The organism is Microbulbifer sp. CAU 1566, assembly GCF_023156515.1.
Classification (GTDB): Bacteria; Pseudomonadota; Gammaproteobacteria; order Pseudomonadales; family Cellvibrionaceae; genus Microbulbifer.
In genome coordinates this window covers 1,094,939-1,152,609 of sequence record NZ_JALNMG010000001.1, presented here as the reverse complement: position 1 = coordinate 1,152,609, position 57,671 = coordinate 1,094,939, and the positions used below count along the sequence as shown (strand labels likewise).

At 58.3% G+C, this 57,671-nt stretch carries 46 protein-coding genes (2 of these 46 running past the window's edge); 24 read left to right on the top strand and 22 right to left on the bottom strand.

All coding sequences use genetic code 11. The features are described from left to right. A protein-coding gene (locus M0G74_RS04815; protein ID WP_160152180.1) for a MerR family DNA-binding transcriptional regulator crosses the window boundary here: on the bottom strand, positions 1–316 show its 5' portion. The gene continues 74 nt to the left of window position 1, outside the view; the window shows 316 of its 390 coding nt (coding positions 1–316); its start codon is at positions 314–316; its stop codon lies beyond the left edge, outside the window. 326 nt (positions 317–642) lie between these two features. On the opposite strand from M0G74_RS04815, the gene M0G74_RS04810 reads away from it, so the two are divergent. After that, on the top strand, positions 643–1,422 hold the full coding sequence (locus M0G74_RS04810) for a hypothetical protein (RefSeq protein ID WP_248215155.1): 780 nt from the start codon (positions 643–645) through the stop codon (positions 1,420–1,422). A 116-nt stretch (positions 1,423–1,538) separates the two neighbouring features. Here M0G74_RS04810 and hutH read toward each other — a convergent pair whose 3' ends face one another. The 3 genes from hutH to hutC all read right to left on the bottom strand — a co-directional run bounded on the left by hutH (position 1,539) and on the right by hutC (position 5,814). Continuing rightward, a complete protein-coding gene (gene hutH / locus M0G74_RS04805; RefSeq protein ID WP_248215153.1) occupies positions 1,539–3,089 on the bottom strand; it encodes a histidine ammonia-lyase in 1,551 nt (516 codons plus the stop codon). An 81-nt stretch (positions 3,090–3,170) separates the two neighbouring features. Further along, a complete protein-coding gene (gene hutU, locus M0G74_RS04800) occupies positions 3,171–4,844 on the bottom strand; it encodes a urocanate hydratase (protein ID WP_248215152.1) in 1,674 nt (557 codons plus the stop codon). Positions 4,845–5,076: 232 nt separating this feature from the next. Beyond that, the gene (gene hutC / locus M0G74_RS04795) at positions 5,077–5,814 is read right to left on the bottom strand and encodes a histidine utilization repressor (RefSeq protein ID WP_248215150.1); all 738 of its coding nucleotides are present in this window, start codon (positions 5,812–5,814) and stop codon (positions 5,077–5,079) included. A gap of 179 nt (positions 5,815–5,993) precedes the next feature. Here hutC and hutI point away from each other — a divergent pair, with 179 nt between their 5' ends. Both hutI and hutG read left to right on the top strand, forming a co-directional pair. Next, on the top strand, positions 5,994–7,223 hold the full coding sequence (hutI, locus tag M0G74_RS04790; RefSeq protein ID WP_248215148.1) for an imidazolonepropionase: 1,230 nt from the start codon (positions 5,994–5,996) through the stop codon (positions 7,221–7,223). Further along, positions 7,207–8,160 carry a formimidoylglutamase gene (gene hutG / locus M0G74_RS04785; RefSeq protein WP_248215146.1) on the top strand — a complete coding sequence of 318 codons (954 nt, stop codon included), beginning with the start codon at positions 7,207–7,209 and terminating at the stop codon, positions 8,158–8,160. The genes hutI and hutG overlap by 17 nt, the downstream gene beginning before the upstream one ends. A 31-nt stretch (positions 8,161–8,191) precedes the next feature. On the opposite strand, the gene M0G74_RS04780 is transcribed toward hutG, so the two are convergent. Further along, the gene (locus M0G74_RS04780) at positions 8,192–8,809 is read right to left on the bottom strand and encodes an NUDIX domain-containing protein (RefSeq protein WP_248215144.1); all 618 of its coding nucleotides are present in this window, start codon (positions 8,807–8,809) and stop codon (positions 8,192–8,194) included. A gap of 29 nt (positions 8,810–8,838) precedes the next feature. Continuing rightward, entirely contained in the window at positions 8,839–9,342 is a 504-nt protein-coding gene (locus tag M0G74_RS04775; RefSeq protein WP_248215142.1) for a hypothetical protein, read from the bottom strand. Positions 9,343–9,618: 276 nt separating this feature from the next. Between M0G74_RS04775 and ampC the strand changes: the two genes are divergently transcribed. From ampC to M0G74_RS04740, 7 genes are all read left to right on the top strand, one after another. Next, the gene (ampC, locus tag M0G74_RS04770) at positions 9,619–10,845 is read left to right on the top strand and encodes a class C beta-lactamase (RefSeq protein ID WP_248215139.1); all 1,227 of its coding nucleotides are present in this window, start codon (positions 9,619–9,621) and stop codon (positions 10,843–10,845) included. Positions 10,846–10,923: 78 nt separating this feature from the next. Then, positions 10,924–11,697, top strand: a complete 774-nt coding sequence (locus M0G74_RS04765) for a 4'-phosphopantetheinyl transferase superfamily protein (RefSeq protein ID WP_248215137.1) — start codon at positions 10,924–10,926, stop codon at positions 11,695–11,697. Positions 11,698–11,958: 261 nt separating this feature from the next. Beyond that, positions 11,959–13,680 (top strand): NAD(P)/FAD-dependent oxidoreductase, encoded by a 1,722-nt coding sequence (locus tag M0G74_RS04760; RefSeq protein WP_248215131.1) that lies wholly within the window; start codon positions 11,959–11,961, stop codon positions 13,678–13,680. A gap of 146 nt (positions 13,681–13,826) precedes the next feature. Next, a complete protein-coding gene (locus tag M0G74_RS04755) occupies positions 13,827–14,519 on the top strand; it encodes a TetR family transcriptional regulator (protein WP_248215128.1) in 693 nt (230 codons plus the stop codon). Positions 14,520–14,613: 94 nt separating this feature from the next. Then, entirely contained in the window at positions 14,614–15,831 is a 1,218-nt protein-coding gene (locus tag M0G74_RS04750; protein WP_348983685.1) for an iron-containing alcohol dehydrogenase, read from the top strand. A 32-nt stretch (positions 15,832–15,863) separates the two neighbouring features. Further along, positions 15,864–16,307 (top strand): thioesterase family protein, encoded by a 444-nt coding sequence (locus tag M0G74_RS04745; protein WP_248215126.1) that lies wholly within the window; start codon positions 15,864–15,866, stop codon positions 16,305–16,307. 37 nt (positions 16,308–16,344) lie between these two features. After that, complete coding sequence (locus tag M0G74_RS04740) at positions 16,345–17,172, top strand: class III extradiol ring-cleavage dioxygenase (RefSeq protein WP_248215124.1); 828 nt, start codon at positions 16,345–16,347, stop codon at positions 17,170–17,172. A 21-nt stretch (positions 17,173–17,193) separates the two neighbouring features. Here the strand turns inward: M0G74_RS04740 and M0G74_RS04735 are convergent, their stop codons facing one another. Beyond that, the gene (locus M0G74_RS04735; protein ID WP_248215122.1) at positions 17,194–18,549 is read right to left on the bottom strand and encodes an alkaline phosphatase; all 1,356 of its coding nucleotides are present in this window, start codon (positions 18,547–18,549) and stop codon (positions 17,194–17,196) included. A 131-nt stretch (positions 18,550–18,680) separates the two neighbouring features. Beyond that, on the bottom strand, positions 18,681–21,416 hold the full coding sequence (locus M0G74_RS04730) for a TonB-dependent receptor (RefSeq protein WP_160152197.1): 2,736 nt from the start codon (positions 21,414–21,416) through the stop codon (positions 18,681–18,683). A 273-nt stretch (positions 21,417–21,689) separates the two neighbouring features. Between M0G74_RS04730 and M0G74_RS04725 the strand changes: the two genes are divergently transcribed. The 3 genes from M0G74_RS04725 to M0G74_RS04715 all read left to right on the top strand — a co-directional run bounded on the left by M0G74_RS04725 (position 21,690) and on the right by M0G74_RS04715 (position 25,046). Then, positions 21,690–23,810 carry a winged helix-turn-helix domain-containing protein gene (locus M0G74_RS04725; RefSeq protein ID WP_248215119.1) on the top strand — a complete coding sequence of 707 codons (2,121 nt, stop codon included), beginning with the start codon at positions 21,690–21,692 and terminating at the stop codon, positions 23,808–23,810. Between the two features lie 37 nt (positions 23,811–23,847). After that, on the top strand, positions 23,848–24,525 hold the full coding sequence (locus tag M0G74_RS04720) for a pseudouridine synthase (protein ID WP_248215117.1): 678 nt from the start codon (positions 23,848–23,850) through the stop codon (positions 24,523–24,525). A 62-nt stretch (positions 24,526–24,587) separates the two neighbouring features. Continuing rightward, positions 24,588–25,046: a hypothetical protein gene (locus M0G74_RS04715; protein WP_248215115.1), complete on the top strand. Its 459-nt coding sequence runs from the start codon at positions 24,588–24,590 to the stop codon at positions 25,044–25,046. A 91-nt stretch (positions 25,047–25,137) separates the two neighbouring features. Here the strand turns inward: M0G74_RS04715 and M0G74_RS04710 are convergent, their stop codons facing one another. Then, positions 25,138–27,486, bottom strand: a complete 2,349-nt coding sequence (locus M0G74_RS04710) for a Tex family protein (RefSeq protein ID WP_248215113.1) — start codon at positions 27,484–27,486, stop codon at positions 25,138–25,140. A gap of 452 nt (positions 27,487–27,938) precedes the next feature. Here M0G74_RS04710 and M0G74_RS04705 point away from each other — a divergent pair, with 452 nt between their 5' ends. The 5 genes from M0G74_RS04705 to M0G74_RS04685 all read left to right on the top strand — a co-directional run bounded on the left by M0G74_RS04705 (position 27,939) and on the right by M0G74_RS04685 (position 34,181). Continuing rightward, positions 27,939–29,102: an efflux RND transporter periplasmic adaptor subunit gene (locus tag M0G74_RS04705; RefSeq protein ID WP_248215111.1), complete on the top strand. Its 1,164-nt coding sequence runs from the start codon at positions 27,939–27,941 to the stop codon at positions 29,100–29,102. A 2-nt stretch (positions 29,103–29,104) separates the two neighbouring features. Continuing rightward, positions 29,105–32,239 carry an efflux RND transporter permease subunit gene (locus M0G74_RS04700; RefSeq protein ID WP_248215110.1) on the top strand — a complete coding sequence of 1,045 codons (3,135 nt, stop codon included), beginning with the start codon at positions 29,105–29,107 and terminating at the stop codon, positions 32,237–32,239. Between the two features lie 112 nt (positions 32,240–32,351). Continuing rightward, the gene (locus tag M0G74_RS04695) at positions 32,352–33,092 is read left to right on the top strand and encodes a 16S rRNA (uracil(1498)-N(3))-methyltransferase (protein WP_248215108.1); all 741 of its coding nucleotides are present in this window, start codon (positions 32,352–32,354) and stop codon (positions 33,090–33,092) included. Between the two features lie 32 nt (positions 33,093–33,124). Beyond that, positions 33,125–33,487, top strand: coding sequence for a hypothetical protein (locus tag M0G74_RS04690; RefSeq protein ID WP_160152212.1), 363 nt, complete (start codon positions 33,125–33,127; stop codon positions 33,485–33,487). A 34-nt stretch (positions 33,488–33,521) separates the two neighbouring features. Continuing rightward, positions 33,522–34,181: an HAD family hydrolase gene (locus tag M0G74_RS04685; RefSeq protein ID WP_248215106.1), complete on the top strand. Its 660-nt coding sequence runs from the start codon at positions 33,522–33,524 to the stop codon at positions 34,179–34,181. Positions 34,182–34,191: 10 nt separating this feature from the next. Here the strand turns inward: M0G74_RS04685 and M0G74_RS04680 are convergent, their stop codons facing one another. After that, a complete protein-coding gene (locus M0G74_RS04680) occupies positions 34,192–34,941 on the bottom strand; it encodes a hypothetical protein (protein WP_248215104.1) in 750 nt (249 codons plus the stop codon). Positions 34,942–35,176: 235 nt separating this feature from the next. Here M0G74_RS04680 and M0G74_RS04675 point away from each other — a divergent pair, with 235 nt between their 5' ends. After that, positions 35,177–35,788 (top strand): OmpA family protein, encoded by a 612-nt coding sequence (locus tag M0G74_RS04675; RefSeq protein ID WP_248215103.1) that lies wholly within the window; start codon positions 35,177–35,179, stop codon positions 35,786–35,788. A gap of 45 nt (positions 35,789–35,833) precedes the next feature. Here the strand turns inward: M0G74_RS04675 and M0G74_RS04670 are convergent, their stop codons facing one another. From M0G74_RS04670 to M0G74_RS04650, 5 genes are all read right to left on the bottom strand, one after another. After that, complete coding sequence (locus M0G74_RS04670; RefSeq protein ID WP_248215101.1) at positions 35,834–37,840, bottom strand: oligopeptide transporter, OPT family; 2,007 nt, start codon at positions 37,838–37,840, stop codon at positions 35,834–35,836. A gap of 148 nt (positions 37,841–37,988) precedes the next feature. After that, entirely contained in the window at positions 37,989–38,819 is an 831-nt protein-coding gene (metF, locus tag M0G74_RS04665) for a methylenetetrahydrofolate reductase [NAD(P)H] (protein ID WP_248215098.1), read from the bottom strand. A gap of 64 nt (positions 38,820–38,883) precedes the next feature. After that, positions 38,884–40,260: an adenosylhomocysteinase gene (gene ahcY, locus M0G74_RS04660; RefSeq protein WP_248215096.1), complete on the bottom strand. Its 1,377-nt coding sequence runs from the start codon at positions 40,258–40,260 to the stop codon at positions 38,884–38,886. A gap of 82 nt (positions 40,261–40,342) precedes the next feature. Continuing rightward, on the bottom strand, positions 40,343–41,563 hold the full coding sequence (gene metK, locus M0G74_RS04655) for a methionine adenosyltransferase (protein ID WP_248215094.1): 1,221 nt from the start codon (positions 41,561–41,563) through the stop codon (positions 40,343–40,345). A gap of 84 nt (positions 41,564–41,647) precedes the next feature. Next, positions 41,648–42,613 (bottom strand): metalloregulator ArsR/SmtB family transcription factor, encoded by a 966-nt coding sequence (locus M0G74_RS04650; RefSeq protein ID WP_248215092.1) that lies wholly within the window; start codon positions 42,611–42,613, stop codon positions 41,648–41,650. 314 nt (positions 42,614–42,927) lie between these two features. On the opposite strand from M0G74_RS04650, the gene tkt reads away from it, so the two are divergent. The 3 genes from tkt to M0G74_RS04635 all read left to right on the top strand — a co-directional run bounded on the left by tkt (position 42,928) and on the right by M0G74_RS04635 (position 46,636). After that, on the top strand, positions 42,928–44,928 hold the full coding sequence (gene tkt / locus M0G74_RS04645; protein WP_248215091.1) for a transketolase: 2,001 nt from the start codon (positions 42,928–42,930) through the stop codon (positions 44,926–44,928). Between the two features lie 207 nt (positions 44,929–45,135). Then, positions 45,136–46,158, top strand: a complete 1,023-nt coding sequence (gene gap / locus M0G74_RS04640; protein WP_248215089.1) for a type I glyceraldehyde-3-phosphate dehydrogenase — start codon at positions 45,136–45,138, stop codon at positions 46,156–46,158. 1 nt (position 46,159) lies between these two features. Continuing rightward, positions 46,160–46,636 carry a DTW domain-containing protein gene (locus M0G74_RS04635; RefSeq protein ID WP_248215087.1) on the top strand — a complete coding sequence of 159 codons (477 nt, stop codon included), beginning with the start codon at positions 46,160–46,162 and terminating at the stop codon, positions 46,634–46,636. Between the two features lie 40 nt (positions 46,637–46,676). Here the strand turns inward: M0G74_RS04635 and M0G74_RS04630 are convergent, their stop codons facing one another. Next, complete coding sequence (locus tag M0G74_RS04630; RefSeq protein WP_248215086.1) at positions 46,677–47,663, bottom strand: hypothetical protein; 987 nt, start codon at positions 47,661–47,663, stop codon at positions 46,677–46,679. 149 nt (positions 47,664–47,812) lie between these two features. Continuing rightward, the gene (locus tag M0G74_RS04625; RefSeq protein WP_248215082.1) at positions 47,813–49,111 is read right to left on the bottom strand and encodes a hypothetical protein; all 1,299 of its coding nucleotides are present in this window, start codon (positions 49,109–49,111) and stop codon (positions 47,813–47,815) included. A gap of 253 nt (positions 49,112–49,364) precedes the next feature. Here M0G74_RS04625 and M0G74_RS04620 point away from each other — a divergent pair, with 253 nt between their 5' ends. Beyond that, a complete protein-coding gene (locus tag M0G74_RS04620) occupies positions 49,365–49,904 on the top strand; it encodes a peroxiredoxin (protein ID WP_248215080.1) in 540 nt (179 codons plus the stop codon). A gap of 154 nt (positions 49,905–50,058) precedes the next feature. Here M0G74_RS04620 and M0G74_RS04615 read toward each other — a convergent pair whose 3' ends face one another. From M0G74_RS04615 to M0G74_RS04605, 3 genes are all read right to left on the bottom strand, one after another. Further along, positions 50,059–50,901 (bottom strand): hypothetical protein, encoded by an 843-nt coding sequence (locus M0G74_RS04615; RefSeq protein ID WP_248215078.1) that lies wholly within the window; start codon positions 50,899–50,901, stop codon positions 50,059–50,061. Between the two features lie 7 nt (positions 50,902–50,908). Continuing rightward, positions 50,909–52,045 (bottom strand): hypothetical protein, encoded by a 1,137-nt coding sequence (locus M0G74_RS04610; RefSeq protein WP_248215077.1) that lies wholly within the window; start codon positions 52,043–52,045, stop codon positions 50,909–50,911. A 221-nt stretch (positions 52,046–52,266) separates the two neighbouring features. Beyond that, the gene (locus M0G74_RS04605; protein WP_248215074.1) at positions 52,267–53,070 is read right to left on the bottom strand and encodes a DUF2884 family protein; all 804 of its coding nucleotides are present in this window, start codon (positions 53,068–53,070) and stop codon (positions 52,267–52,269) included. Between the two features lie 393 nt (positions 53,071–53,463). Here M0G74_RS04605 and M0G74_RS04600 point away from each other — a divergent pair, with 393 nt between their 5' ends. Continuing rightward, the gene (locus tag M0G74_RS04600; protein ID WP_248215073.1) at positions 53,464–56,010 is read left to right on the top strand and encodes a TonB-dependent receptor; all 2,547 of its coding nucleotides are present in this window, start codon (positions 53,464–53,466) and stop codon (positions 56,008–56,010) included. Positions 56,011–56,347: 337 nt separating this feature from the next. Here M0G74_RS04600 and M0G74_RS04595 read toward each other — a convergent pair whose 3' ends face one another. Continuing rightward, on the bottom strand, positions 56,348–57,493 hold the full coding sequence (locus M0G74_RS04595) for a histidinol-phosphate transaminase (RefSeq protein ID WP_160152231.1): 1,146 nt from the start codon (positions 57,491–57,493) through the stop codon (positions 56,348–56,350). Between the two features lie 74 nt (positions 57,494–57,567). Then, positions 57,568–57,671 carry the final stretch of a sulfite exporter TauE/SafE family protein gene (locus M0G74_RS04590; RefSeq protein ID WP_160152232.1) on the bottom strand. The gene runs 715 nt beyond the window's last position, so the window shows 104 of its 819 coding nt (coding positions 716–819); its start codon lies beyond the right edge, outside the window; its stop codon occupies positions 57,568–57,570.

Sequence of the window (57,671 nt, the reverse complement as noted above, 5' to 3'; positions counted from 1 at the left end):
TGTCCCGCTGCTGTTGCCGTAACTGCTGGCGCTTGCTGTCGATACGTTCGAGGAGTCGGTTGAGCTGCTCGACATTGCCTTTGCCCGGGTCGTACATGTCGATGATTTCCCGGCTCTCATCCAGCGAGAAGCCAAGACGTTTGCCGCGCAGGATCAATTTCAGGCGCACCCGGTCTTCCGGGGTGTAAACCCGCGTCTGCCCGCGCCGCTCGGGGCTCAGGAGTCCCTTGTCTTCATAGAAGCGGATGGTGCGAGTGGTGATCCCGAATTCCTGGGCCAGCTCGGAGATGCTGTAGCTGGTGGTGCCTGTCGTCATGTTGGGGCGCTCATTGGCCGTTCCTCAGATGTGCCAGAAGTCTAGTTGACGTTTACGTTAACGTAAACTTCAATCTGGGCCAAATAGTGACTAGTTTCCTCAAGATGGTTTCGGGATAGTGACTTAAATGAGCCTTGAAACGGGTGGAGTGCCTTCCTGTCTTATTGAAGCGACGGTATAGAGAGCAAGGAAGTGCCGATGTCTGAGCATCATCAGAGTTTTGTGGGAGCTGGCGTCAAGTTGGCGGCGAGCTGTCAGGTAGGAGTTATATAGGAGGTAAGCCATGAAAAATTAAGTCTGCCCACTCGGAACCCGGGAAAATAACAATGTGTCGTCTGCTTCTTGTATTACTTTTATCGTTGTCTGGACCCAGCGGTATTGCTGAACCAACCTCTCAATTAACTAACCCTCTTGCGTACTTCGAAGCCACCTTTGTATTTCTGGATGACGCCTCAGAAATTGATTGCTCGCAAGATCGGGAGCTCAAAGTACGTCAGAGAGACTCTCTGGTTGGAAAAAATCTTGGCAATGCAGAAGTGATGCGCTCTTTGCAGCGGTTTGGGCTACATAAACTGGATGATGGTGGGTACGAGGCGGATATCGAGAATTTTCCAGACTGGCTGGCGATGAGCGATCTGATCTCCGTTTTATCCCGAAAAAGTATCTTAGAATCTGCTAAGCAAGACTTGCATCGCCTTGGTGTTTCCAATATGGCAATTTCAGTTTTGCAAGATATGCCTCCGTGGGAAAGTCAGCAGCTCTTCAGGCTTAAAGCATCGCTGTTGTTCCTAAAAAATAATAAAGAAAAGTATCGCGCTGTTAGTGAACGCAGTGGGAATGATTTCCTGTGGGCAGAGGAATTTTTGGCTGAGTGGAACAAGGCTACGGACATCGGGGGTTTCGAATTGATTGAGCCTATTTGTAGGGCGTTACCGGTAACAGATCGTAAGATAATTTTTGACTATATGGCCGAAAATTTTGGCAAAAAAGCGTTTTATGGATCATCGGCATCAAGTTCGGACTTGAGAGAAATCGCCGAACAATATATCAGTGGGAAGTGGGAAGAGAGTATCGAGCAGGAAATGGAACAACGGAGAATGAAGTAACTGAGCAGATTTTCAGCCTGTTTATACACCTCTGCAGTTGATTGTCTGGGGTGGGGCTTGAATGCCGGCGGAAGAGTCTCCGCCGGTATTCAGAAAAGGTGAGTTAAGAGCGCGGATTACTGATTACTCGGCAGCATTTCTACCGCCAGGTATTCCCGGTAATAAGCGCTCGCCAGCAGCTGCTTGGCTTCCTCGATATCCGGCGCGAAATAGCGGTCCTTGTCATAGAAGGGCACGCGTTCGCGCAGGGCGGCCTTGGCGCTTTCCAGTTTCTCGGTAGTCTTCAGTGGTGCACGGAAGTCGAGGCCCTGGCAGGCGGCCAGCAGTTCCACGGCGAGAATGCCGCAGGTGTTGTCGGCCATATCCCGCAGGCGGCGACCGGCGAAGGTGGCCATGGACACGTGGTCTTCCTGGTTGGCGGAGGTCGGCAGGGAGTCGACGCTCGCCGGGTGGGCAAAGGTCTTGTTCTCGCTGGCCAGCGCCGCGGAAGTCACCTGGGCAATCATAAAGCCGGAGTTAACCCCGCCATTGTCCACCAGGAACGGCGGCAGGCCGGACAGGTTGGAGTCGATCAGCAGTGCCATGCGGCGCTCGGACAGGGAGCCAATTTCCGCAATTGCCAGGGCCAGGTTGTCGGCGACCATCGCTACCGGTTCCGCATGGAAGTTGCCACCGGAAATGATGTCGGAGTTTTCCGGGTTTTCCTCGTCGGTGAAGACCAGCGGGTTGTCGGAAACGCCGTTGGCTTCCGCCAGCAACACTTCAGACGCAAAGCGGATCTGCTGCAGGCAGGCACCCATTACCTGGGGCTGGCAGCGCAGGGAATAGGGATCCTGCACCTTTTCGCAATCTTCGTGAGACTCACCGATTTCACTGTGGTCACCCAGCAGGTCGCGGTAGCTCGCGGCAACATCGCGCTGGGCTACCTGGCCGCGTGCAGCGTGAATGCGATCGTCGAATGGGCGGCGGGAGCCCTTGGCGGCTTCCAGGGTCAGTGCGCCGGTTACCACGGCTCCGGCGAACAGGTCTTCCGCGCTGAACATACCCTGCAGGGCAAAAGCGGTGGAGGCCTGGGTGCCGTTCAACAGTGCCAGACCTTCCTTCGGCGCCAGCACCAGCGGACGCATTTCCGCAAAGCGCAGGCCTTCGGATGCCGGCTTACGCTCGCCATTGATAAAGCATTCGCCCTCACCCAGCAGTACCACGCTCATATGTGCCAGCGGTGCCAGGTCGCCGGAGGCGCCCACGGAACCTTTTTCCGGGATCGCCGGGTAGACACCGGCGTTGACCAGTTTGATCAGGGCCTGAATCACTTCCAGGCGGATGCCGGAAAAACCGCGGGCGAGTGAGTTGATCTTCAACACCATCAGCAGGCGCACAGTGTCTTCACTCATGAAGTTGCCGGTGCCGGCGGCATGGGAGAGCACGATGGCGCGCTGCAGGGTTTCCAGGTCTTTCTTTTCAATGCGGGTGTTGGCCAGCAGGCCGAAACCGGTGTTGATGCCGTAGACGGTGCGGCCCTGTTCCAGAACGTCGGCGACGGTTTTGGCGGAGGCTTCGATGGCTCCGTGAGCGTCGCTGTTCAGGCTCAGTTTTACCGGTTCGCGGGCGACGCGGCGCAGTTGTTCCAGGCTCAGTTGGCCGGGGGTGATTTCCAGTTGGTACATAACGCTTTCTACCGAAAATAGTGTTGATGTTCGCTGTGCCGGTGCTTTGGGCACAGCGAATGAATTTAACAAGACTGCGAATTAATCCTTGAGCATCGGCAGGTCTAGGCCCTGCTCACGTGCGCAGTTTTTCGCAATCTCGTAGCCGGCATCCGCGTGACGCATTACGCCGGTAGCCGGGTCGTTCCACAGGACGCGCTCGATGCGTTTCTTCGCGGCCTCGGTACCGTCACATACGATCACCACACCGGAGTGCTGGGAGAAGCCCATGCCGACGCCGCCGCCGTGGTGCAGGGATACCCAGGTAGCGCCGCTGGCGGTATTCAGCAGGGCATTCAGCAGCGGCCAGTCGGAGACGGCATCGGAGCCGTCCATCATGGATTCGGTTTCGCGGTTAGGGCTGGCAACGGAGCCGGAGTCGAGGTGGTCGCGGCCGATCACCACCGGTGCTTCCAGTTCACCATTCGCCACCATTTCGTTGAACGCCAGCGCCAGACGCGCGCGGTCTTTCAGACCAACCCAGCAGATGCGCGCGGGCAGGCCCTGGAACTGGATGCGCTCGCGCGCCATGTCCAGCCAGTTGTGCAGCTGCGGGTTGTCCGGGATCAGTTCTTTTACCTTGGCGTCGGTCTTGTAGATGTCTTCCGGGTTACCGGACAGTGCCGCCCAGCGGAAGGGACCAATGCCTTCGCAGAACAGCGGGCGGATGTAGGCCGGTACGAAGCCGGGGAAGTCGAACGCATTCTCTACGCCCACTTCGAAGGCCATCTGGCGGATGTTATTGCCGTAGTCGAGAGTGGCGGCGCCGCGTTCTTGCAGAGCGAGCATGGCCTGTACCTGGATGCCCATGGATTTCTTGGCTTCTTTCACCACCAGCGCTTCGTCGGCTTTGCGCATCTCGGCTGCGTATTCCATGGTCCAGCCTTGCGGCAGGTAGCCGTTCAGCGGATCGTGAGCGGAGGTCTGGTCGGTAACGCAGTCCGGTAAAATACCGCGATCGACAATTTCCGGGAATACGTCGGCGGCGTTGCCGAGCAGGCCGACGGAGATGGCCTCATTGTTTTCCATGGCTTCGTTGATCATCGCCAGGGCTTCGTCGAGGCTGGTGGCTTTCTTGTCCACGTAGCCGGTGCGCAGGCGGAAGTCGATGCGGGTTTCGTCGCACTCGACGGCGATCATGCAGAAGCCGGCCATGGTGGCGGCGAGGGGCTGGGCGCCGCCCATGCCGCCGAGGCCACCGGTCAGTACCCATTTGCCTTTGGCTTCACCGTCGAAGTGCTTGCGTGCAACCGCGGCGAAAGTTTCGTAGGTGCCCTGGACGATGCCCTGGGAGCCGATGTAGATCCAGGAGCCGGCGGTCATCTGGCCGTACATGGCGAGGCCTTTTTTATCCAGCTCGTTGAAGTGTTCCCAGTTGGCCCAGTGCGGGACCAGGTTGGAGTTGGCGATCAGTACGCGGGGGGCGTCGGCGTGGGTTTTGAATACGCCGACGGGTTTGCCGGATTGGACCAATAAAGTTTCGTCGTCCTCCAAACGCTGCAGTACTTCGACGATTTTGTCGTAGCACTCCCAGTCGCGTGCGGCGCGGCCGATGCCGCCGTAGACAACGAGATCTTCCGGGCGTTCGGCGACGTCGGGGTGCAGGTTGTTCATCAGCATGCGCAGGGGGGCTTCGGTGAGCCAGCTTTTTGCGTTGAGCTTGGTGCCGGTGGGGGCGGCGATTTTACGGCTGGGGTCGTGGCGTTTATCGGTCATGGTTGCCTCGTTTTTTTCCAAATTCTTGGTTTGAAATTAGGTTCTGTGGGTTTTTGGCCCGGCGTTTCGATTTGGTGCTGTGGCGGCAAAGCGCCGGGCGGAGGTTTTCAGGACCGCTGTAAACCCATCCCTGGGCGCTTCGGCGCAAACTTCCTGTTTGCGACGATCCTGAAAACCTCCGCCCGGCACTCCGCCTTCAATTCATATTTCTTTACTTCGTCGTGTTTCTTTTTCAAAAACGTAGCTGTGCTCCGAGCCGGTATCTATTTCCCGGGTGCACCAGTCGCGCAAAGCTCACGGTGCCCGCACTACTTTTCGTGCGTCGCCAGATCTGCAAACACGCAGTACCCGTTTTGATTTCCAGCGCACTACTCACAGCGTCATCGGCACTAATCGCTTCCACCGTGGTATCCACCTCCGTCAGTGGCGCCACGCGGGTCAGGTATTCGTTGGGTGTGGCCGCAGTGAAGTCCTGTTGCAGGTAGTCCGGCACCAGTGTGGGGTTGGTATAGCGTTCTTCGAACTGGATCGGCAGGTCGTTGTCCAGGTGCACGATGATCGAGTGGTAGACCGCGGCGCCTTCGGCGAGGCCAAGTGCCACGGCGACTTCGGTATTGGCGGTGGTCTGCTCCAGTTTGAGGATGCGGTTGCCGTAACTGTGACCGCGGGCGGCGACTTCGTCGGCGATGTTGCGCACTTCGAGCAGGGAGCCGGCGGGGACTGGTTCGGCGACGAAGGTGCCGAGGCCCTGGGAGCGGATGAGCACGCCTTCGTCGGTGAGTTCGGAGAGGGCGCGGCGGGCGGTCATGCGGCTGACGGTGAAGTCCTGGGCGAGCTGATTTTCCGAGGGCACACGGAAGTGGGCGGGCCAGTCACCGGATTCGATCTGGGCGCGGATGTGCGCTTTGATGGCGGCGTAGCGGGGCTGGCTGCCGGTTTCTGCGGTGGTGGTGGAAGATTGACTGCTCATACTTGTGTGGTCTTTGCCTGCTCGGGTAAAGTGGCTGCCAAGTTGTACATTCTTGTATATACAAGTTTGTCGATGGCGCAACTATGGATTTGATGGCGATGGCTGTCAAGAGTGAGAATCTGCGCCAAATGGCCCCGTTAGGGCTATCGTTACAATTAACGCCAATTCAGTGAGCAACTATGACTGAACGCTGTGATCTGCTGATTACCAACGTCCACGCGGCCACTATGGATCCGTCGATTCCCGGTGCCTACGGCGCTGTAGAAGACGCCGCGGTGGCGGTGACGGGTAAAAAAATCGTCTGGATAGGGCCGCGCCGGGAGCTGCCGGAGTGTACGGCTGATCTGGTGATCGACGGCGAGGGCCAGTGGCTGACGCCGGGACTGATCGATTGCCATACCCATATGGTCTACGGCGGCCATCGCGCCAGCGAGTTCGCCCGTCGCCTGGGCGGCGAAAGCTATGAGGAAGTGGCCCGCAGTGGCGGCGGTATTCTTTCTACCGTGCGCGCAACCCGGGCTGCCAGTGCCGCGGATCTGTACCGCAGTGCCGAGCCGCGCTTGCGCGCGCTGATTGCCGAGGGCGTCACCACGGTGGAAGTGAAGTCCGGCTACGGCCTCGATCTGGAAACCGAGCTCAAGCAGTTGCGCGTTGCCCGCCGCCTGGCCCAGCACCATCCGGTCAATATTCTCACCACCTGTCTCGCCGCCCATGCCCTGCCGCCGGAATACGACGGCCGCGCGGACGAGTACATCGATCTGGTGTGTGAAGAAATCCTGCCAGCAGTGGCCAAAGAGCAGCTGGCGGATGCGGTGGATATGTTCTGTGAAAACATCGCTTTCAGTGTCGAACAGTGCCAAAAAGTCATTTTGGCGGCGCAAAAGCTGGATCTGCCGGTAAAGGTGCATGCGGAACAGCTGGCGTCCACCGGCGCCACCCGTATGGCGGCCAGGGCCGGTGCGCTTTCGGTGGAGCACATCGAATACATCACCGATGCCGATGTCGCTGCCATGGCGGAAAGTGGTACTGCCGCGGTGTTATTGCCGGGGGCTTTTTACACCCTGAAGGAAACCCGGGTGCCACCCATCGACAAGTTGCGTGCCGCCGGTGTACCCATGGCGATTTCCACCGACCTGAATCCCGGCAGCTGCCCCATCGCTTCCCTGCGCCTGATGATGAACATGGGGTGCAATCTGTTCGGACTGACACCGGCAGAGGCCCTTGCCGGCGTCACCCGCTCGGCGGCCCGCGCCCTCGGCATCTGTTGCAGTCGCGGCGTGCTGCGCCCCGGATTGCGCGCGGATATGGCCCTGTGGCCGATGGAGACACCGGATCAGCTGGCCTACGAAGTGGGCGCGCTGAAACCTGCAGAAATGTTTTTCGGGGGACGCCATGTTACAGCTGGCTGATATGCGTTTGTGGAGCGGTCGGATTGACAGTGAAGACGGCAAGGCCGGCAAGCGCTGGCACCAGGACATAGTGCCGCTGCACCTGGACAGCCCGCCGGGGCTGGCGGTGCTGGGGTTTGCCTCGGATGAGGGCGTGCGCCGCAACAAGGGGCGTATTGGCGCTGCCAAGGGGCCGCGGATTCTGCGCCTGGCGCTTGCCAACCTGCCCAAGACCTTCGGTGCGCCACTGTATGACGCCGGCAATGTGCGGGTAGAAAAAGACGACCTGGAATCCGGTCAGGCGATGCTCGGCGCGCGTATTACCGAGCTGATGAGCGCCGGGCACTTTCCGCTGGTGCTGGGGGGCGGCCACGAAATCGCCTTCGGCAGTTACCAGGGGATTGCCCGCTGGATGCGCGAGCAACACCGGGATAAAACCCTGGGCATCATCAATTTCGACGCGCACCTGGATCTGCGCCTGCCGGCGCCCCAGGGCTCTTCCGGCACGCCCTTTTACCAGATTGCGGAACAGTGTGACCTCAATGGCCGCCCGTTTAATTACCTCTGTGTGGGTGCTGCCGCCACCGCCAATACCCCGGCGCTCTATCACCGCGCCGAAGAGCTGGGGGCCCAGGTGATTTCCGACCGGGAAATTGTCCCCTGGCGCATCGAACTGGTGCAGAAGCAGATGGCGGACTTTATCGACCGGGTGGATTTTGTTTACCTCACCATCGACCTGGATGTGTTCCCTGCAGCGGTGATGCCGGCGGTCAGTGCGCCCGCCGGGCGCGGTGTACCCTTCGACCTGTTCGAGCCATTGCTGGACACAGTGCTGGAGTCGAAAAAGGTGTGCCTGGCGGATATCGCCGAGTTCAATCCCTATTTTGATATCGAAGATCACGCCGCACGCACTGCTGCACGGGTGGTGTTTCAGATCGCAAATGGGGTGAAAGGGTGACGAGATAGTTTAATTGAGAGGTGGCGGTGGGCTAGTGATCCGCTTGCGCGGGACTGGCTTCCACCGGCGCCGGGTCAGGCTCCGTGGCCTGTTCGGGCACTTGTGCCGGGATGGCTTGCGGTGCTTGGTAGGACTCCAGGTAGCGGCGGATGTAGGGCTTGTGGGTATAGAGTATGTCTTCCGGTAACTGGTCGAGATCGAAGAAGCGATAACCGAAGATTTCGTTGTCGCGAATCATCACTTTCTTGTCCTGCAGGCGGCCGCGGATGGCGATGTTGATGATCCCGGAGCGCGGTACCTTGTTTACCTCCAGCACCTCAAAATCGTCGATGCGGATGTTCAGCTCCTCATCCAACTCCCGCCGCGCCGATTCCTCGAAGGATTCATGGCGTTCTACCCAGCCGCCGGGCAGCGCCCACTTGTCCTGGTAGCTGTGGCGAACCAGCAATAGCTGCCGGTCGCGCTCCACAAAATACACCATCCCCACCACAAACTTGTCGGTCAGTGCATAGGAGATATTCCAGCGCAGCTTGGGCGACAGCTGGCGGTAAATTTCATACTTGAGACCGGGAAACAATACGAACGCCAGTGCTGCCAGCAAGCCCAGCAACACTGTCGCAAGAATACTTTTCTTCAGGATTCGTCGCATATTCCCGAAACTGCTGTTACCGCAAATGACTAGGTTCGTACACCCAGATTGTACTTGTTCATGACTGCCCGAGACATGACCGCGTAGCGTTGATACTCGTGAACCCGCAAGCCAATGGAAAAGGTCAGCCCGCGCAATTCTTCCAGCGAACGGACATCCGTCGCAGCCGGGCCTCTTCCCCCTGTAACACTGACCGAATAAATAGCCCCCGAGTTCCTCTCTACCGCCTGGAAGCGGTCGTGGCGCTCGCCGGTCAGGTTGAGGTTGTCATCAATATGGCGATGAAATCGCTGAAAGACGTCGTGTGCCCCTACGGTTTTCACAAAACGGATATCCGTCAGGTGGGCGGGAGTGTCGTTGTAAGCGGGGCTGATGTGGGGGTAGCGGTGGGTTTCGCGGCCGGTTAACGTCTGGTCACTTTTGGACATCTTCACGAAAATGCTGGATCCATGTCGTGCCTGGATCACGGCCATGCTGTGTTCGGAGACACCGTAGGATTTCAGGATACTTTTTAGCTGTTCCATGTTTGGCATTGTTCTCATCCTTGTGATTGTAAGCATACATCCTGTTTCTGTGCCGGCGCATTCCAGATCGCGCGGCTATTGCCAACCGCGCTAATACCTTTAGTGGCGTCGGCCTGTGGATAATACCTATTTTCTTGCCCGGTTGATGGATTTACGAGGCGGGAGGGGGCGCACGGCAATGGCTGGCTCTGCCTGTTCCGGTCAGCAGAGCGTGGCTTTTTGCACTATTTTCCGGGGGTGTGGTCTGACGATGAACAATAAATCTGGATGCTCAGGGAAACTGCCATGCCATTGTTGGGTTTGAAATTGCGCCATGTTTTGGCCTGGGGGTTGATGGCGCTGTGCGTATCGGCAAGTTCCTTCGCAGCGCCGGCACGCGTGGACCCGGAGAAGCTTCAGGCGCTGGTGGTTGATGCCATTCGACCCGTGGTGGAAAAGTATGAGGTGCCGGGCATGGCCCTTGCCCTGACGGTGGATGGGGAACCCTACTTTTTTAATATGGGGGAAACCTCGGCGGAGGCCGGGAATCTGGTTACGGAGCACACACTATTTGAAATCGGCTCCGTCAGTAAAACATTTACCGCGACGCTGGCGGCCTATGCCGAGTTGACCGGTGCCCTGTCACTGAAGGATCCGGTGAGCCTGCACCTGCCGGAGTTGCGTGGTTCAGCCATGGATGGTGTGACACTGCTCAATCTGGCCACCCATACGGCAGGTCACTTCCCACTGCAGGTGCCATCGGACATTGAGAACAACCGGCAGTTACTGGCTTACCTGAAACAGTGGCAACCGCAGTATTTTCCCGGTACCAGCCGCACTTACGCCAATCCGGGGATAGGGTTGCTGGGGCTGATCACCGCAGAGAAATTGCGCCAGCCCTACGCCAAGGTCATGCAGGAGAAAATCTTTCAGGGCCTGGGATTGGGGGATACCTATATCTCGGTGCCAGCGGAGAAGATGTCCGATTATGCCCAGGGGTACAACCGCGATGATAAAGCGGTGCGGGTGAATATCGGTGTGCTGGGAGAAGAGGCTTACGGAGTCAAGTCCAGTGCTGCGGATCTGGTGCGTTACCTGGGGATCCATATGCAGCTGGTGCAGGCCTCCCCCGAACTGGAAAAGGCCCTGGCGGCAACCCGCGAGGGGCACTTCAAAACCGAGTTCTATGTGCAGGACCTGGTGTGGGAGCAGTACGCGCTACCCGTGAGGGCCGATACCCTGTTACAAGGCAACTCCCGCATGATGATCACCGAAGATCACCCGGTTGAACCCATCCGGCCTCCCCTGGCGCCGCAAAAAAATGTGTTGATCAACAAAACCGGATCCACCAGTGGCTTTTCCACTTATGTGGCATTCATTCCGGAACAGCGCTTTGGTTTTGTGCTGCTTGCCAATAAATACTTCCCCAACGACGCGCGAATCGAAGTCCTGTACAAAATTCTGCAGGTGTTACTCCCTGAGGTGACTGTCACCGGAGCCGCAACCAGCCCGAAGCTTACCTCGAAGAAATAGCGTCCGCCGGATGGCTTGGCATGCTGCATGCATTCACCAAGCTAATGAACATCCAATGTAGTTTCGGGGGAGAGGTAAATGCAGGCAGTCAACGCAACGAAGGAATCCGGGGCCGAGCGTCATTTTATTGGCAAGGTGCAGTCGGCGGTGGATCCGAGAACCGGCGTGCGCCAGGTGAGCTGTGAATTTGATTCGGCGGGCTATCAAGCCACGCTCTACCCTCAATTGGGAATTGCCCTGCCCGAGTCTATCGCGCGCTCGCTGCCCAAGCGGCAGGCGGGATTTCTCGCGGGTCGCTACGCCGCAGCGCTGGCATTGCAGCACCTGGCCCCGGTACGCAATCAGGATTTGCAGGTCGGTATCGGCGAGCAGCGTAATCCGCTGTGGCCGAGCGGGGTGGTCGGTTCCATTTCTCACGTGGGCAGTGTGGCGGTGTGTGCCGTAAGTCGCCGTCTGGATATGGATTACCTGGGAATTGATGTGGAAGTCCTGATCCCCACCCGGGTCTGCCGCGAGATTGCCACCATAGTGGCCACCCGGCGCGAGCGGGAGCTGCTCAGTGACCAGGGTCTGTCCGAGCGGGTGGCGCTTACCCTGATCTATTCCGCCAAAGAAAGCCTGTTCAAAGCCCTGTATCCATCGGTGCGAGACTACTTCGGGTTCGAAGTGGCCGAGGCCGTGGAGCTGCGGCTCGAGGAGCAGGCACTGGTGTTGCGCCTAACCGAACGCTTCGCAGACAAGCACAAGCTGCCGCAGGACTACCAGTGTCAGTTCACCCTGGGTGAGCACTGGATACAGTCGGTTACCTGCGGAAAGTTTCCGGGGCGCGCAAACCTGAAGGCCGTTGCCTGAAACCGGGGCGCGCGCCGGTAGCCTGCACACTGTAAGTTTCTTTCTCTCCGGCCCTTCTCGCCGCTCACTCTCGCGATAGTGATACCCGGCCTCACAATTTCATTCTGCAGTGTAAATCGCGGGCCAGCCGATGGCTGGCTGCGGATCCTCATTGATGAACGCATATGCAATTGATTGCATAACCTGCTGGTGAGGGCTAAGGTGGCTGAATAACGACGCTATATAAAGACACAATAAAAAAGTATTCGTTGGAGGCTGCTCATGACCGGGTCCAAATCTTCCCAGGGCGTCAGCCCGCAACCGGGCCGTTTGCGCATTGGCCGCCGCTATAGAGCGGGGCGACTCGACGGTCCCTACGATGCCATCGTGATTGGCTCTGGAATCGGCGGTCTCACCACTGCGGCACTGCTCAGTGACCAGGGCAAGAAGGTTCTGGTGCTGGAGCAGCACTACACCGCTGGCGGTTTTACCCATGCCTACGATCGCCACGGCTACGAGTGGGATGTGGGGGTGCACTACATCGGTGATGTGGGCGAGCATCCGACCATGACCCGCAGGTTGTTCGATTTTATTTCCGGTGGTCGTCTGCAGTGGGCGCCCATGGACAGTACCTACGATCGGATCTGCCTCGGCGACAACCAGTACGATCTGGTGGCGGGGCGCCAGGCGTTTGTGACGGAACTGTCCCGACGTTTTCCCGGTGAGCAGCAAGCCATTGAAGCGTATCTGCAGCGGGTAATGGCGGTCGCCGCGGCCATGCCGCTGATCACCCTGGAGAAGTTGCTGCCCCGCTGGTGCTCTCCTGTTCTCAATCTGTACAAAAAAATTCGCTGGCCCGCTTACCTCAATAAAACCACCTACGACGTATTGCGTGAATTGACGGACAACGAAGAGTTAATCGCGGTGCTCACCGGGCAGTGGGGCGATAACGGGATGACGCCGCAGTCCGGCAGCTTCATCATTCACGCGCTGATCGCCAAACACTATCTTCATGGTGGCTATTACCCGATTGGCGGTTCCAGTCAATTTGCCGAAACGATCATTCCCCAGATCCAGAAATCCGGTGGTGAGGTGTTTACCTATGCGCGGGTGGATACCCTGTTGCTGGATGGCAAGCGGGTAACCGGTGTGCGTATGGCGGATGGCACTGAAATTCTGGCGCCGGCGGTGATCTCCAATGCTGGTGTCTTCAATACCTTCGAAAAGCTGCTGCCGCAAAGTGCGGCTGATGCGGCGGGGTATCTGGGTCACTTGCGCGAGGTCAGACCCTCCATGAGCCACCTGTGCCTGTACATCGGGTTGCAGAAAACGGCGGCGGAACTGGGGCTGCCGAAAACCAATTACTGGCTTTATCCCAGCGCCGATTACGAGGGCGACTTTGCGACCTACCTGGAGAATCCACAGGCGGAGATTCCGCTGGTGTATATCTCCTTTCCGTCAGCCAAGGACCCCAGTTTCGAGCAGCGCTACCCGGGCCGGGCCACCATCGAAATAGTGGCACCGGCCAAGTTTGCCTGGTTCGAACACTGGAAAGGGGAAGCCTGGGGCAAGCGCGGTGACGAGTACGAGGCCCTGAAACAGCAGTTCAGTGAACGGTTGCTGGAACATTTATACCGGCACTTCCCGCAACTGCGCGGACAGATTGATTACAGTGAATTATCCACGCCGCTTTCCACCCGCTATTTCTGTGAATATCAGCGTGGCGAAATCTACGGGCTGGATCACGACCCGGCGCGCTTTACCCGCAACTGGCTGCGCCCGAAAACCCGCATCAAGGGTTTGTACCTGACAGGGCAGGACATTATGAGTTGTGGCGTTGCCGGCGCTCTGTTCGCGGGATTGGTCACGGCGCAAAGCCTGCTGGGCTGGAAACGCGGCGGTGCGCTGATGATGCGTATTTTTGGGGGGAAATCCGCAAATAATTCGGGGATCAAATCCGAAGTAGAGGTGTCTGAAAAATCAGACCAGCAGCTGGAGGCGTGAGGCATTGAAGCCGTGTGGCAAAAGGACTTGGAAAATAGTCACTAGTGGCGGGTTTCTCCTGTTTGGGCGATTGACCAGCATTTGACCTTTGTATAGGGTTGCCGCCCGTATTTTGACCTAGTCCAAAATTCCCCGAGGCAACACCCATGGCGACCACAAATGGCACTCTCCGCAAGGAGCCAGTGGCCAAACCGGCACCAGCGAATAAAAAAGCCGAAAAACGCGAGGCTGCCAAGGCAAAAATCCTTGATGCAACCTTGAACCTGATCGCCGATCAGGGGCTGGCTTCCCTTTCTCACCGCACTATTGCCAAAGCCGCCGGCGTGCAGCTGGCGATGACGACCTATTATTTCCAGACGTTCGACAACCTGTTACTCGCGGCATTCCGATCTTTCCGAGAGGGCATGACTCCGGTGCTAGGTGATCTCGAGCAGAAGCAGCAGGCACTATTGTCCCGATGTGAGAGTGCCGCTGATGGGAAGTCTGGGATTGATATTGAGCAATACCTCCAGGGTGTGTGTAGCCTGATTGAAGAGTTCTTCAATGACGCGCAGGACGCCCGCAGCCGCCAGCTTAAGATCGAAAGCCAGTTCCTGTTCCAACAATTCCTGCCTGAACCCGTCTACGATGAGGTACTGGAATATACGCTGTCACTGCAGGCACTTTCACTGCGTTTTTGTATGCCCTTTGATTCCGGGCAGGCAGATGTGGACGGCCGTTTATTGCTGGCAGTAGTCCAGCATCTGGAGTTTTCCCGGGTCAGTAGTCTGGGTTTCACTGGCCTCGATAACCGCAAAATGATCGAGCGTCTGTTGAGGGGCTTTTTAACGCCCGCCTGATCCCTCTCGCGCCGGAATATTAAAGCGGTATTACGGGGCCAAAACTTTTAAGTCTGCTTTCCCCATCCGAAGTGGGAGGTAGAAGTGGGAGGTAATGGCCAAGCCTGACGCTGCGCCGTTCAATGGTCCTCTGAAATACGGGGGCCCTATGCAGAATTTTACCTTCTCCACCACCAAAACCATCATCTGTGAAGCAGGTGCCGCAGAGAAGTTGGCGGATCACTGCCGGTCTGCCGGTGCTCATCGGGTTCTGCTGGTGACGGATGCGGGTATCGTCAATGCCGGACTGCTGGACGAGGTGCTGCCCGGGTTTGACTGCACCGACCTGCGCCTGGGGATATTTGACCGGGTGGAAGCGGACCCGAAAACGGCCACGGTGGAGGCCGCGGTGCACGCGGCCCGCGCGCTGGCAGCAGATATGGTGGTGGGCTTCGGCGGTGGCAGTTCCATGGATGTGGCCAAGCTGGTGGCGGTGCTGGCGCACCCGGATTGCCGTCAGTCCCTCGACGAGCTCTACGGCGTCGGCAATGTACTCGGCCCGCGCCTGCCTCTGTTGCAGATACCCACAACTGCCGGCACCGGCTCGGAAGTGACCCCCATTTCCATCGTTACCACCGGCGAAACCACCAAGGCCGGTATCGTCTCGCCACTGCTGCAACCGGATACCGCATTGCTGGACGCCAGGCTGACGTTGGGGTTGCCACCAGCAGTGACCGCTGCCACCGGTGTGGATGCCATTGTGCATGCCATCGAGGCCTACACCAGTGCGCACAAAAAGAACCCGGTTTCCGATATGCTCGCCCGCGAGGGGCTGCGTCTGTTGTCCGAGAATATTGCCGCCGCAACCCACACCGGCAGCAATCTTGAGGCCCGCAGCCATATGCTGTTGGGGGCGCTCTACGCCGGCCAGGCCTTTGCCAATGCACCGGTGGCCGCAGTGCATGCACTGGCCTACCCGCTCGGGGGGCACTTCCATATTCCCCACGGCCTCAGCAATTCCCTGGTACTGCCCCATGTGCTGCGCTTCAATGCGCCGCAGGCCGCGGCACTCTATGCCGAACTGGCGCCCTGTATTATGGGACGCGACGCTGCGAGCGGGTCGGCGGAGGTACAGGCGGAAGCGCTGGTGTGCTGGCTGGAAAACCTGATTGCCGAGCTGGGCCTGCCCAGTCGTCTGCGGGATTGCGGGGTTACCGAGGAGAGTCTTGCGCGACTGGCGGCGGACGCGATGCAGCAGCAGCGCCTGCTGGTCAACAACCCCCGCGCCGTTACCGAGCAGGACGCACTGGCGATTTACCGCGCGGCCTTTTAACGGCTTAACGGCAATAAACACAAAGAGAAAAAATGTCACAGCAAGCTAACGCAAGTGCGCACTTTGCCCGGGAGCACTACCGGGTGTTCTATCCCATTACCACCCGCTGGCACGACAACGATATATACGGCCATGTGAATAACGTGATTTATTACAGCTACTTCGACAGCGCGGTAAACCGTTACCTGATCGAGGAGGGTGGACTGGATATCCACAACAGCGACATCGTGGCCTTTGTGGTCAATTCCAGCTGCGACTACCGCGCCCCAATTGCCTACCCTCAGCAGCTGGAAGCGGGTATCCGGGTAGAGAAGTTGGGGAGCAGTTCGGTGGTATACCGGGTGGGCATTTTCCTTTCGGGGGCAGCAGAAGCCGCGGCCAGCGGCAGTTTTACCCATGTGTTTGTGGCGCGTTCGGAAAACCGGTCGGTATCGATTCCAGCGCCTATCCGTCAGTCCCTGTCACACATCGGCTAGAATAGTTCCCGAAATCTTTGATTCAGAGGGAATGCGGATGCCGACTCCAAGTGCGCAGCCGGAAGTCTTGTTTGTCTCCCACGGTGGTGGCCCTCTACCGTTGCTGGGCGATCCGGGGCACGGAGAAATGGTGACCTGTTTACAGCAGATCGCTGGCCGCCTGCGCAAACCTTCGGCCATCCTGGTTATCAGCGCCCACTGGGAGGAAAGTCAGCCCAGTATTACTTTCGCCAGTCATCCCCCGTTGATTTATGACTACTACGGGTTTCCTGACGAGTCTTATTCCATCGAGTATCCGGCACCCGGGGAGCCGGCACTGGCGCAGGCGGTTTATGACGCCCTGTCGCAGTCCGGTATCGAGGCGCGAAAAGATAGTAGCCGGGGCTTTGATCACGGTTTATTTGTACCGCTGAAACTCCTCTTTCCACAGGCGGATATTCCCTGTGTACAGTTGTCGCTCAAGAGCAACCTGAATGCCTCAGAGCACCTGGCGATTGGCGCTGCGTTGCGAGGGCTCGAGTGGGAAAACCTGCTGGTGCTCGGTTCCGGATTCTCGTTTCACAATATGAAGGCTTTTTTTGCCGCCGAAACCGATGAATCCCGCCGTCTGAATAGCGCCTTCGAGCAATGGCTGCATGAGACCTGTACCAGTGCCGCACTTACGGAAGCCGAGCGGGCGGAGCGTCTGGTGCACTGGTCCAGTGCACCCGGCGCGCGTTTCTGTCATCCGCGGGAAGAGCATTTATTGCCGCTGCATGTGTGCTATGGCATCGCGCAGGCCCCCTGCGCGGAGCCGTTTGCGCTGAACATCCTGCACAAGCGGGCCAGCATGTATTTATGGCCGGCGGCGCTCGCATCTGCTTGAGTTGATGCCATCCCGATAACATCAGCCGGATTTGCTACCCAGCAACTCGAACAGGGTTTTGCTGATGTCGGTGTTGTCCTGAAATCCACGGAAACGATCATGCCCTTTGCCGGCAGCAAATACCTGCACATCCACCGCGTCGTGGCCGCGGGTGGTCCAGCCGGTGTTTGAGTAGCGGCTGCTGATCTCGACGACGGTGTCATACAGGTTATGTTCGTCTTCCTGGCTTTTATCCAGGGCTTTGCGTAATCGCTCCTGATCCTGCGGTTCCAGTGTGTAGCCAAAGTTTTGCGACCAGCGCGCTGCAATATCGGTGTCCTTATCCAGCTGCTCGGTAAATTTACCGAGACTCTGCTTTTGTTGTGCAACGATGTCGGTGTTCCAGATATAGCGTTTGTTGGCGGCCAGGCTCAATCCCCCGGTGGAATGGTCGGCGGTCACCACCAGCAGGGTGTCGGGGTTGTTCTCTATGAATTTTTCCACCAGTTCGATACTGTGGGCAAAATCGTCCATTTCATGCATGGCGCAGGCAATGTCGTTGGCGTGGCCGCACCAGTCGATCTGGCTGCCTTCGATCATCATAAAAAAACCGGCTGGATTTCTATTGTTCTGCAGCAAATTCAGGGCGTGGCCGGTCAATACGGACAGCCGGTGTGGATTGGCGCTATCGATGGCGCGTTCAAGCCCTTTACTGGCAAACAGGCCAATCGCGGGTAGCCGGGTGAGGCTGTTCAGCGCGTCGAATTCGATGGCGCTTTGGTAATCCAGCCGCTCAAATTCCTGCAGAATATTGCGATCCTGCCGCTGAAAATACTGTTGCCCACCGCCGAGTAACAGGTCCACCACCGGGCGCTGATTAATGCGGATATCGATAAAGTCATTGGCAATGTCGTCCTTGTTGCCGCGGGACTCGTTGTGGGCCACGAAACTGGCCGGGGTGGCGTGATTCAACTCGGATGTCACCACCAGCGCGGTATCTTTGCCCAGTTGTTTTGCCCGCTTGAGCAGGGATTCCAGCGGCTTGTGTGCGGCGTCAATGCCGATGGCACCGTTGTAGGATTTGACACCGGTGGCCAGCGCGGTGGCGGAAGCCGCCGAGTCGGTAACATAGGTGTCGTCATCCGGGTAGGTACTGGCGGTACCCACCAGCAGGCGATCAAACACGGTGGTGTCTACTGCCGGTGTTCGCGGGTCATCCTTGAAGTAGCGGTATCCTGAGGTGTAGGCGGGGCCCATGCCGTCGCCAATCATGAAAATGATATTGCGCGGCTGTGACTGGGTAAAAGGTGTCTGCGTGGAAAGTGTTTGTGTGGAAAGCGCCTGGCTAGCGAGGCCCAGCAGCAGACACGGTACCAGGGGCAAGGTCTTGAGTTTCATAGGCGGCTCCGTAAATCTCGAGTGCCGAAAAAAGCACTCTGGATAAGCTGGGCCATCGCCTGGACCCAGTTAGCGCCAGAGTGCAAAGAGAGAGGATGCCGGCACCGGGTCAGCCCAGGTGCCTGATTTGTTTACAGGGTCTGCTTGTAACGCAGGTAAACCGTGCGACCAATGACGTCGTACCCCAGCCAGTCGGCGTGGTAGGGGAAGTCGTTGCGCAGGGTGCTGTAGCGGTGAAACAGCGGCGGCATTTCATCCGTTGCATTGTTTACACCCAGTGTCACCTTACCTTCCCAGGGGAATTCGTAGCTGGCGTTTACATTCAGGGTTTTGTAAGCCGCCAGTGTGTCACTGGCCAGCGCCTCACTGCCGTCCGGGTACTCAAAATAGTCTTCACCCTGCGCTTCTCCGGTATAGAAGTAGGTCAGGTTGAGGCTGTAGTTGTCCCGGCGCCAGCTCACGGAGCTGTTGGCCTTGAGCTTCGGGGTGTAGTGGAGCTGGGTAGCATCTTCCACGTCGCCGCCGGCATATTCCTGATACAGCTTTTCGGCGATGTAGGAGGTCTCCACGGAGAAATCCAGAATGCCGAGATCGCCCAGCTCGAACTCCTTGCTGAAGCGCGCGTCCACGCCGCGGGTGGATTCAAAGGCGGCGTTGATCGGGCCCTTGCGCATGCACAGCAGGTTCTCGACACCGTCGTCGACGATATTGATGTAACCCAGTCCGCTGAACTGGTTACAGCTGGCGTATTGCCCGGTCAGGTTGTAATTGGGGTCTTCGAGCACTTCATTGGTGCTTACGCTGCGTACGGCGCCACGCAGTTCGATTTCCCACACATCCAGGGTCATTTCGATACTGTCGGTGGGTGTCCATACCAGCCCCAGGTTCCAGTAGTCCCCTTTTTCTTCCTCCAGTGCCATATTGCCGGCCGACCAGGAGTCGTAGTCGTCTTCGATCACCTCGCCGCTGGCCAGGGTCAGGTTGGTGGAGCCGAAGCCCAGGGTTTCACCGGCGTACAGTCGGTGCATATCCGGGGCGCGGAAGCTTTTGCCCCAGCTGCCGCGCAGCAACAGGTCTTCGGTGGGGTGATAGGTCAGGCCCACCTGTGGGGTGAAGGCGCCGCCCACATCGGAATCGTCGTTGTAGTGGTCGTAGCGGGCCGCTGTGGATAATTCCAGGGACTGGCCGCTGGCGGTATCCAGGAGGGGGATCAGCAATTCCGCGGACAGCGCACTGCGCTGGCGGTCACCGCCACCATTGGTACCGCCCTGGCCGAGCAGGCCGCCGGTGCGGGTGTCTTCATCCTGAGAGTCGTCGTAACTTTCGCTGGCCCACTCGAAGGATGTGGCGAAGGCGATGGGGCCGGCAAACCCTTCCATCAGATCCCCGGAGAGCACTGCCTGGAACTGGTTCATGGTGGCTTCGGAGTCCGTAACCGACACATCCATCAGGCGCGCAGCCTGGGCATCGGTCAATTTGTCCAGCGGGTACCACTTGTCGCTGGTGTCGTTGGGATCGAGGGTGATGTTGTCCAGCAGCGCAGCGCCGTTGACCATGTGGTATTTGTTGCGGTCGTACAGGTTTAGCGCCGATGACCAGGAGATGTCCAGGTCGTACTCGCCAAACAGGGTTCCGGAGGCACCGGCAGTTACCGCGTACTTCTGTACCGTGGATTCGTACATGCGCTGGCCGGGGAAGTCCGCAAACCGGCGGCGGATCTGGAAGCGGTGGTAATCGTCCATGCCCTCGGTGGTATAGGCCAGGCGACCATCGGCGGCATCCATGTAGATGTCTTCGCCGATGCCCTTGTCGGTCTTGAAGCGATCGGAGGTCTTGTAGGAACTCTGCAGGCTGCCGAACAGGTTCCACAGGTCGTTGAGCTGGTATTCGGTGTTGATCACCAGGTTGATCCGCTCATCGGCGGGCAACACGCCTTCGGTGGCGTCGCTGTCGTAATAGCAGCGGTAGGACTGGTCGGGCAGATAGACCGCACCGCCGGCGAGAATGTCGTCACACAGGGCTTCGCTGGCGTAATTTCTCGAGGATGCGTGGAACACCTCGTCGTAGTCCCGCAGATAGGCCGCGGTGCTGGACGGGGCATCGAGATTGTCGGGGCCGTTGCCCCAGGCCAGGTCGCCGTCATCGTCGTTGTAGTAGCGGGGTGAATACAGGAAGTCGCGGTCGCGGTTGAGCAGCTCCTCCACCTGCTTGTACTCCACCATCACCATGGTGTTGGATTTTTCGGTGGTGAAGCCCTGGGTAAACGACAGTTCTACCTGTTTGTTACCGCCCTGCTCCGGGGCCGTGTAGCGGGCGTCGAACTCGGTGCCCTCGTAGCCTTTCTTGAGAATAATGTTCACCACGCCGCCGATGGCGTCGGAACCGTAAATTGCCGAGGCGCCACCGGTCAGGATTTCGATACGCTCGACCGCGCTGGCGGGAATATCGGAGACATCGGTAAAGTTGGTGGAGCCGCCGTAAGCGGTGGGGAAGGAGGCCTGGCGGCGGCCGTTGATCAGGATCAGGGTGCGGTTGACCCCCATGCCGCGCAGGTTGACGGAGCTGGCGCTCTCCACGTAGGAGCCGTCGGCACTGAAGTTGACCCCGGAGTTGGCGGTGGAAGTCTGCAATACGTCGGTGATGGAAGTGAGGCCGCTGGCCTCGATATCGACGGCAGAAATGACCTGTACCGGCGCTACCCCTTCGAGGTCGATGCGCTTGATGCGGGAGCCGGTGACTTCAACCCGTTCCATCAGGGGTTCGCTTGCCCCTGTGCTTGGCTCCTGCTGCATGGCGGCGAGGCCGGGCACAGCACTCATGGAGCCGATGCCGATCCCTATGGCCAGTGCGAGTTTGTTCGCGTTCAAATTGTGTCCCTCCGAAGCTTGTTGTGTGGTTATTATTCGCCGGCGTTGCGGCGTGGAACCTTTTGTACGAGAGGGGGCGAAGCGGTCGCAAGCGAGGGCAGGTCGGAAAGTGTCTGGCGAATATCTTTTAAACTCTTTTTTATTGAAATCAATGAGTTACGGGCCGTTGAGGGCTGTGGTCGCATTTTCTATCAGGGCGTCTGCGGTATAATTTCGGGCCAGAATTGATGGTTTGGGTGGGGAAATCGTGTTGGATTTCAGGGGAGTAAACCGGTGACCGGTAAGCCGGAATACGACATTGGCGAGGTCCGCGTCGATCTCGCGGAGCAGAGCGTATCGCACGGCGATACGCGCCTGGATCTGTCCCAGAAAAAATACTTCGATGTGCTCCAATGCCTGGTCGAGCACTACCCCAACTGGGTCACCCGCCAGCAGCTGATCCAGCAGGTGTGGGATGGCAATCATTTTGTCGGCGACAAGGCCATCAACAATGCCATCTGGCATATTCGCAAGGCACTGGCGGATATCGACCCCGATACCCAGTACATTGTGACCAAGCGCGGACACGGCTATCGCCTGGCAGTTGAGCCGCTGCTCAGGGTGGCGGACCCGGATCAACCCGCGGCGGCTTCCGGTAATTCACGCCGCCGCTGGATAATTGGAGGGGCGGTCGTCGCGGTGGCGCTGCTGGCCGTGGCGTTGTTGGTGGCCCTGTTGAGCGCATCACCTCGGGACATGGTGCTAAGCAACGAGCGATTGACCAATTATCCCGGCAGCGAATTTACCCCGGCGGTGGACTGGAATCGCCAGCAACTGGCGTTTACCTGGGCGCGGCCGAACCAGGATGCGGATCTCTACCTGCGTCCACTCGCCGGTGGGGGCCCCCCGAAACAGCTGACCCACACCGAGCAAAGCGAGCACAGTCCGGTGTGGGCGCCCGGGGGCGAGGGCATTTACTATATCGAGCGGGATCGCCAGCAACAGCGTTGCGCGGTGAAGTACCTGGACCTGGCGACGCTGTCACGCAGCCGCATTACTGACTGTCAGTACGACCTGAATACGCATATTGCTATCCACCCCTCCGGCGACTTCCTGGCCGTCAACAAGACCGAGCCCGGAATATTCAACAGCGGCATCTACTTGGTTGACGTCAAAGATCCCGCACATCCCGAGCGACGCATTTCCTGTGGCGATTCCTGCAAGTATGAGGATCGCGATATCGCCTTTTCCGGCGATGGCAAAAGCCTGGCGTTCAGCCGGCGGATGGACCTGCTGTCCGAAGATATCTATGTGCGGGATCTGGACAGCGGCGAAGAGCGCCGTATCACCCGCGGTGAGAGCGATATCAAGAGCCTGGGGTGGGGCAAGCAGGATGGGCGCATCGTCTATGCCAGCAAGATTGCCGGCAAGCGCGTGGTGCGTATGGTGGACCTCGACAGCGGCGAGGCGACACAGCTGGCGCTGCCTGGCATCAGCAGCCTGAGTCAGGTACCCGGCAGCAATCGTTACGTGTATAGCCTGGGCAACACCGACAAGTACATCGGCTATCTGGACCTGGGGAGTGACCTGCGTGCGGCCATCCCCCTGCTGCAGGCCAACTTCAGCCAGCGCAACGCACACTATTCCCAGGCGCAGGGCAAACTGGTGTTCTGTTCCAATGAGTCCGGAGCGATGGAGCTCTGGGCGAGTCAGCTGGACGGCAGCCACCGCGAGAAAATAACCAACCTCAACGGCGAGGTGATGACACCGCGCTGGTCTCACGCCGGCGACCGTATCGCCTTTGTCGCGGCCGACCACTCTGCCGCCGGTAACCAGCTGATGGTGCTGGATTTTGCGACCCGTGAAGTGCGTCAGATTGTCCCCGGGGTCAGCAGCAGTGGCTTTTATAATTTCAGCCGCCCGGTCTGGTCCGAGGACGACGCCCATCTCTACGCCGCGGTTTCCACCGGAGGCGAATACCTCGGCTTCCGCTTCGACCCGGCCGCTGGGGGTGGTCACGCCCTGAGCGATATTCCAATGGTGAAACTGTTACCTCACGGAAGCGGCCGCTTGTTATTTGCCCGCAGTGATGGCGGTCTGTGGCAGGGCGATATGGACCTGGAGGCCGCGGGACTCGACAATGTGCGGCAGCTATTAACCGCGGATGCCTTCCCCACGCAATTTAACTGGGACCTGTACCGGGACCAGGTGTTCTTCCAGCAGAGTTCAGGAATTCACAGCCGGGTAATGAAGCTGGATTTGCGCACCGGGAAAACCAGCGGACTGGCGCTGGTGCCGCGCGGTGCGGTGGAGCGCCTTGGCGATTTCAGTTACGTACCGGAGAAAAACTGGCTGCTATTCACCCAGCGCGAATCCTACCAATCCGATATCTATCAATTCGAGCTGCGGGACTGAGCCCTGCCGCTGTTACCTGAACATTTCCGGAGCCTGTGTGCGTCCCTACCAACCCCCTCTCGATCCGTGGCTCGATACCGTCTACTGCGATGCGCAGTTACTGGTGCTGGACAAGCCCAGCGGCCTGCTCACTGTCCCCGGACGCGATCCCGCGCACAAAGACAGCCTCGCCAGCCGCGCCCAGGCGGAATATCCCGATGCGCTGATCGTACACCGCCTGGATATGGATACCTCGGGGCTGGTGGTGATGGCGCGGGGCGCCGAGATACACCGCCAGTTGAGCAGGCTGTTCCAGGACCGCGAAGTGGAAAAAAGCTATCTGGCGCGAGTGTGGGGTGAGCCTGCGGCGGATACGGGAGAAGTGGACCTGCCACTGATCTGCGACTGGCCCAACCGGCCTCGGCAGAAGGTCTGTTTCGAGTCCGGCAAACCGTCGCTCACCCGCTGGCAGAAACTCGACAGCGACGGAAAAACCAGCCTGCTCCTGCTGACACCAGTTACCGGCCGTTCACACCAGTTGCGGGTACATATGCAGTCCATCGGCCACCCGATTCTCGGCGACCCCTTCTATGCGCACCCGGAGGCACTCGCGGCCGCGCCGCGTCTTTTGCTACATGCCCAGGAGCTGGGGTTTGAACACCCGGTGCTGGGAAAACCGATGCACTTTTTGTGTAACCCGGGCCCCGAATTTCAGGTTGGTAACGGAAGGGATTGATTGCCGCGGAGGCTGGTAACGCCTGCTAAGCTCTCACCGAATTTCATTTTTCCGGGGTAGGTATGTTGCGCACAATTTTGTGTATTGGCACCTGTATATGGAGTCTGTCGGGCTGGGCCGGGATGCTTGCCGAGGGCCGCAGTTCAGTTACCGAGGACGCCACCATTGAAGCCGGCTGGCGTATGTACACCCTCTACACCGGGCCGGAAGCCTGTGAAAAATCCTCGCCTATCGCGCATATGGAAGTAGAGCCCGGCGAAGTCCGGGTGCGTGTGGGGGAGACCTGGGAGCCTAAACAACTGGTCGTACGCGCTTTCGATACGCAAAACCGGTTTGTGCCGGCGGCGCCGCTGACGGTCAGTCTGTACGAAGATTCTGAACTGGTGGATATCAGGGGATCGGACAGCAAGGTACGGGGGGTGAGAGCCGGCTGGATGCTGCTGGTGATCCAGGGAATTTGTGCTGGTGCATCGGGGCAGGATCCACCGAAGGTCGAGATTCCGTTTGTTGTTGTCGGCTAGAAATCGGCAAAAGCAGTAAGTGCAGAATTAATTTCAGGCAAAAAAAGGGGCGACCATTGGCCGCCCCTTTTTGATTCAGCGAATGAAAGGCTTATTTCTTGCCCTTCATCGCTGCCGCCAGCAGGTCACCCATGCTGCCGCGGCCGCCGTTGCCAGCGCTTTGCTGCTGGCGGCTGCGGCTGTTGTGGCGCTGGGCTTGTCTGGTTTCGCGGTGGTCGCCTTTCTTGACGCCGCCGCTGCTCTGTTCACCGGGCTCGTCACTCATGCGCATGGACAGGCCGATACGCTTGCGCGCTACGTCCACTTCCATCACCTTCACCTTGACGATGTCATTCGCCTTGACCACTTCGTGCGGGTCTTTGACGAACTTCTCGGACAGCGCAGAGATGTGTACCAGGCCGTCCTGGTGCACACCGATATCCACAAACGCACCGAAGTTGGTGACGTTGGTGACGGTGCCTTCCAGCACCATGCCCGGGCGCAGGTCCTTGATCTCTTCCACGCCCTCTTCGAACTTGGCGGTGCGGAATTCCGGGCGTGGGTCGCGGCCGGGCTTTTCCAGTTCGGCGATGATGTCTTTTACCGTGGGCAGGCCGAATTTTTCATCGGTGTAGTCCGCCGGGTTCAGCTTGCGCAGGAAGCCGGAGTCGCCGATCAGGCCGTTGATCTCGCGGCCGTTTTTCTCCGCGATGCGTTTCACCACGATATAGGATTCCGGGTGCACGCCGGATTTATCCAGTGGATCTTCGCCGTTGTTGATACGCAGGAAGCCCGCGGCCTGTTCAAACGCCTTGGGCCCGAGGCGCGGCACTTCTTTCAGTTGCGCGCGGTTTTTGAAGGCACCGTTCTGGTCGCGGTAGCTGACGATGTTGTTGGCGATGGACTGGCTGAGACCGGACACCCGCGCCAGCAGCGGTGCGGAGGCGGAGTTCAGCTCTGCGCCGACGCCGTTTACACAGTCTTCCACCACCGCGTCCAGGGAGCGCGCCAGCTGGGACTGGGAAACGTCGTGCTGGTACTGGCCCACACCGATGGATTTGGGATCGATCTTCACCAGTTCGGCCAGCGGGTCTTGCAGGCGACGGGCGATGGAGATGGCACCGCGGATGGTCACGTCCAGATCCGGGAATTCGCGCGCGGCGAATTCGGAGGCGGAGTACACGGAGGCGCCGGCCTCGTTCACCATCACTTTCTGCGCGGTGAGCTTGTACTGCTTGATGGTGTCGCCGACGAATTTGTCGGTTTCACGGCTGGCGGTGCCGTTGCCGATGGCGATCAGGCCCACGTCGTACTTGTTGCAGAAGGCTGCGATGATCGCGGCGGATTCCTGGATGCGGTTCTGCGGCGGCGTGGGGTAGATGGCGGTGTGGTCCAGCACCTTGCCGGTGGCGTCCACCACGGCCACTTTCACCCCGGTACGCAGGCCCGGGTCGAGGCCGATGGTGGCCTTCTGGCCGGCTGGGGCCGCCAGCAGCAGGTCTTTCAGGTTGCGGGAGAACACCTTGATAGCCTCTTCTTCCGCCATTTCCCGCAGCTGGCCCAGCAGGTCGGTTTCCAGGCTGGTCAGCAGTTTGATACGCCAGGTCCAGCGCACCACTTCGCCCAGCCATTTGTCGGCGGCGCGGCCATGGTCTTCGATCTCCACGTGGCGGGCGATCATGGTCTCGCAGGGGTGCCCCTGTGCTGGAGTGCGTTCTTCATCGCCCTCAAGCCCCAGGTTGATGGCGAGAATACCTTCGTTGCGGCCGCGGAAGATCGCCAGGGCGCGGTGGCTCGGTACCTTGGAGAAGGGTTCGGCGTATTCGAAGTAGTCGCGGAATTTTGCGCCTTCCTCTTCCTTACCGTCCAGCAGCTTGGATTTCACCTGGCCTTCGCGCTGTAAATAGTCGCGCAGCTTGCCCAGCAGCTCGGCGTCTTCGGCGAAGCGCTCCATCAGGATGAACTTGGCTCCGTCCAGCGCGCCCTTGATGTCTTTGACGTGCAGCGCGGGGTCTTCGTTGTCGCTGTTGAGGTACTTCTGCGCTTCCTCTTCCGGGTTCAGGGTCGGGTCGGCGTAGAGGGCGTCGGCCAGTGGTTCCAGGCCCGCTTCGATGGCGATCTGGCCTTTGGTGCGGCGCTTGGGCTTGTAGGGGAGGTAGAGGTCTTCGAGGCGGTTCTTGGTATCGGCGGCATTGATCTGGGTGGCCAGTTCCGGCGTAAGTTTGCCCTGCTCGTCGATGCTTTTGAGGATGGCGGCGCGGCGCTCTTCCATCTCGCGCAGGTAGCGCAGGCGGTCTTCCAGGGTACGCAGCTGGGAGTCGTCCAGTTCGCCGGTGACCTCTTTCCGGTAGCGGGAGATAAACGGTACGGTGGCGCCTTCATCCAGCAGTCCTACGGCAGCGGCCACCTGTTGGGGGCGCACGTTCAGTTCTTCGGCAATACGGGCGTTGATATCCAACATCTTGTTATTTACATCCTCGATGAGTCTATGGCCGGTGGGCTGCGGAAAATATAGGCGCAGTATTCACCGGTAGCAGCGAAACGAAATGAATGGCTTCGATCAATGTGTGTCCAACCGTCTGGCCAAACAGTGAAGGCGACCGATGCTAAAAACGGCGGCCATTATGGGCCATGGGGCGGCGTCTACCAAGATTGACAGAGCAGCGATTTTCGCGCCCGGGAAATTGCTCACAGAGCCCGTTTGCGGTCAAGTGCACTTAGTTGCGACAGCCTGCATCCGAGGACAGTTTCAATCTCGTCAGACTCCAGTAGAATGCGTAACTAGTTAAATTTTGATCAATGGAAGCGTCTGTGAATCTTTCTAATAAAAGCGCGAACAAAAGCACTGGGAAAAACAAAGTTTTAGGGGTCGTTGTGCTCGCAGGGGTGGCTGTTATAGCCGCTGTGATTCTGATGGCGCCAAAGCCAGAGGAAAAAGAAGCGGAGGTAGTGGTGCCGCCGGTGGCGGATGTCCTCTATGCGGAGCCTGGTCGCCACACCCTGCTGGTGCCGAGCCAGGGTTCGGTACATGCGCGCCACGAAATTGAAGTGGTGGCCCGCGTGGGTGGTGTCATCGAAAGCGTGAATGATGCCTTTGTCCCCGGTGGCTTTTTCCAGAAGGGCGATTCCCTGATCCAGATCGAAGCCGCGGACTACCGCCACGCGCTCACCCGCACCGAGTCCCAGGTTGCCAGCGCTGCCGCTGCGCTCGCCCAGGAAGAGGGGGTTTCCAAGCAGGCCAAGCGCGAGTGGCGCGACCTGGGCACGGAAAAAGCCAATGCCCTGTTCCTGCGCAAGCCGCAGCTGGCCGCGGCCAGTGCGGCACTGGCTGCGGCCAAGGCCGACCGCGACCAGGCCAAACTGGACCTGGACCGCACTGCGGTGAAGGCGCCGTTTGCCGGTCGTGTGGTGGAAACCCTGGTCGATATCGGCCAGTACGTGACCCCGGGTACCAAACTCGCCCGTATCCACAGTGTCGGTGTCGCGGAAGTGCGCCTGCCCCTGACCGATCACCAGTTGTCACTGCTGGAACTGCCCCTCGGCCGCGCCATTGAAAATGGCCCTGCGGTGCGTGTAGCGGCGAACCTGGCGGGACAGGAGCGCGAGTGGCGTGGACAGATAGTGCGCACCGAGGCTGCGATCGATCCCAACAGCCGCTTCGTTTACGCGGTTGCCCAGGTACAGAACCCCTATCAGGGCGAAGCTCCGCTGATCAACGGCATGTTCGTGGAGGCGCAGATCGCCGGCAAAACCTATGACGACATTACCCTGTTGCCGCGCCAGGCGCTGCACGAGGGCAACCATATCCTGGTGCTGAACGACGAGAACCAGCTGGCCTTTAAACAGGTGAAGCTGCTGCAGGCGGTGGGCGAACAGGTCTGGCTGCGCGGTGATATCGATTCCGGTGAAAAAGTGGTTATCTCCAGCCTGGGCTATTCCCGAGAGGGCATGGTGCTGACCCCCAACCCGCTGAATGACAAGCCCTCCGGGCTGATGCTGGGTGAAAAGGAAGAGGCGGAGTCTGAAGAGCCTGCGGAGAGCGCCGGTTCCACCGCTTCTGCACAGGGAGCCTTCTGATTATGGAAGGCATCATCGGATGGTTCGTCCGCAACAGTAAGGCTGCCAACCTGCTGATGATCCTGATCATCATTGGCGGCATCTTCGGTATCTCTCATGTGGGGCGGGAAGTATTCCCGGCCATCAACCCCGGCGTGGTCCGAATCAATATCAGTTACCCCGGCGCCGGCCCCGCGGAAGTGGAGCAGCAGGTCACCCTGCGCGTGGAGCAGGCGATCTCCGAGGTGAAGGGCATCAAGGAGGTCAACTCCTGGTCCAGTCGCAGCAACAGCACCGTGCGCATTCAGGCGGTGGACGGCTATGACGAGCTGCGCCTGCTGAACGACATCAAGGTGCAGGTGGACTCCATCAACACCTTCCCGGCGGATATCGAGCGCCCGGTGATTGCGCTGGAAGAGTGGGAACAGCAGATGATGATGATCGCCATCGGCGGTCCCGTCTCCCCGCGCCAGCTCAAGGACACGGCACTGGATCTGCGTGACAAGCTGATGCTGTTGCCCGGTGTGCGTCGCGTTGACGTTTGGGGCGATCGCGCCGATGAGGTCTCCATCGAGGTCTCGGAAATCGACCTGCGCCGCTACAACCTCTCTTTTGACGATGTCTCCAATGCGGTGCGCCGCTCTTCCCTGGACTTGCCCGCCGGGCGTGTGCGCTCCGAGCGCGGCGATATCCAGGTGCAGACCCGCGGCCAGGCTTATACCGCCGATGACTTCGCGCGCATTCCGCTGGTGAGCCGCAAGGATGGCACCCAGCTGCTGCTGGGCGACGTGGCCAAGATCAATGACGGTTTCGAGGAAGAGGGTTCGGTCATCCGTTTTAACGGCAAGCCGGCCATGAACCTGCGGGTGATGCAGGGCGAGCCGCTGGACGTGGTGGCCACTGCCGAGGCGATCCGCCAATTCATGAAGGAGACCCAGGAAGTCCTGCCTCCCGGGATGGAATTCAAAACCTGGTTCGATTTCTCGGAAGCCTATGAAAGCCGCATGAGCATGCTGTTCTGGAATGCGGTGACCGGTCTGATCCTGGTATTTGTGTTGCTGATGCTGTTCCTGCGCCCGGCGCTGGCGGTGTGGGTAACTGTGGGTATTTTTACCGCGTTTATGGGCGCCTTCTGGCTGCTGCCGCTCACGGGCATCACCCTGAACATGCTGTCGCTGTTCGCCTTCCTGATGATCCTCGGGATAGTCGTGGATGACGCCATCATTGTCGGCGAGGCGGTGCACGCGGCCCACGACCGCGGGGAAACCGGGCTCCAGGCCGCCGAGGCCGGGGTCAAGACGGTGTCGGCACCGGTGATCTTCGCGGTGGTGTCCACCATGGTGTTCTTCGTGCCCATGCTGTTTCTGCCCGGATACACCTCGCAGATGATGATGTCACTGCCGGTGGTGGTGCTGCTGTGCCTGAGCTTCTCCCTGATTGAGTCGCTGCTGGTTCTGCCGGCGCACCTGGTCAAGCTGAAGCCGGAGAAGCCGGCGACGTCAGCGATGGGCATCAAGCTGCAGCAGGTACGTGCGAAGTTTGCCAACGCCATGCACCTGGCCGGTGAGAAGTACTACCTGCCGTTGCTGGAGAAAACCCTCAGTAACAGCCGCGCCACGGTGATGACCTTCTTTATGGCGCTGATCCTGTCCTTCGCACTGTTTGGCGGCGGCTATGTCGGCAAGGCCTTCTCTCCGGAAGTGCCGTCGGACCTGCTGGAGCTGCGCACCACCATGGCCCAGGGGGAATCCTTCGAGGAGACCAAGCGGGTGATGGAGAAGTTCGAGCGCGCTGGCGAGCAGCTGGCGAAAGACCCGGACATGCTGGCACTGAATGGCGGTGAACCTTTTGTCGAGAACACCATGGTGTTCCTGTGGCGCGGCAACGTGACCGTGCTGCTGCAGCTGACCGATGGCGAGCACCGGGATGTGACCTCTGAACAGCTGGCACTCAAGTGGCGTGAGTACATTGGCGAACTGCCTGCAAGCATCGAGGAAATGAATATCCAGCACACCATCAACGATGGTGGCAAGGGTATGTCCCTGAACCTGAGTACCGCCTCTGGCGATATGGACGAGATGCGCCGCGCCGCCGATGCGGTGAAGAAGGAGCTGAACAGTTTTGCCGGCGTTTACGACGTGCGCGATAACCTGATCAGTGCCCGTCGTGACATCGAAATCCAGCTCAAACCCCACGCCACTAATATGGGTATCGGTTTGGCGGATGTGGCCAAGCAGGTGCGCCAGGGCTTCTTCGGTGAAGAGGTGCAGCGCATTCCCCGCGGTCGCGAGGATGTGCGTGTGATGGTGCGCTACCCGCAGGAAGAGCGTGGCAACGAAGACCAGATCGACCGTATCCGTATCCGCACCAACGAGGGTGAGATTCCCTTCAGCGCGGTGGCGGAAGCGGTTTACGTGCCAGGTTACACCACCATCCGCCGCAACGACCGTGAGCGCACGGTGCAGGTTACCGCGGAGCTGATTCCGGGTACTTCCCCGGCACACGAGATCCTGAAAGAGTTGCGCGAAAAGAACCTGAAAAAATGGGAGTCCCAGTTCCCCGGTTTCAGCCTCAAGACCGCCGGTGAAATGCAGGAAGAGGAAGAGTTTGGCTCCGCCATTCTCGCCTTCTTTATCCTGTCGCTGTTTGTGATCTATGCGCTGCTGGCGATTGCGTTCCGCTCCTATTCACAGCCGCTGCTGATCCTGACCGCGGTGCCATTCGGCTTCTTCGGCGCGATTCTGGGGCACCTGCTGATGGGCTATAACATCAGCATCATGTCGATGCTGGGTTTCCTGGCGGCGGCGGGCGTGGTAGTGAACGACAACCTGGTATTGATGGACCGCATCAACCAGCTGCGCGCCCAGGGCGTCGAAGTCATGGAAGCGGTTGTGCAGGCCGGCCGGGATCGTTTCCGCCCGATTATCCTGACGTCCATTACCACTTTCGTGGGCCTGGTGCCGATCATGTTCGAGCGTTCAATTCAGGCGCAGTTCCTGATCCCGATGGTGGTGAGTCTGGCGTTTGGCGTTCTCTGCGCCACTTTCGTGACCCTGCTGCTGGTGCCGAACCTGTACAAGATCATCGAAATGCTTCGAGTTAAGGTCAAGGGCGACAAGATCAACGAGGAGCTGCCAGTCAGCTTCGAGAAGGTCTGATACTTGCCTGCGGCCACTGCCCCTGAAAAAGGGCAGTGGCCGCAAATCTACAACTTCCCTCCCTCCTGTATTACCCTTCACGCAATTCTTATTCTGTATCCAGGATCGACCTTTGCGTATCCCCCGTATTTTTTCCGCCGAGCCACTGGCGGGTAAAACTGAAGTGCAACTGGATGAAGCCGCATCGCGCCATCTGGTCAAGGTGTTGCGCCTGGGCCCCGGCCGCCCGTTGATTCTGTTTGACGGTGAAGGCGGCGAATACGCCGCGGAATTACTGGAAAGCGGCAAGAAGGCGCGGGTAAGTATCGGTGCCTTTGCCGAAGGCGACCGGCAGTCGCCGCTGGCCATCACCTTGGCCATCGGCATCTCCCGCGGTGACCGCTTTGATTGGGTCATCCAGAAAGCAACCGAACTGGGGGTGAGCGCGATACAACCGCTGTTTACCGAGCGCTGTGAGGTAAAACTCTCCGGCGACCGGCTGCAGAAAAAGCTGGGGCAGTGGCAGCAGATTGCCATCAGTGCCTGCGAACAGAGCGCGCGCAACCGGGTACCGGAGATTCTGGAGCCGGTGAAACTGACCCAGTACCTCGCATTGGCCAAGGATGCCAGCGCACTGAAACTGGTGCTGCATCACCGCACCGATGCCTCACTGGCACAGCTGGAACAGCAGCTCGGTCGCCCGAATGCCGCGCTATTATTGGTGGGCCCGGAAGGGGGGCTATCGGCAGAGGAAATCGAGCTGGCCATGCAGCAGGGGTTTCACCCGCTGCGCCTGGGGCCAAGGGTACTGCGCACCGAAACGGCACCGGTTGCGGCGCTGTCGGTGCTCCAGTTCCAGTGGGGCGATTTTTAACGCGTAAAATTTTCAAACGGAAGGAAATGGCAATGAAAGCATTGGTCTGGTTGATAGGCGTGGCAATTACCGCGATGTCGGTTTTGATCATCCTCAAACCGCAGATTGCGCGGGATATGGGTGAGCGGATGAACCCGCAGATGTTTTATTTTGGCGCCTGGGCGCGAGTGGTCATCGGTATAGTGTTCCTGCTGATTTCCGATACCCGCAGCTGGGGCACGCTGTTCAATGTGCTGGGGATTTTCCTGATCGTCATCGGCGCTTATGCGTTGCAGGCGGGCTATGAGCGCACCCGGGAATTTGTCCTTGGGATAGTGCACGGTAATGAAAACCTGGTACGCGTTGCCGGTGCGGTCGGGGTGCTTATTGGTATCCTGTTGATCTCGGCTACTTGAGATCGGCAACTTGAAAAACGATGTAGGAAGTTTGATGGCACACGGAAAATTCGAAACCCGCCTGGTGATTTTTGACTGCGACGGGGTGCTGGTAGACAGTGAGAGTATTGTATGTCGGGTCCTGGCGGAGGAGATGACCAAGCTGGGGATGCCGGCAACGGCGGATGAGCTGGACGAGCAATTCAGCGGCCGCCCGTCAAAGGACTGTATTGTCGATATCGAAACCCGCTATGGCGGGCCGCTGCCGCCGTCTTATTTCAATGCGACCGAAAGTCGCATTCGCGAAGCCTTCCACACGGAGCTGGAAGCGGTGTCGGGTATTCACGAGGTATTGGAAAAACTTCGCACCACCGACCTGCAAACCTGTGTCGCCTCTTCCGGCCCTCACGCAAAGATGCAGATCACCCTGAATAAAACCGGCCTGTGGGAATACTTTGACGGGCGCATTTTCAGCGCCGATGACGTCGGGCGCGGCAAGCCCTGGCCGGACCTGTTTCTGCACAGCGCGCGCCAGTTTGATATAGCACCGGAGCACTGCTTGGTGGTGGAAGATTCCATTGCCGGAGTGAAAGCCGCGGTAGCGGCAGGGATGCCGGTGATCGGATACAGCCACAACGGCGTGCGCAGCCGCCAGCTGGAAGCCGAAGGCGCACGGGTGATTCACGATATGCAGTTGCTGCTGGACTACTTTTGAGCCCGGTGCATTACTGGGTTAAACGAACATCCACCGACGCACTGCGACGGGTATCCTTGTCGTCGACAAAGGTGCGGGTGTAGCGCAGCTGGTAAATACCCTGGGCCACCAGCTCGCTGACCAGCCCTGGCGGCAGCTCGACCGTCTCGCGCATGGGTTTTCCCGCTTGCGCGATCAGCGGCTCCGCCACTTCATAGACCACCCTGTCTCCCACCAGAAATTGTCCGCTGGCCGAGTAGGCGCGAATGTCTCCCAGGTCACTGCCCAGATTCCACGCCATCATCATGCTGCGGGATTTACTGCTGACCGTCTGGTTAGGCGGTGAAGCCTCTACCTGGGCCAGGCGGCCACTGGCATTGAGGTCGAACAGAATGTGGTTGGAGAGGCTGCCGGCAGCACCGGCGAACACCCGGCGGTAGCCGACCCGGCGCACACCCTTGGCGTGCCAGCTGCGAGCCTGGCTGGCTGAAATCTGCACCACTTCAGTGACTTCCCCGCGGTCGCCGCTGAACTCCAGAATCTGATCCACTACCGCCAGTTCCTGATTGTTGTCCAGGTTGACGAAAACCCCGCGGGGAGAGGCGGCGCCGCCTTTACTCGCCACCCGCCAGGTGACTTTTTCCTGATAGCCATCGCTGGCATTCAGCCAGGCATCGCCCGGGTCTACGGTCACAATCTGTTGGGCAGTGAGTTCACTGCTGTGGATGAGCGCGGCCAGGCACAGGGTGGCGCCGACGGTGGAGAGTGATTTTTTGCCCATGGCGAGCTCCCGCGAGATTCAAGCCTTGTGGAAAGGTAATGTTGAAAGATTAAGGTGCTTCCGATCATCTCAGAAATAGCCGGCTTCGCCCAGCGTTCCCCGGCAGCGGCGATTTATGCGTGAATGGACAGGTGGGGCCCTACAATGCCTGCACTGTCGAAATTGATACAGGGGTGGCGCATTCAGGTCCCACTGCAATCAGGTTCGACTGAACTAGCACAGAGGAGCTGGCAATATGTCTGTTTTCTGGCGGCGCCCCGCGGGGCTGCTTGCGGCAATGATGATTCCGAGCCTTTTCCTGACTGGCTGTCCAGATCCCACCAAAAAATACACCCTCGACCCGCGGGAACTGGTCAGCAATGGCCTGGGTGAGATTGCGGCGCGCCAGGCGGCGCCTTTCGGGGACGATATGGTGCGCTACCTGATGGGGCAGTCGCGGGAAAATGGCGAGATTTTTTTGCTGCGAGTGGATTTCGAGCCCGGTGGTTTCGCGCCGAAAATGGAAACCCTGGGAGATGTTGAGGCGTTGTTAGTCATCATGCGGGATTTTCCCGCGCTGAAAATCGCGGTGGAAGGGCACACGGACAACGCCGGCGACCCGGAGAAAAACCGCAAATTGTCCCAGTGGCGCGCTGACTGGGTGAAGCAGTTTTTACTGGAGCGCGGTATTGGCGCAGAGCGAGTGGAGGCTGCCGGGCTCGGGGATTCCGATCCGGTCGCGGACAACGCCACCCAGAAAGGGCGGGAGCAGAACCGCAGGTTGGTGGTGCGGGTGCTGGATTTTGACGGCAAGCCGGTCAAGGTTCAGCTGAATCGCGAAAAGAAAACGCTGCCCGCACATCCCTGATAACCGGGTGATTCCTGCCCCGGGTATTGCTAGGCCCGAGTAGCCCTAGCCCTTTTTCGCCAGGTACCAGAAGCAGAGCGCGAGCCCGCCCAGCCCCAGCCAGGGCGCCAGGGCAAAGTCGCCGATGTAGGGCACTTTGCCCGGTGCGCTGACCGCCAGCACCGCTACGATAACCCCCATCAGGGCCTCGCCGGTTATCAGGCCCGAGGCCAGCAGCAAACCATCGCCTTCCGCTTCTTTGGGTTTCCCCCTGGATTGGCGGCGCTTGCGTTGCCAGTGTGCCAGCAGGCCGCCGAGGAAGATCGGGATCGATAACCCCAGTGGTAGATAAACACCGACGGCCACCGCCAGCACCGGAAAGCGGAATTCCGCCTCGCGTTTTTTCTGGATCTGGTCCAGCGCGATCAGCAGCACCGCCAGGCCAAAGCCGATAAAGATATAGTTCCATTCGATACCCGCACCAAAAATTCCGGTGGACAGGTCGCGCATCAGGCTGGCCTGGGGTGCGGATAATGGCGTTGCACTGGGGTTGACCGGGCTCACCCGGCCGATGCCGTAGCCCTGGTCGAGAATCGACAGCACCAGTGGAATGGCGCCGGCCGCGGCGACGACACCAATGATCTGGAATACCTGCTGGCGCCAGGGCGTGGCACCGAGAATGTGTCCACACTTGAGATCCTGCATATTGTCCCCGGCGATGGCCGCGGCGGAACAGATCATGCCTGCCAGGTACATCACCGCGATGGGGCCGAGTCGCCCGGCGATGCCGTCGTTGCCCATCAGCTGCAACAGGATCAGCGCGGAGACGATTACCGTGGCAATGGTGACACCGCTGATGGGATTGTTACTGGAGCCCACCAGGCCCGCCATGTAACCGGCCACCGAGGCAAAGATAAATCCCAGCACCAGCATCAGCGCCGACATGATGGCGGCAATCCCGTAGCGGCTTGGGAAACCCTCCAGGGCGTGCAGGAAAATAAAATACAGCGGTATTGCGGACAACAATACCAGCAGGCTGACATAGGGAATCGGCATGTCCTGCTCGGTGCGCAGGGGTACCTGGCCCGCCTTGGCCTGACGGTGTGCACGCAGCGATGCCTTGACCCCGTCCACCAGCGGCCGCGCCAGGGTGATCAGGGACCAGACGCCCCCGACCATCATTGCACCCACGCCGATACGCCGGCACTGCTGCCAGGAGGCGTTGGCGAGGTTGTCCCAATCCTGTGCGCTCCAGCTACTCATATCGCCGCTGACGCCGGCGAGCTGGCGCAGCTCTTCACCGTTCACCAGCCAGTTGAGCGGCACGCCGATTAGGGTGCCGATCACCCCGCCGATAAAAACCAGCACGGCCACGTTTAGCCCGACGATGTAACCCACGCCGAGCAGTGCCGGACTGAGGGTGATGTTGCCGGTAAACAACCAGTGGCCGCCGAACCAGCTTTTGGTGGCAGCAACGCCACCGGCCAGGAGGCCGACGCCGGATTCCAGCAGCTTGATCAGGCCGCCGAGCCCGGCGGCGCGCAACAGCAGGCGCAGGCCGCGCTTGGCCTCCTCGTTGGGGCGGTATTCGGGGTGATCCTTGTCGGTCTGGATACCGCCGGTTTTCAACACCTGCGCAGTGGCCACACCCTCGGGGAATGCCAGCTCGGTTTCCACAATAAGCGCCCGTCGCAGGGGAATGGTAAAGGCCACGCCGAGCAGGCCGCCGAGAATGCCGATCAGGGTCAGGGTGCTCCAGTGGTATCCGCTCCAGGCTCCCATCATGACCAGCGCCGGCATGGTAAAGATGATCCCCGCCGCCAGGGATTCGCCGGCGGAGGCGGAGGTCTGCACCATGTTGTTTTCAAGAATGGTGGAGCGGCGGAACAGCCGCAGTATGCCCATGGAGGTGGCGGCGGCGGGAATAGAGGCGGAGACGGTGAGACCGACCAGCAGGCCGATATAAGCATTGGCGGCGGAAAGCACCGCAGAGAGCAGGGCACCGAGAATCAGCGCCTTGAAAGTCAGCTCATTGAGGATCTGGTCCGCGGGAACAAGAGGACGGTCGGCCATAAACGAATCCGTGTCATTAGGCTTTTATGTCTCTTTAGATAGCAAAAAAAGGGGCAGTCTGCCCCTTTTCTATCGCGGTTACCGGGATTTTCGCGGAGGTCTCCCGGTTACCAGTCAGCTTTGTCGCCAGTTACCCCAGCTACCCCGGTTACCCCAGTTCTAGCGCCTTCAGAATGCTCGCGGTGGGTTCCACCTGGTTCATGGTGTAGAAGTGCAATCCCGGCGCACCACCTTCCAGCAGGGTTTCACACAGGTCGGTCACGATTTCCAGGCCGAGCTTTTTCACGTCTTCCGGATCGCGGTAGCTTTCCATGCGGTACTTCAACCAGCGCGGAATTTCCGCGCCGCAGTTGCGGGAGAAACGCGCCAGGTTGGTGAAGTTGGTGATCGGCATAATGCCCGGATAAATGGGCGCGTCGATTCCGGCCTTCTGGCACTGGTCGAGGAAATAAAAGTAGGCATCCGGATTGTAGAAGTACTGGGTCAGTGCGCTGTTGGCACCGGCCTCGAACTTGCCTTTCAAAAAGCGGATATCGTCGTCGTAGCTCTCGGCTTCCGGGTGGATTTCCGGGTAGGCCGCCACTTCCAGGTGGAAGTGATCACCGGTGTGGCGGCGGATAAAGGCCACCAATTCATTGGCGTATACCAGCTGGGCTACGGAACCCATGCCGGAGGGCATATCGCCGCGCAGGGCGACAATGCGATCGACACCGGCTTCCTTGTAGCGGTTCAGCAGTTCCAGCGCGATCTCTTCGTTGTCACCGCCAAACGACAGATGGGGTGCAATGGAGATACCGTCCTTGCGTAGGCTGGTGACAATATTGACGGTGGTATCGCGAGTGGTACCGCCAGCGCCGTAAGTTACCGAGAAAAATTCCGGATTGAACGCCTGCAGTTGCTCGCGTGTATTGTAAAGCTTGTCCCGACCCTCTTCGGTCTTGGGCGGGAAAAACTCAAAGCTGATACGTAAATCACTCATTGTTCTGTTCCATTCCCTCGGCAACCGGCCGCATGAGGACGTTGCGGCCGGCCGTGAGGTTTTTTTAATACTTGTAACTTTCTGGCTTGTAGGGGCCGTCTACAGATACGCCAATGTACTTGGCCTGGTCTTCGGTCATGCGGGTGATCACGCCGCCGAAGCCTTCCACCATGTACTTGGCCACTTCCTCGTCCAGGTGCTTCGGCAGCACTTTGACGTAGAGTGCGGACACTTTCTGGTCCGCCGGCAGGTCGGCAAACTTTTCTTCGAACAGGTGAATCTGGGCCAGCACCTGGTTGGCGAAGGAGCCGTCCATGATGCGGCTGGGGTGGCCGGTGGCGTTGCCCAGGTTGACCAGGCGGCCTTCGGACAGCAGCAGCAGGTGATCGTTGGTTGCCGCATTGCGCACGATTTTGTGCACCTGCGGTTTTACTTCCTGCCATTCCCAGTTCTTGCGCATAAACGCGGTGTCGATCTCGTTATCGAAGTGACCGATATTGCACACCACGGCGCCGGACTTCAGTGCGGCCAGCATGTGCGCATCGCACACATTGACGTTGCCGGTGGTGGTGACGAGCAGATCAGTTTTCGCCAGCAGCTCGCGATCGATGCAGTCGGAGGTGCCGTCGTTGATGCCGTTGATATAGGGGGACACCAGCTCAAAGCCGTCCATGCAGGCCTGCATGGCACAGATGGGATCGACCTCGGTCACCTTAACAATCATGCCTTCCTGACGCAGGGAAGCGGCGGAGCCTTTACCCACGTCACCGTAACCGATGACCAGCGCTTTTTTGCCGGACAGCAGGTGGTCGGTGCCGCGCTTGATGGCATCGTTCAGGCTGTGGCGACAGCCGTACTTGTTGTCGTTTTTGCTCTTGGTCACCGCGTCGTTCACGTTGATCGCCGGAACCTTCAGGGTGCCCGCTTTCAGCATGTCCTGCAGGCGGTGTACGCCGGTGGTGGTCTCTTCACTGATGCCGTGTACCGCATCGAGGAGTTCCGGGTACTTGCGGTGCAGCAGCTCGGTGAGGTCGCCACCATCGTCGAGAATCATGTTCGGCTGCCAGCCGGCCACGTCGGCACCAATGGTGCGCTCCAGGCACCAGTCGTACTCTTCTTCGGTTTCGCCCTTCCAGGCGAAGACCGGGATACCGCTGGCAGCGATGGCAGCGGCCGCGTGATCCTGGGTGGAGAAAATATTGCAGGAAGACCAGCGTACTTCCGCGCCCAGGGCGACCAAGGTCTCGATCAGTACCGCGGTCTGGATGGTCATGTGGATACAGCCCATGATGCGGGCGCCGGCCAGCGGCTGTGCAGCACGGTATTTTTCCCGCAGGGTGATCAGGGCTGGCATTTCACCTTCGGCAATTTCGATTTCCTTGCGGCCCCAGTCGGCGAGGGAAATGTCGGCTACTTTGAAGTCTTTAAATTCGGTGCTCATCGGGTTTGTTACCTAAATTTTCTGAATGTTCGCGTTGGTTGTGCCAAGCGTTTTGGGCGGGCTTGTGGCCCGCCTGTTTCAATTAAATACCTGCCTGTGCGCGCAGGGTCTCCGCCTTGTCGGTTTTTTCCCAGGGGAAGGCGGTGAAGGTTTCGGTCTGCTCTTTGCCGTTGCTGTCGACCCACTTGTAGGTGTGCTCGAACGGCTCGCGACCGAAGTGGCCGTAGGCAGCAGTGAGCTGGTACATGGGGTGCAGCAGGTCCAGCGCCTTGGAGATGGCGTAGGGGCGCAGATCAAAGTTTTCGCGTACCAGTTCGATCAGGCGTTCGTCGCTCACCTTGCCGGTGCCAAACGTATTGATGGAAACCGAGGTGGGTTCGGCCACGCCGATGGCGTAGGACACCTGGATTTCACAGCGGCTGGCGAGGCCCGCGGCCACAATGTTTTTTGCCACGTAGCGGCCGGCGTAAGCAGCGGAGCGGTCCACCTTGGATGGGTCCTTGCCGGAGAAAGCACCACCGCCGTGGCGGGCGGAACCGCCGTAGGTATCGACGATGATTTTACGGCCGGTCAGACCGCAGTCGCCCACAGGGCCGCCGATCACGAATTTGCCGGTCGGGTTGATGTGGTATTTGGTGTCCTGGTGCAGCAGTTCCGCGGGCAGCACGTGGTGCACGATCAGTTCCATCACCGAGTCACGCAGATCTTCTTGGCTGACTTCCGGGCTGTGCTGGGTGGACAGAACCACGGCATCGATCGCGCAGGGCTTGCCATTTTCGTCGTAGCGGAAAGTGACCTGGCTCTTGGCATCCGGGCGCAGCCACGGCAGCAGGCCGGACTTGCGTGCTTCTGCCTGGCGCTCTACCAGGCGATGGGCGTAGTAAACCGGGGCGGGCATGAAGGTCGGGGTTTCGTCGGTGGCGTAGCCGAACATCAGGCCCTGGTCGCCGGCACCCTGGTCTTCCGGTTTTACCCGGTCAACGCCCTGGGCGATGTCCACAGACTGTTTGCCAATAACATTGATCACACCGCAGGTTTCGCCGTCGTAGCCGACGTCGGAAGAGGTGTAGCCGATATCGGTGATCACCTTGCGCACCAGGTCTTCCAGGTCGACCCAGGCGGAGGTGCTGATTTCACCGGCGATGACCGCGATGCCGGTTTTTACCAGGGTCTCACAGGCAACACGGGCGTTCTTGTCGCGTGCCAGCAGGGCGTCCAGAACCGCATCGGAAATCTGGTCGGCAATTTTGTCCGGATGGCCTTCGGAAACGGATTCCGAAGTAAAGATGCTGTATTCACTCATTGTGATTTCTCCATTTGCGCCGAAGCGCTCCTTTTTCCGCTGCTGGCGGAGTGCAAAACTTAATAAGGATCAAGTCCTGAATAATCAGGGCTTAACAAACTCCTGAATCTGAATCTGAAATCCATTGCGCAATGCGCTGTGCTCACTGCGGCCTTTCTGCAGGCCTGCATCTGCAGCCCACTCAACCAGCTGTTGAGGTGCAAATCCCAGCCAGAGGTCGCCGCAGGCATCCCGCGCCCAATCCTGGGTGTGGTCGTGCAGCTCGGTAATCAACAACTGGCCGCCCACTTTCAGGGAGCGCTGTAAATCGTGAAAAATCTGCGCCGGCTCCGGTGTGTGGTGCAGCACCATGTTCACCACAATGCAGTCCGCACTTTCCGGGCGGGCCGCTGCCGCGCGGGTGTCATCGCACACGAACTCGATATTCTGCAGACCTTTATCGTCGGCAAATGCCTGCGCCCGTTCCAGCATCGTCTTTGACAGATCCAGAGCGGTCACGGTGCCAAAACGGCTCGCCAGTTCCTCCAGAAACTCCCCTTCACCGGGGCCAACCTCAAGCGCGTGACGCCCGGGTTTCAGCAGCTGTGCTACCTGGGGGCCGTAGACGCTATAACTGGCGATCAACTCCTGCTGCTCGCGGAAGCGATTGCCGTAGTCCGCAAAGAAACGCCGCGACGCCTCGGTGCGCTCGGCGGCGATCTGCGCCACGGTCTCGGCGCGAGCATCGGCAAGGGGCAACTGGTCCAGGCCGGCGAACAACTGCTGTAGCAGTTCGTTGCCCACGGACCGGCGGTAAAACAGGTTATTGCCCTCGCGGCGCTTGCTCACCAGCTCCGCCTGGGCCAGAACTTTGAGGTGGTGGGACAGGGCCGGCTGGCGCAGGTCGAAGATGCGGCACAGCTCCAGCACGCTGTAGGAGTCCTGGGCCAGCAGGCGCAATATCTCCAGGCGCAGCGGGTCGCCAGCGGCCTTGAGGGTCGCTGCCAATTGCGGAATTTGGTCGCTGTCGTGACTTTCACGGTCAGCAGTGGTATTGCGGGAGTCAAGCATGGCGGGGAGTCTAGCAGTGCACGCGAGCTATATCAAAATTTTTTGATTAAGGTGCATCGAAATAGTTTGATGCAGATGTAACTAATCCACGCAGGATCGATAAGATTGTGCTTTGTTAGGAAAATGTTGCTGCCTCAAGCGGAGAATTGAACCGACAGGCTTTGCGCCGGGCGGGGGATTACGGGAAAATACGCCCCCCGATTTGTCGCCGGTTCAGATCGAGCCGGGCAATTGGCGACAGCGGCAAACTGGCCACCAGAGTCGGGTCCGCAGCGCATCTGATGAACCGAAGATCCCCAAACCGAGAATTCCCTATGTCTTCTACTCCGTCTCGCACAGAAAAGGCCAACGCCATTCGCGCCCTGTCTATGGACGCGGTCCAGAAAGCCAAGAGCGGCCACCCCGGCGCGCCCATGGGCATGGCAGATATCGCCGAAGTGCTGTGGAACGACTACCTGAAACACAATCCGGCCAACCCCGAGTGGGCGGACCGCGACCGCTTCGTGCTGTCCAATGGCCACGGTTCCATGCTGCTGTATTCCCTGCTGCACCTCACAGGCTATGACCTGTCCATCCACGAGCTGCAGAACTTCCGCCAGTTGCACTCCAAAACCCCGGGCCACCCGGAGTACGGCTATGCGCCGGGCGTTGAGACCACTACCGGTCCCCTGGGCCAGGGCATCACCAACGCGGTGGGCTTTGCGCTGGCAGAAAAAGTACTGGCGGCCCAGTTCAACCGCGAAGGTTACGAGCTGGTGGATCACCACACCTACTGCTTCCTCGGCGACGGCTGCCTGATGGAAGGCATCTCCCACGAAGCCTGCTCCCTGGCCGGCACCCTGGGCCTGGGCAAACTGATTGCGTTCTACGATGACAACGGCATTTCCATCGACGGTGAAGTGGAAGGCTGGTTCACCGACGACACGCCCAAGCGTTTCGAATCCTACGGCTGGCACGTGATTGCCAACGTCGACGGCCACGATCCGGCCGCGATCAAGGCCGCGATTGAAGAAGCCCGCGCAGAAACCAGCAAGCCCACCATCATCTGCTGCAAAACCGTGATCGGCTTCGGCTCCCCCAACAAGCAGGGCCGTGAAGAGTGTCACGGCGCCCCGCTGGGCGACGAAGAAATCGCCCTGGTACGCGAAACCCTGGGCTGGAAGCACGAGCCTTTCGTGATCCCCGAAGACCTGTACCACGCCTGGGATGGCCGCGCCAAAGGCGCCGAGCAGGAAGACGAGTGGAAAGACATCTTCGCCGACTACCAGGAAGCCCACCCGGAACTGGCGGCCGAATTTGAGCGCCGCATGAGCGGTGAACTGCCGGCAGATTTCCTCGCCAAGGCCGATGAGTACATCAAACAGTGCCAGGCCGACGGCGAGAAAATTGCTTCCCGCAAAGCCAGCCAGAACGCCCTCAACGCCTTCGGCCCACTGCTGCCGGAATTCCTCGGCGGCTCTGCCGACCTGGCCGGCTCCAACCTCACCATCTGGTCCGGCTCCAAAGGCGTTTCCGCGGAAGATGCCTCCGGTAACTACCTCTACTACGGCGTGCGCGAATTCGGCATGAGCGCCATCATGAACGGCATCGCCCTGCACGGCGGCTTCGTCCCCTACGGCGCCACCTTCCTGATGTTCATGGAATACGCCCGCAACGCCGTGCGTATGGCCGCGCTGATGAAGCAGAAAGTCATCTTCGTCTACACCCACGACTCCATCGGTCTCGGCGAAGACGGCCCCACCCACCAGCCGGTAGAACAGCTCACCGCCCTGCGTTCCACCCCGAACCTGCACACCTGGCGCCCCTGCGACGCCACCGAATCCGCAGTGAGCTGGAAAATGGCCGTATCCCGCAGCGACGGCCCCAGCGCCCTCATCTTCAGCCGCCAGGGCCTGGCCCCGCAGGCGCGCACCGATGAGCAGCTGGCAGCGATCGAAAAAGGCGGCTACATCCTGCGCGATTGCGACGGCGAACCCGAAGCCATCATCATCGCCACCGGCTCCGAAGTAGAACTCGCCACCGCCGCCGCCGAACAACTGTCCGGCCGCAAAGTACGCGTCGTCTCCATGCCCTGTGCCGAAGCCTTCTCCGCCCAGAACGCCGACTACCGCGAGTCTGTACTGCCTGCTTCCGTGCGCGCCCGCGTTGCCGTAGAAGCCTGCCACAAGGACTACTGGTACAAGTTCGTCGGCTTCGACGGCGCCATCATCGGCATGGACACCTTCGGTGAATCTGCACCGGCAGGTGATCTGATGAAGCACTTTGGCATCACTGCCGAGAAAGTTGTGGAAGCGGTTGAAGGACTGCTGAAGTAACAACGGGCCACAAGTCGAAGCACTGTGGTTTGAATAGAAGGGCAGGTGCTGGGGACGGGTTTTCAGGATCGTCGGCAACAGGGATGTTGCCGGCGAAGCGTACAGGGATGTATTCACAGCGGTCCTGAAAACCCGTCTCCAGGGCCTGCCCGCCACCGCACTGGAACAGAGCAAACCCGAAGGCGGTGGAGTTAGCCCGAGGAATGCATGCCCAACCACCCAATAAGACTCGCCATCAATGGCTACGGCCGCATAGGTCGCTCTGTATTAAGAGCCCTGTACGAATCCAACCTGCGCGACCAACTGCAGATCGTCTCCATTAACGAACTGGCCGACTGCACCACCATCGCCCATCTCACCAAATACGACACCGTACACGGCCGCTTCCACGGCGATGTCGCCGTGCACAACGAAACCCTGCACATCAACGGCGACCAGATCGCCGTCACCCATCACCGGGACCTCGAAAATCTCGACTGGCGCAACCCCCAGGTCGACATAGTCCTCGAATGCACCGGCAGCTTCACCGAACGCCAGCGCGCCGAACTGCATTTAAAGGCAGGGGCCAAGAAAGTCATCTTCTCCCAGCCCGCCACCAGCGACGTCGACGCCACCATCGTCTACGGCGTCAACGACACCGCGCTTACCGGCCAGGAGACCATCATCTCCGCCGCCTCCTGCACCACCAACTGCAGCATCCCCGTCATCGCCGCCCTGGAAAGCGCCTTCGGCATCGAAGCCGGCGTCATCACCACCATCCACTCCGCGATGAACGACCAGCCGGTAAACGACGCCTACCACCACACCGACCTGCGCAAAACCCGCTCCGCCATCTCCTCCATCATTCCGGTGGACACAGGCCTCGCCCGCGGCATCGAGCGCATACTGCCCGACATGGCCGGCAAATTCGAAGCCCAGGCCATGCGCGTGCCCACGGTAAACGTCTCCGCCATCGACCTCTCGGTGCAGCTGAAAAAATCCGTTACCCAGGCCGAAGTCAATTCCGTACTGAAAACCGCAGCGGAAAGCCGCTTTTCCGGCGTGCTCGGCTACAGCGAAGAGCCCCTGACTTCCTGCGACTACAACCACGACCCCCGCTCCGGCATCGTCGATGCCAGTCAGACGCGGGTCGCGGGCGGAAGGCTGGTCAAGGTCCTGATCTGGTTCGATAACGAATGGGGCTTTGCCAACCGCATGCTGGACGTCACCCGCGCCCTGCAATCCCACTAGCGTGCAGATCATTCTCCTCACTCACGAGCGCGAGCTGGAGCGTCCCACGAATACCGGGAAGCTGGCGCTGGAAGGAGATACAGGGGCTACGGTCCGGCGGTTAGTGTGGCAGCGCACAGCGCCCGATCCCGGGTTGCTGGAGACGCTGCAGCAGCCGGGCTGTGGCCTGGTCTATCCCCAGAGTGAAATGCCCGGGGAAGCAGCGTCTGCGTTGAGCCTGGCGGAGTGTGAAACCTTTGTTCTGCTGGATGGCACCTGGCAGGAAGCGCGCAAAATGTTCAATCGCAGCCCTTACCTGAAGCCACTGCCGAGCGTTGAGCTGGCGGCAGAGCGGCCATCGCAATTTACCCTGCGGCGCAATCAGCGCGATGGTGGGCTGTGTACGGTGGAGTGCATTATCGAAATACTGCGGGCAAAGGGACGGGCGGATATGGCGGACGCGCTCGAAACGCGCTTCCTGGCGTTTCTTGGCCGCTAGGCGGGCACTGACCTAAGGCCATGCCCGCCGATCTCAGCGGTTACCGCATTTCTACCTGCTGGTTATAAATATCGGATAAAAGGCGCAGCGCTACCAGAGTGTTCGTCATCGCCAGGTTTGATTGTGTAATGGCAAACTCTTCGTAATCCTTCGCCTGTATTTCGAAAAGACAGGGGTAATCTAGTTGGCAAAGGCATTTATCGTTTAGTGCATGTGTATTGGCACTAATCCGCGGTTTGCCAAAACGGTTCCCGAGCACCGATTCCGTGTATTCACGAAATTCACCGTTTTTTGATTTCAACCAGAAATCTGTCCAGGGTCTGACTGCCTTTTTACCGTTGATGTGCGCGCTATAGGTTTTCTGAATTTGTAAGAGGGTGCTGCGGGCAGTTTTCTCAATCAGCCGATCCAGATCATCCACATCAACAGCAGGGTAATTGCCCTGGTACAGCTCCAGATACTTGGCTTCAACAGCATTGCACAACTCCAGAGTAAGTGCAGGCTCGATCGGCAGCGGGTAAATATCGAACTGATCCTTTTTGCTGCCTCCGTGAAAATGAGGCGCTATATGCGATGGATTCGCCATATCCTGAATGTAGTGGGAAAAGTCACCCAGACCATCAGAAAGCATCTCGGGATTCCTCGCATGGATTGCCCGTTTAATCTTTTCTTTTGCGTTCTTCAGGTACAGGCCCGGGGTCGGGTTTGCGAGCCCAAGCTTTTGACGTTTTAGCCTGGTGTCCGGATTGTAAAAATGCCAGTTGAGCAGGCGGCTTGGTCGCAGATACGTGTCTTCTCCCACAGAACCCCGGGCCACGATAATGGGGTCTGCCCACCAGGTGCGTTGTTTGGGGTCGCAGCGGTACTGAAAATACTGCACCGATTCACGCGAGAGGTTTTTGTGATTTGCTTCTGAAAACCCGAGTGCAGTGCCCGGGCCGAGGAGCGCAAGAAGGAGAAGCGCGAGAATACCAGGCCAGGCTGGCAGAACTGGTGCACCTAGACGTTGGGCCATGGGTGTTTTCACGGCGGTTCCCCCTCTATTGTTGTTTTTAGCGGAGGGGGAGTTATACAGAACTATTTCGCCACTGCGAACAGCTAACCGGGATAATTGGCTAGAAAATAGTGCGCTAGGTGCAATATTTTCCAGCCCGTACTGGCGCCGCCACTATGTGATCAGCGGGTGCCACAGGAGCCAATGCGCGATTTGTACGGCTGGTACTCCAGTAAAAAATTATTGAACGTCTCGCGGAAAGCCGAGCAGGAAGCGGTGCTGTCATCGGATGTGCCGCAGCAGCGAATCGCCTCGCGCAGGGCCTGCTCCGACACCGTGTCGAACGCCTCGGAGTGTCCGGCGCCGTACATGATGCTGTCATCCCAGGTCTTTACCGGGCGCCAGGAGTTGTTGCCATAGGCCCCGCCGTAAAAGCAGCCTGTCCCCTCGAGGCAATCCTGCCCAATATCCTCCGTGCCCCACACCGGTGTGCACTGGGAGCCAAAGTAGTCGTCCGTCGTGTCTTCCGACCAGGCGCAACAGGCATAGCTGTCGCCATCCGCAGTCTTGCATTCCCCGGCATCGGTGCGGTTGAAGCTGGTACAGCTGGCGCGATCGGTGAAAGTGGCACAGCTGGCATTGGCGGACTGCGTATACTCCGATGCGGGCTTGTAGTTATTGCACCACTTGCTGCAGCCAGGGCCGTCGAGATTGGCCCACTGCCGGGACATTTCGCTGGGCCAGCCCGCTACCGCCGAACCATCCGTATTGATGCCGCCATCGTAGAGGTCTGCCAGGCCAAAATTGTGCGCGACCTCGTGGACAACAATATTGCGTAACTGCTGCAGGGCGTAGCTGCTATCGGGCCAGCTTCGATCGCTTCCCAGGTAGATGATCTCGCCGCCGGAAGCGCCGTAACCCATATCGGCAATGACGACCTTGATAATGCCCTGCATATCATCCACTTCGCACTGCTCGGCGATGGCTTGATGAATTTTGCTGTTGTCGCAGGAAAAGGCAGCCCCGTCTTGACCCTTTTCACAGCCGAGGTTCGCCTGCCCCTCGGTCTCCAGTGTGTAGAATCCGAAGTGCGAAAAGTAGTCAACGAAAGGTGCCAGTGCCCCGAACTGGTTTTCAATGGCATCACTGACGATCTCGTCGAAGTAGGGGGCCGAATCCAGATTGATGAATAGCAATTTGAATTCCGCGGCACTACTACCGCCCACCAGAGGGCAATTCTGGATGCTGGCATAGTCGCCCGGCGATAACGAGGGCGAACTCGTGCCAGTATTACTGTCAGAGGGCGGGGGTTCATAGGATGGGGGTGGTGCCTGCCCCGGATCGGCGTTTCCGCTGCCGGTGCTGCTGCTTTCGTCGCCACCGCCGCCACCACCGCCGCAGCCACTCATCAGGAGGACGACACAGATCAAAACGAGCGGGAGAAAGGCCCGCAATAGGGATGTGGAAATACTCTGGAGCATGGGATTGGATTGCGGTTGCGTAAATATGGACTCTTGGTCATAGTCCGTTCGTTATTGGAATTTCTTACCACAATCCGTTGTGTATTTAATGTACAGCTGCTGGCTTCCGGTGCAAAAGTGGGAGATTTTACGGCTGATATTTGATCAGCTCCAGCGCGAATGGTGACTGATCTGTCAGCGGTATCCGGTCGTATACATTGGCTGTGCGTGGGGCGAAATAGAATTGGAAAACGGTTAGTTTTGGAGAGATGAAATGAGAAATTTATTCCGGAAACACGTCATCAAGTGGGCGGTAGCCGCATTCAGTTTGATAGCGCTGCCTGTGCTGGCAATCGAGGCGGGCGACGATGCCCCCGATTTCGCGCTGCAGGCATCTGACGGAAAGACCTACCGACTGGCTGATTTCAAAGGCAAGCAGGCAATCGTTATCGCCTGGTACCCCAAGGCGTTTACCAAAGGTTGTACCATCGAATGCAAGTCCCTGGCCGAGAAGGGGCACCTGATCCGCGAGTACGATGTCACTTACTTTATGGCCAGCACCGATGAAGTGGATGAAAACACCAAGTTTGCCGCAGAACAGAAGGCGGACTTCCCGCTGTTGAGTGACCCCAGTGGCGAAGTGGCCGAAGCATACGGGGTGAAAATGCCCGTGTTGAACATGGCCAGGCGGGTTACCTTTTATATCGGCAAAGACGGCAAAATCCTGAAAGTAGATAGTGACATCAAGCCAGCGACCAGTGCGGAAGACATGGCGCGTACCCTTGGTGAACTGGGTGTTGCTAAAAAGTCGTGAGCTGACATTTGTCCTGGGCCTTTAGAAGGCTTCAGGCTATTCGTAAAAAGGGCCGCAGTTGCGGCCCCTTTTTTATTGGCGTTGCTACTTTTATCGGCGTTGCAATTTTATTGCCGCTGTTGTCGCTATCGGCGCTCCTTGCTGGGCAGACCGGCTACCAGCCACCGGTATCGGGGTCGTCGTCACCCCAGCAATTTGCCGTTTCTTTATTGGCTGCGTGTTCCTGCTCCAGCAGGTGCCGTTCAAGCATTTCACCTTTCAACTCGATACCCGGTGTCCTGGTCTGCTGCGACGCTTCATCAATGATGGATAGCTTGTCCATGAAATCCCAGAAGCTGACAAATACCTTGTTCAGGGTGTCTTCGGGTGGTTCGGTGCCCTGCGGCCAGTACCCCTGAGGGCGGAAGGATAGATGCAGCATATGGTGCTTGGTTAATGGTGTGTAAAAGCTGAATTCCCTGTCTACGGAATAGCTGCCATGATTTGCCTGAAGCCAATTTCGCTGCTTAATATCGTGAAGAAGTAGTTCTTTTTTGGATTTCGGGTAAAGAAAGTGTTCGGAAGCTTCATCAGGGTCTGCCGCTACCTGGAAGCACGCTTCCGTAAACTTACTTAAATCCTTAAGGTTTGAAATGCTTGGAAAGGCGTCAGGAGCCGGCCAGAGAACCCGTATTCTCAGTGAGCAGCTTCCAACGACATCTACTCCTTGATCAGAAGGTAAGTAGTGGCGCCACCAGATATCCGAAATATTCAGGTAGCTAATTTTAGGGCGATTATTATTGAATGGCCTGGCGACGTTAATGAATAAATTGGGTTCATAGATACCATGATCATAGATGTCAGCCTGAAATCCAACGGCCTGGTCTTGAAATCGACTGTTTGCTTTTATCTGGCCGGAGAATATTAGCTGGACGCCAGATAGGTCGAAACAGCTAATCGAGCTATCTTCAAAAGCAATATAACTGAACTCTTCATTTATAGGGGGGGAGGGGAGCATGGACGCACTACCAGTTTAGATTGGCTGTAATTTTATTGAGCAACGACATGAAATTCAGGTTTGTGAAATTCATGATCTTGGATGGGTCGCTTGCAATTCCCTCTTGAAGACTCTTTGCTCGGACCAAAATATCGGAACACGGTCTTAGCTGGCTTTCCAGGCTGCTCCAGCTTTTGTCGTGAGCCTGCAAGCCGGCAATGGATGCCTCGATATTGGTCGCTTGATGATACTTGGATCCGTACCCATTCAGGCTCAGGGTTTTGCTGAACGTTGCTCTTAGCTTTTCAATATCCGTGAGTATCAGCCCTATATTTGATCTTGGGTTTACAAAACTAAATTCATGATGAGAAAGCGACGTAACCCCTCTATCTTTTACAATTTTCAACGCGCTATCAAGCAACTTGGCGCCATGCTCAAAAACATACCATTGGTGTTTTTGGTCGGTGTCGGTCCAGTACTGTTTCTGGGTCTCGATTAAAATTTCTGCCAATTCTTCTGGGCCAGCTTTTCCCGGTTTGACCTTTTGTTCAGGCAATCTCCATGTGCCAAGATCATCGATGATGTCAGTTGGGCAGAAGTAGAGTGCAAACTCGGAGCCAAGGTCACTTCCTTTGATATTTTTTGCGAGGAAATCCGCCATGTTTTCCGCAGTGGTGGTGAGATCATACTTTTGTGACTCGGGATCATAATCCGCGCCAACTGTGGCAACCGTGTGTTGTATTTTTTTGTCTGTAGCCTCAAACGGGGCCCAGGACCCGGATCGATACTGAATGTTGTGTAGGCCGGGAAGGTGTTTTTCTCCAACATTCAAGGCCTGCTGTATATGGGTTATATAAACCCCATCCCCAAAACTATCCGGTGCTCCTGCCTGAAGCACGGAATAGGTAACGATCACACCCCCGCAATCCAAGCGGTGCTGGCTGGCATTGCTCTGGTTGGATTGGCTGCTAAGCCCGGCGGCTGAATTCTTCAGGCCGATCATGTTGGCAAGGCTCTGCTTTCCCCGGAAGGCGTCTTCGCGTACAAACTCCAGAAAGGGGGCCAAAAGGTCGGGGTTGATAAATACCCTGCGACCGTCTTTCCCTACGGTCTGATCACTAAAAAATAAGTATTGGTCAAAGCGCCGGGATACTGCCTGCTGCATCATTCTTCCTTGATGGTGGTGGGATAAAATCGCGCGTAATTCTATCCTCGCTACCGCAGCGGATGAATGCCGTTAGCGCTGTAATTTTGTGTAATTTGGGAAATTGTTTTGTACGGGTGTGCCGCTTAGGGGCGAGCGAATCATCAGGCACAAAAAAGGCCGCAAGGCGGCCGAACTTTTGGGGGGTCAAACATGGTAACCGCTTATGAAACGGTCGGGGGTTAATCCTTGTGCGGATTCATCGAAATGAGATCCAGTTTCTGCAGTTGTGGGATCGCTTTGTGCAGGGTTGTTTCTGTTGCATCGATTTCTTCCAGCAATGCACAGAGGGCATCTGCATGGGATTCCAGTGTTTCAGCCTTTTTCTCGATGGCTTCTTCCGCCGCTTCTGCTGCGGCTTCGGCATCGCGTTCGATGCTGCGCCCACCGGTAAATACTGCTTTCATCGCGTGCCAGGCAATGGTGCCGGCTGATCTTTTGGCGAGCGCTTCTAATCGCGGTTCCAGTTCGCGCTCAAAGGTTTCTTCCAGCCCGGCATCGATTTCAGGGCCGCCCAGGGTGTAGACGTCACCATTCTGGTGAACCTGTGCCAGGAGTTTCTCTTTCAGCTGCTCAGAGTCACTAATGAATTCCAGCGTGTCCGGGTTGTCCGGCCCTGCCAGGGCTGACATTGCAATGCCGACCCCATCCAGGGCGATATTCATGGCTTCCGCGGAAATCAGGGTGATTTCCCGTCCCGACTGGTGCAGCCCCTGCTGGTACTTTGCCATCAGTTGCTGTTGTTCCGGGCTGAGAATCAGGCCGTCATCGCCTACCGCCAGCTGATCCGGGGCCCGGTAGGCAAACAGTAGCTGGTCCAGGTCGTCAGCATCGCGGGCCTCGATAAAGTCCGGGCCAACGGTGATGCGGTGATTGATGTTCGCATTGCACTGTTCACCGGTATCACTGCTGAGGTTGATCTGGTGTGCCATTGTGGCTGCCGGTGCGGCTATCAGGGCGGCGGCGAGTATGCAAATCTTCTTCATTAACTTAACCCAATATGCTTGGTGGATGTCTTATAGAGGTAGGACGACGCAAGGTTTATGGATGGATGCACCCTGGATGAAATTTTTAATGACTTTTCGTCCTGACAGAGAGCCCTAAAAGAGTCCCCTAAAAGAGAGCCCTGACACAGCCACCTGACTTTCTTTCCCTGTTCCGGCCAATCAGGCCTCGGAATTCGATACCACATCTCTGGCACGCTTATTGCTCTTACTCTATCAACGGCATTCGCAATTTCTGCGTTTCGCCCTGCACCAAAAAGTACCCGTTGTTATCGATGTCTGATTTGTCTGCGCACTAGGTGTGTGCGTGGCACGGGGAGCTTTTGCCTGAAAAAAATAACGTTATGGCATTTGTAAAATAGAAAGGAGTTGCTCATGAAGCGGAAGTCCCTTAGTTGTGCAGTGGTAGCAATCATCGCCGGCAGCGCGGTAGTCCCGATGCAGCCCGTATTTGCGGAGGAGATCGAGGAGGTCGCGGTTACCGGGGTGCGCGGTAAACCCAGGTCCGTGGCAGACTCGCCGGTTCCGGTGGATGTTTTCAATAGTGAAACCCTGGAATCGGTTTCCTATACCGATACCAACGATGTGCTGAAAACCCTGGTGCCTTCGTATAACGTATCGCGCCAGCCAATCAGTGATGGCGGTACCTTTGTACGCCCGGCGCAATTGCGGGGTATGCCAACGGATAAAACCCTGGTGCTGGTGAATTCCAAGCGCCGGCATAGAGCTGCGCTGGTGCAAATCGGCGGCTCAGGTACCCAGGGCCCAGACATTGCCACGATTCCAAGCTCTGCGCTCAAATCCGTTGAAGTGTTGCGCGATGGTGCGGCAGCTCAGTACGGTTCCGATGCCATTGCCGGTGTGATCAACTTTATTCTCAAGGACAACGCCGAAGGCGGCACTTTTAATGTGCAGGCTGGTGAATACAGTGAAGGCGACGGTTTCCAGTCCACAGCGAATGGTAACGTCGGTATGCCGCTGGGGAGCGATGGTTTCCTGAGTGTTTCCGGTGAAGTTTCCCAGTCTGATTTTACTTCCCGCAGCGAGCAGTACTGTGAATCCTGGTTCTGCCTGAACGATCAGGATGCGGAGTTTATCGAAGCGGCAAAAAATGCGTCTCTGGAAGGGGATGTCGTGCAGCCCTGGGGCCAGCCAAACGCCGAAGCCGCACGTATATTCTTTAATGCCGGCTACGACCTGGGTGAGGGTAAAGAACTTTACGCGTTCGGTAACTATTCCGAGAGCGAAGCCGACGGTAGCTTCTATTACCGCTACCCGAATAACGGCACCATTATGGACCTGCGGGAAGAAGATGGCTCCATTTACAGCCCGCTGGAAAAATTCCCCGGCGGCTTTACCCCGCGCTTTTTTGGTGAGGTAACCGACTACTCATTGGTTGGTGGCCTCAAGGGCGAGATGGCTTCCGGTCTGCTGTACGATTTCAGTGCGCGCTACGGCTACAGTGAAATTGACTACACCCTGAAAAACACCATTAACCCGTCCATGGGGCCGGACAGCCCGACCTCGTTCAAGCCGGGCAGCCTGGCGAACGAGGAAGTGCAGATTCAGGCCGACTTCTCCAAAGAGCTGGATTTCGGTATGCATGCGCCAGTGGTTGCCGCATTCGGTCTCAGTTATATGGACGAATCCTATGACCTGACCGGGGGCGACGCGGCTTCCTATGAAGCGGGCCCCCATGCCTCTTCCGACCCCTGGGGATTCTGTGATGCCGGAATGGCAACCGCTGCCGGGCTGGCTGTCATCGCCAACGGCTCCACACTGGACTGTAGCAATGCCGATGATCCCGTATACCAGGTAGTTGGGGTGGGTTCCAACGGCTTCCCCGGCTACTCGCCGGAATACTCCGGAAGCTACGCCCGCGATTCCTACGCTGTGTATGGTGACTTGAGTACGGATGTCAGCGAGCGGCTGTTCCTGCAGGCGGCGCTGCGTTACGAGGACTACTCCGACTTTGACGCCGAGCTGGTGGGCAAAGTGGCAATGCAATACGACCTGACCGAGTCCATTGGCCTGCGCTCTTCCATCGGTACCGGCTTCCGCGCGCCGACCCCGGGGCAGCAGGGTACGACCAATGTGTCCACCCGTCTGCCGAACGGCTTCCCTGTAGCCACGGGGCTGTTCCCTGCAAGTGGCGATGTGGCCGGTGCCCTTGGCGCTGAACCGCTGAAACCGGAAACCTCCACCAACTTTACCGTTGGCATGACCGCCGACTTTGATCTGTTGAGCCTGACCGTAGACTTCTACCGTATCGATGTCGATGACCGGACTTACGCGATTTCCACCCTGGATGTGTCCACGGACATGTCTACCGGTGGTGCCTACGACAACTACCTGGCACTGGTCGACGCCGGCGTAGTGGGCGCTGAATCCATTGGTGGTGTCTTCTACTTTACCAACGCATTTGATACCAGTACCCAGGGTGTGGATGTGGTAGCGACATTCCCGGTCGCCTGGAGTGAAGACAGCGTCACCAACTTTACGGCGTCGGTGAACTACAACAAATCCGAGTTCACCTCCAGTCCGGATGAGTATCTGAATGCGGAAGATCAGTATGACTTCGAAAATTTTGATCCAAAACTGCGCGGTGCGATAACGGCTACGCACGAAGTCGGGGATCTCTCACTGATGGCGCGCGCCAACTGGTATGGCAGTTACAAGAATTCCGAGAATGGTGACACTCTCGCGATTCAGAAATACGACCCTCTGGTGCAGGTGGATCTGGAAGGTAAATACCAGCTCACGGAAGCCGCATCCGTTAGTGTGGGTGGCCGCAATATCTTCGACAAGTATCCGGAAAAAGATGCCCTGGGCGATTATTGCTGTGGTGCACTGTACGCGAGCGATACCGTGGTGGACTGGCAGGGTGCCTTCTACTACATGGGCGTGCGCTACGATTTCTGATTTACGTCTTCTACAAACTTCTATCCCCGCTTTATGCGGGGATTTTTTTGTCTGCTGTTTGGTGATGGGGGGTATCTCTGGTGATTTAGCGGGAGAAGGTATGGTTGCAGGAGATAAGTGGCAGGAGAGATGTAGCAGGAAAGAGGTGACAGGAGAGAGGTAAAAGGAAATAAGTAACAGACTGCTCGCTGCAAGCAGCGGAGAGTAGATCGTCTTATGAGATTGGAGTGAAGGGATATTCCCAGAGATAAGGGTGCCGGAAGTGGCGCAGTATTCCGGGCATAAAAAAGGCCAGCAATAATGCTGGCCAGTGGAGCGATTGTTTGAACGCTGTCTGCTATGACATGCGATTCAATACTTTCGGCAGGGCGGAAGTGTATTTTTCGACATCTTCCAGGAAGCCCATGCTCACGCGGGACCAGTTGTTGTAGTCCCGATAAATACCGCGGATCAGTACGTTTTCCTTGGCCATCTCGGCGCGGAAGGTTTCCGCGTTCAGGTCCCCAAGGTTGACGAACATGAAGTTGGTGACGGACGGGAGAGCGGTCAGCCCATTCTCTTTCAGCGCAGCGCTGACCATTTCGCGCGCTTCTTTTACCTTGGCCCGCGAGTAGTCCATAAATTTATGGTCTTCATAGCTGGCAATAGCCGCTGCCAGTCCCGCCTGATTCAAACCGTACCAGCCGATGCCAAAGCGCTCCATTTCGGCAATTTTTTCCGGCTGCGCGATCATGTAGCCAACGCGCATACCAGCAAGGCCATAAATCTTGGAAAAGGTGCGTGCAACAATAATATCGTGGCCCTGTTTGATCAGCGGGATCACGGTATTGGCATCGCTGTTGTCGGTCAGTTCGTTATAGGCTTCATCCGCCAATACAGTGCACTTTTTTGATGCCTTGATGCAGAAGTTGCGCATCGCTATCGGGTCTACCAGCATGCCGGTGGGGTTGTTCGGGTTGGTAACCTGCACCATGGAAATCGAATCATCGATGGCCGCGTACATGGCATCGAGATCAATGGCGAGGGATTCCAGTTTGGGCAGACGCTTGATTTCGCCAATGTTCTGGACTTCCAGTACCCGCGAGGTAGTGTCCCAGAAAAGATCCGGACCGAGTATGTTGCCCTTGTGGCCGGCTACAATCGCCGCGGCCACCAGGCCGGCACTGGAACCGGAACCGAGCGCGACATGCTCGGGCGTGAGTCCGTGGCGTTCGGCAATCATGGTTTTCAGGCGCATGACACTGTCGTAAACGTAATAGGCGCCTTTCTGGCTCGCCTCCATCATGGCTTTGAGCGCCGCCGGACTGGGGCCGTAAGGGTTTTCGTTCGCATTCAGCTTGGCGACGCCCGGGGGCGGTCCGTAGAGCGGCGTTGGCCGAATCATTTCCTTGGCCGATGCGCTGGCGGCACCGCCAATGGCGGCCGCGGAGAACGCCGCAGTGGCGCCCTGCAGAAACAACCTCCTGCTCAGTGATTTATGCATTATTTTGTTCTCCTGGTTGTGTGAACGGTCTTGTGCGGTCGTTGATGAACGACCATTTTTAAAATAAAAACGGCTCAGGCTTTGGCAAACATGGCCATGGAAACGGCAATCAGGTAAACCCCGAACAGGCGTTTCAGGTGCAGTTCATTCAGGCTGTGTGCCCAGCGTGCACCAATAG

Coding starts and splice junctions, on each gene's coding strand:
- M0G74_RS04625 (WP_248215082.1), bottom strand. CDS start 49,111: ATGCTCCAGAGTATTTCCACATCCCTATTGCGGGCCTTTCTCCCGCTC.
- M0G74_RS04615 (WP_248215078.1), bottom strand. CDS start 50,901: ATGCTCCCCTCCCCCCCTATAAATGAAGAGTTCAGTTATATTGCTTTT.
- M0G74_RS04760 (WP_248215131.1), top strand. CDS start 11,959: ATGACCGGGTCCAAATCTTCCCAGGGCGTCAGCCCGCAACCGGGCCGT.
- M0G74_RS04735 (WP_248215122.1), bottom strand. CDS start 18,549: ATGAAACTCAAGACCTTGCCCCTGGTACCGTGTCTGCTGCTGGGCCTC.
- ampC (WP_248215139.1), top strand. CDS start 9,619: ATGCCATTGTTGGGTTTGAAATTGCGCCATGTTTTGGCCTGGGGGTTG.
- M0G74_RS04690 (WP_160152212.1), top strand. CDS start 33,125: ATGAAAGCATTGGTCTGGTTGATAGGCGTGGCAATTACCGCGATGTCG.
- metF (WP_248215098.1), bottom strand. CDS start 38,819: ATGAGTGATTTACGTATCAGCTTTGAGTTTTTCCCGCCCAAGACCGAA.
- hutI (WP_248215148.1), top strand. CDS start 5,994: ATGACTGAACGCTGTGATCTGCTGATTACCAACGTCCACGCGGCCACT.
- M0G74_RS04650 (WP_248215092.1), bottom strand. CDS start 42,613: ATGCTTGACTCCCGCAATACCACTGCTGACCGTGAAAGTCACGACAGC.
- M0G74_RS04705 (WP_248215111.1), top strand. CDS start 27,939: ATGGCGCCAAAGCCAGAGGAAAAAGAAGCGGAGGTAGTGGTGCCGCCG.
- M0G74_RS04685 (WP_248215106.1), top strand. CDS start 33,522: ATGGCACACGGAAAATTCGAAACCCGCCTGGTGATTTTTGACTGCGAC.
- M0G74_RS04670 (WP_248215101.1), bottom strand. CDS start 37,840: ATGGCCGACCGTCCTCTTGTTCCCGCGGACCAGATCCTCAATGAGCTG.
- tkt (WP_248215091.1), top strand. CDS start 42,928: ATGTCTTCTACTCCGTCTCGCACAGAAAAGGCCAACGCCATTCGCGCC.
- ahcY (WP_248215096.1), bottom strand. CDS start 40,260: ATGAGCACCGAATTTAAAGACTTCAAAGTAGCCGACATTTCCCTCGCC.
- M0G74_RS04595 (WP_160152231.1), bottom strand. CDS start 57,493: ATGCATAAATCACTGAGCAGGAGGTTGTTTCTGCAGGGCGCCACTGCG.
- M0G74_RS04715 (WP_248215115.1), top strand. CDS start 24,588: ATGTTGCGCACAATTTTGTGTATTGGCACCTGTATATGGAGTCTGTCG.
- M0G74_RS04765 (WP_248215137.1), top strand. CDS start 10,924: ATGCAGGCAGTCAACGCAACGAAGGAATCCGGGGCCGAGCGTCATTTT.
- M0G74_RS04620 (WP_248215080.1), top strand. CDS start 49,365: ATGAGAAATTTATTCCGGAAACACGTCATCAAGTGGGCGGTAGCCGCA.
- M0G74_RS04680 (WP_248215104.1), bottom strand. CDS start 34,941: ATGGGCAAAAAATCACTCTCCACCGTCGGCGCCACCCTGTGCCTGGCC.
- hutH (WP_248215153.1), bottom strand. CDS start 3,089: ATGTACCAACTGGAAATCACCCCCGGCCAACTGAGCCTGGAACAACTG.
- M0G74_RS04745 (WP_248215126.1), top strand. CDS start 15,864: ATGTCACAGCAAGCTAACGCAAGTGCGCACTTTGCCCGGGAGCACTAC.
- M0G74_RS04755 (WP_248215128.1), top strand. CDS start 13,827: ATGGCGACCACAAATGGCACTCTCCGCAAGGAGCCAGTGGCCAAACCG.
- hutU (WP_248215152.1), bottom strand. CDS start 4,844: ATGACCGATAAACGCCACGACCCCAGCCGTAAAATCGCCGCCCCCACC.
- hutC (WP_248215150.1), bottom strand. CDS start 5,814: ATGAGCAGTCAATCTTCCACCACCACCGCAGAAACCGGCAGCCAGCCC.
- M0G74_RS04780 (WP_248215144.1), bottom strand. CDS start 8,809: ATGCGACGAATCCTGAAGAAAAGTATTCTTGCGACAGTGTTGCTGGGC.
- M0G74_RS04750 (WP_348983685.1), top strand. CDS start 14,614: ATGGCCAAGCCTGACGCTGCGCCGTTCAATGGTCCTCTGAAATACGGG.
- metK (WP_248215094.1), bottom strand. CDS start 41,563: ATGAGTGAATACAGCATCTTTACTTCGGAATCCGTTTCCGAAGGCCAT.
- M0G74_RS04710 (WP_248215113.1), bottom strand. CDS start 27,486: ATGTTGGATATCAACGCCCGTATTGCCGAAGAACTGAACGTGCGCCCC.
- M0G74_RS04700 (WP_248215110.1), top strand. CDS start 29,105: ATGGAAGGCATCATCGGATGGTTCGTCCGCAACAGTAAGGCTGCCAAC.
- M0G74_RS04775 (WP_248215142.1), bottom strand. CDS start 9,342: ATGCCAAACATGGAACAGCTAAAAAGTATCCTGAAATCCTACGGTGTC.
- hutG (WP_248215146.1), top strand. CDS start 7,207: ATGTTACAGCTGGCTGATATGCGTTTGTGGAGCGGTCGGATTGACAGT.
- M0G74_RS04675 (WP_248215103.1), top strand. CDS start 35,177: ATGTCTGTTTTCTGGCGGCGCCCCGCGGGGCTGCTTGCGGCAATGATG.
- M0G74_RS04605 (WP_248215074.1), bottom strand. CDS start 53,070: ATGAAGAAGATTTGCATACTCGCCGCCGCCCTGATAGCCGCACCGGCA.
- gap (WP_248215089.1), top strand. CDS start 45,136: ATGCCCAACCACCCAATAAGACTCGCCATCAATGGCTACGGCCGCATA.
- M0G74_RS04740 (WP_248215124.1), top strand. CDS start 16,345: ATGCCGACTCCAAGTGCGCAGCCGGAAGTCTTGTTTGTCTCCCACGGT.
- M0G74_RS04810 (WP_248215155.1), top strand. CDS start 643: ATGTGTCGTCTGCTTCTTGTATTACTTTTATCGTTGTCTGGACCCAGC.
- M0G74_RS04600 (WP_248215073.1), top strand. CDS start 53,464: ATGAAGCGGAAGTCCCTTAGTTGTGCAGTGGTAGCAATCATCGCCGGC.
- M0G74_RS04610 (WP_248215077.1), bottom strand. CDS start 52,045: ATGCAGCAGGCAGTATCCCGGCGCTTTGACCAATACTTATTTTTTAGT.